This is a genomic window from Treponema sp. OMZ 840 (assembly GCF_050937815.1).
GTDB lineage: Bacteria > Spirochaetota > Spirochaetia > Treponematales > Treponemataceae > Treponema_C.
Window position 1 is genome coordinate 402,049 of record NZ_JACDIJ010000002.1, and the last position, 55,307, is coordinate 457,355.

The 55,307-nt window shown below is 44.9% G+C and carries 68 protein-coding genes (2 of these 68 only partly in view); 54 read left to right on the top strand and 14 right to left on the bottom strand.

What is annotated here, in order from left to right:
- Positions 1-601: the 3' portion of a GerMN domain-containing protein gene (locus tag H0R92_RS05230; protein ID WP_432961816.1), read on the top strand. 278 nt of this gene lie to the left of the window's left edge; only the last 601 of its 879 coding nucleotides appear in the window; its start codon lies off the left edge, out of view; the stop codon is at positions 599-601.
- A gap of 10 nt (positions 602-611) precedes the next feature.
- On the opposite strand, the gene H0R92_RS05235 is transcribed toward H0R92_RS05230, so the two are convergent.
- Positions 612-1,730, bottom strand: coding sequence for a hypothetical protein (locus H0R92_RS05235; protein ID WP_432961817.1), 1,119 nt, complete (start codon positions 1,728-1,730; stop codon positions 612-614).
- A complete protein-coding gene (locus tag H0R92_RS05240) occupies positions 1,727-3,526 on the bottom strand; it encodes a proline--tRNA ligase (RefSeq protein ID WP_432961819.1) in 1,800 nt (599 codons plus the stop codon). The genes H0R92_RS05235 and H0R92_RS05240 overlap by 4 nt, the downstream gene beginning before the upstream one ends.
- A gap of 33 nt (positions 3,527-3,559) precedes the next feature.
- Between H0R92_RS05240 and H0R92_RS05245 the strand changes: the two genes are divergently transcribed.
- The 3 genes from H0R92_RS05245 (at position 3,560) to H0R92_RS05255 (ending at position 6,139) form a co-directional block, all read left to right on the top strand.
- Entirely contained in the window at positions 3,560-3,934 is a 375-nt protein-coding gene (locus H0R92_RS05245; protein WP_428770316.1) for a BrnA antitoxin family protein, read from the top strand.
- Between the two features lie 92 nt (positions 3,935-4,026).
- Positions 4,027-4,779, top strand: coding sequence for a head GIN domain-containing protein (locus tag H0R92_RS05250; RefSeq protein WP_432961821.1), 753 nt, complete (start codon positions 4,027-4,029; stop codon positions 4,777-4,779).
- 199 nt (positions 4,780-4,978) lie between these two features.
- Complete coding sequence (locus H0R92_RS05255; protein ID WP_432961823.1) at positions 4,979-6,139, top strand: aminopeptidase; 1,161 nt, start codon at positions 4,979-4,981, stop codon at positions 6,137-6,139.
- 90 nt (positions 6,140-6,229) lie between these two features.
- Here the strand turns inward: H0R92_RS05255 and H0R92_RS05260 are convergent, their stop codons facing one another.
- Together H0R92_RS05260 and H0R92_RS05265 are read right to left on the bottom strand one after the other, a co-directional pair.
- On the bottom strand, positions 6,230-6,484 hold the full coding sequence (locus H0R92_RS05260; protein ID WP_432961825.1) for a toxin-antitoxin system HicB family antitoxin: 255 nt from the start codon (positions 6,482-6,484) through the stop codon (positions 6,230-6,232).
- On the bottom strand, positions 6,475-6,915 hold the full coding sequence (locus tag H0R92_RS05265; protein WP_432961827.1) for a putative toxin-antitoxin system toxin component, PIN family: 441 nt from the start codon (positions 6,913-6,915) through the stop codon (positions 6,475-6,477). Before H0R92_RS05265 ends, H0R92_RS05260 begins: the two co-directional genes overlap by 10 nt.
- Positions 6,916-7,042: 127 nt before the next feature.
- On the opposite strand from H0R92_RS05265, the gene miaB reads away from it, so the two are divergent.
- The 3 genes from miaB to H0R92_RS05280 all read left to right on the top strand — a co-directional run bounded on the left by miaB (position 7,043) and on the right by H0R92_RS05280 (position 9,733).
- Entirely contained in the window at positions 7,043-8,560 is a 1,518-nt protein-coding gene (gene miaB / locus H0R92_RS05270; RefSeq protein ID WP_432961829.1) for a tRNA (N6-isopentenyl adenosine(37)-C2)-methylthiotransferase MiaB, read from the top strand.
- A gap of 61 nt (positions 8,561-8,621) precedes the next feature.
- The gene (locus H0R92_RS05275; protein ID WP_432961831.1) at positions 8,622-8,993 is read left to right on the top strand and encodes a hypothetical protein; all 372 of its coding nucleotides are present in this window, start codon (positions 8,622-8,624) and stop codon (positions 8,991-8,993) included.
- 89 nt (positions 8,994-9,082) lie between these two features.
- On the top strand, positions 9,083-9,733 hold the full coding sequence (locus H0R92_RS05280) for a hypothetical protein (RefSeq protein WP_432961833.1): 651 nt from the start codon (positions 9,083-9,085) through the stop codon (positions 9,731-9,733).
- Here the strand turns inward: H0R92_RS05280 and H0R92_RS05285 are convergent.
- Entirely contained in the window at positions 9,730-11,265 is a 1,536-nt protein-coding gene (locus H0R92_RS05285; protein WP_432961835.1) for a pallilysin-related adhesin, read from the bottom strand. The genes H0R92_RS05280 and H0R92_RS05285 overlap by 4 nt on opposite strands.
- 76 nt (positions 11,266-11,341) lie before the next feature.
- On the opposite strand from H0R92_RS05285, the gene H0R92_RS05290 reads away from it, so the two are divergent.
- The 3 genes from H0R92_RS05290 to H0R92_RS05300 are packed head-to-tail and all read left to right on the top strand — an operon-like array spanning position 11,342 to position 13,718.
- A complete protein-coding gene (locus H0R92_RS05290) occupies positions 11,342-12,256 on the top strand; it encodes a UPF0158 family protein (RefSeq protein ID WP_432961837.1) in 915 nt (304 codons plus the stop codon).
- Positions 12,257-12,286: 30 nt separating this feature from the next.
- On the top strand, positions 12,287-13,012 hold the full coding sequence (locus H0R92_RS05295; protein WP_432961839.1) for a DbpA RNA binding domain-containing protein: 726 nt from the start codon (positions 12,287-12,289) through the stop codon (positions 13,010-13,012).
- A gap of 1 nt (position 13,013) precedes the next feature.
- A complete protein-coding gene (locus tag H0R92_RS05300) occupies positions 13,014-13,718 on the top strand; it encodes an MBL fold metallo-hydrolase (RefSeq protein ID WP_432961841.1) in 705 nt (234 codons plus the stop codon).
- Here the strand turns inward: H0R92_RS05300 and H0R92_RS05305 are convergent.
- From H0R92_RS05305 to H0R92_RS05315, 3 genes are all read right to left on the bottom strand, one after another.
- Positions 13,706-15,364, bottom strand: a complete 1,659-nt coding sequence (locus H0R92_RS05305) for a Na/Pi cotransporter family protein (RefSeq protein WP_432961843.1) — start codon at positions 15,362-15,364, stop codon at positions 13,706-13,708. The two genes, H0R92_RS05300 and H0R92_RS05305, sit on opposite strands and share 13 nt — an antisense overlap.
- Positions 15,365-15,438: 74 nt before the next feature.
- Entirely contained in the window at positions 15,439-16,581 is a 1,143-nt protein-coding gene (locus tag H0R92_RS05310) for an energy-coupling factor ABC transporter ATP-binding protein (RefSeq protein ID WP_432961845.1), read from the bottom strand.
- Positions 16,582-16,657: 76 nt separating this feature from the next.
- Positions 16,658-17,116, bottom strand: a complete 459-nt coding sequence (locus H0R92_RS05315; RefSeq protein WP_432961847.1) for a MarR family transcriptional regulator — start codon at positions 17,114-17,116, stop codon at positions 16,658-16,660.
- A gap of 151 nt (positions 17,117-17,267) precedes the next feature.
- Between H0R92_RS05315 and H0R92_RS05320 the strand changes: the two genes are divergently transcribed.
- The 5 genes from H0R92_RS05320 (at position 17,268) to nagB (ending at position 22,249) form a co-directional block, all read left to right on the top strand.
- Positions 17,268-18,095 carry a hypothetical protein gene (locus H0R92_RS05320; RefSeq protein WP_432961849.1) on the top strand — a complete coding sequence of 276 codons (828 nt, stop codon included), beginning with the start codon at positions 17,268-17,270 and terminating at the stop codon, positions 18,093-18,095.
- Positions 18,092-18,784, top strand: coding sequence for a YfcE family phosphodiesterase (locus H0R92_RS05325; RefSeq protein ID WP_432961851.1), 693 nt, complete (start codon positions 18,092-18,094; stop codon positions 18,782-18,784). Before H0R92_RS05320 ends, H0R92_RS05325 begins: the two co-directional genes overlap by 4 nt.
- Positions 18,785-18,821: 37 nt before the next feature.
- A complete protein-coding gene (locus H0R92_RS05330) occupies positions 18,822-20,102 on the top strand; it encodes a uracil-xanthine permease family protein (protein WP_432961853.1) in 1,281 nt (426 codons plus the stop codon).
- A gap of 121 nt (positions 20,103-20,223) precedes the next feature.
- Positions 20,224-21,396, top strand: a complete 1,173-nt coding sequence (gene nagA / locus H0R92_RS05335) for an N-acetylglucosamine-6-phosphate deacetylase (protein ID WP_432961856.1) — start codon at positions 20,224-20,226, stop codon at positions 21,394-21,396.
- A gap of 49 nt (positions 21,397-21,445) precedes the next feature.
- Positions 21,446-22,249 carry a glucosamine-6-phosphate deaminase gene (gene nagB / locus H0R92_RS05340; RefSeq protein ID WP_432961858.1) on the top strand — a complete coding sequence of 268 codons (804 nt, stop codon included), beginning with the start codon at positions 21,446-21,448 and terminating at the stop codon, positions 22,247-22,249.
- A 134-nt stretch (positions 22,250-22,383) separates the two neighbouring features.
- On the opposite strand, the gene H0R92_RS05345 is transcribed toward nagB, so the two are convergent.
- The 3 genes from H0R92_RS05345 to H0R92_RS05355 form a co-directional block, all read right to left on the bottom strand.
- A complete protein-coding gene (locus tag H0R92_RS05345; protein ID WP_432961860.1) occupies positions 22,384-23,103 on the bottom strand; it encodes a FecR domain-containing protein in 720 nt (239 codons plus the stop codon).
- A 64-nt stretch (positions 23,104-23,167) separates the two neighbouring features.
- Positions 23,168-24,313, bottom strand: a complete 1,146-nt coding sequence (locus H0R92_RS05350) for a hypothetical protein (protein WP_432961862.1) — start codon at positions 24,311-24,313, stop codon at positions 23,168-23,170.
- Positions 24,310-24,780 (bottom strand): hypothetical protein, encoded by a 471-nt coding sequence (locus H0R92_RS05355; RefSeq protein ID WP_432961864.1) that lies wholly within the window; start codon positions 24,778-24,780, stop codon positions 24,310-24,312. The genes H0R92_RS05350 and H0R92_RS05355 overlap by 4 nt, the downstream gene beginning before the upstream one ends.
- Positions 24,781-24,824: 44 nt before the next feature.
- Here H0R92_RS05355 and H0R92_RS05360 point away from each other — a divergent pair, with 44 nt between their 5' ends.
- Positions 24,825-27,623: a CHASE2 domain-containing protein gene (locus tag H0R92_RS05360; RefSeq protein ID WP_432961866.1), complete on the top strand. Its 2,799-nt coding sequence runs from the start codon at positions 24,825-24,827 to the stop codon at positions 27,621-27,623.
- Between the two features lie 185 nt (positions 27,624-27,808).
- On the opposite strand, the gene ybaK is transcribed toward H0R92_RS05360, so the two are convergent.
- Entirely contained in the window at positions 27,809-28,294 is a 486-nt protein-coding gene (ybaK, locus tag H0R92_RS05365) for a Cys-tRNA(Pro) deacylase (RefSeq protein WP_432961868.1), read from the bottom strand.
- 235 nt (positions 28,295-28,529) lie between these two features.
- On the opposite strand from ybaK, the gene H0R92_RS05370 reads away from it, so the two are divergent.
- The 6 genes from H0R92_RS05370 to H0R92_RS05395 all read left to right on the top strand — a co-directional run bounded on the left by H0R92_RS05370 (position 28,530) and on the right by H0R92_RS05395 (position 34,523).
- Positions 28,530-29,471, top strand: coding sequence for a TraB/GumN family protein (locus H0R92_RS05370; RefSeq protein WP_432961870.1), 942 nt, complete (start codon positions 28,530-28,532; stop codon positions 29,469-29,471).
- Between the two features lie 85 nt (positions 29,472-29,556).
- Entirely contained in the window at positions 29,557-30,414 is an 858-nt protein-coding gene (locus H0R92_RS05375; RefSeq protein ID WP_432961872.1) for an SAM hydrolase/SAM-dependent halogenase family protein, read from the top strand.
- 4 nt (positions 30,415-30,418) lie between these two features.
- Complete coding sequence (locus tag H0R92_RS05380; protein ID WP_432961873.1) at positions 30,419-32,167, top strand: ABC transporter ATP-binding protein; 1,749 nt, start codon at positions 30,419-30,421, stop codon at positions 32,165-32,167.
- Positions 32,148-32,987 carry an energy-coupling factor transporter transmembrane component T family protein gene (locus H0R92_RS05385; protein WP_432961875.1) on the top strand — a complete coding sequence of 280 codons (840 nt, stop codon included), beginning with the start codon at positions 32,148-32,150 and terminating at the stop codon, positions 32,985-32,987. The genes H0R92_RS05380 and H0R92_RS05385 overlap by 20 nt, the downstream gene beginning before the upstream one ends.
- A 40-nt stretch (positions 32,988-33,027) precedes the next feature.
- Positions 33,028-33,876, top strand: a complete 849-nt coding sequence (locus H0R92_RS05390; protein WP_428769222.1) for an SAM hydrolase/SAM-dependent halogenase family protein — start codon at positions 33,028-33,030, stop codon at positions 33,874-33,876.
- A gap of 86 nt (positions 33,877-33,962) precedes the next feature.
- On the top strand, positions 33,963-34,523 hold the full coding sequence (locus tag H0R92_RS05395; protein ID WP_432961878.1) for an ECF-type riboflavin transporter substrate-binding protein: 561 nt from the start codon (positions 33,963-33,965) through the stop codon (positions 34,521-34,523).
- Between the two features lie 134 nt (positions 34,524-34,657).
- Here the strand turns inward: H0R92_RS05395 and gpmA are convergent, their stop codons facing one another.
- Positions 34,658-35,404 (bottom strand): 2,3-diphosphoglycerate-dependent phosphoglycerate mutase, encoded by a 747-nt coding sequence (gene gpmA / locus H0R92_RS05400; protein ID WP_432961880.1) that lies wholly within the window; start codon positions 35,402-35,404, stop codon positions 34,658-34,660.
- Positions 35,405-35,537: 133 nt separating this feature from the next.
- Positions 35,538-36,086 carry a DUF308 domain-containing protein gene (locus H0R92_RS05405; protein WP_432961882.1) on the bottom strand — a complete coding sequence of 183 codons (549 nt, stop codon included), beginning with the start codon at positions 36,084-36,086 and terminating at the stop codon, positions 35,538-35,540.
- Between the two features lie 919 nt (positions 36,087-37,005).
- Here H0R92_RS05405 and H0R92_RS05410 point away from each other — a divergent pair.
- The 32 genes from H0R92_RS05410 to H0R92_RS05565 all read left to right on the top strand — a co-directional run.
- Positions 37,006-37,854: a leucine-rich repeat protein gene (locus H0R92_RS05410; RefSeq protein ID WP_432961884.1), complete on the top strand. Its 849-nt coding sequence runs from the start codon at positions 37,006-37,008 to the stop codon at positions 37,852-37,854.
- A gap of 522 nt (positions 37,855-38,376) precedes the next feature.
- A complete protein-coding gene (locus H0R92_RS05415; RefSeq protein ID WP_432961886.1) occupies positions 38,377-39,471 on the top strand; it encodes an RNA-binding domain-containing protein in 1,095 nt (364 codons plus the stop codon).
- Between the two features lie 541 nt (positions 39,472-40,012).
- Positions 40,013-41,200, top strand: a complete 1,188-nt coding sequence (gene tuf, locus H0R92_RS05420; RefSeq protein WP_432961888.1) for an elongation factor Tu — start codon at positions 40,013-40,015, stop codon at positions 41,198-41,200.
- Positions 41,201-41,263: 63 nt separating this feature from the next.
- The gene (rpsJ, locus tag H0R92_RS05425) at positions 41,264-41,572 is read left to right on the top strand and encodes a 30S ribosomal protein S10 (protein ID WP_428769212.1); all 309 of its coding nucleotides are present in this window, start codon (positions 41,264-41,266) and stop codon (positions 41,570-41,572) included.
- A gap of 91 nt (positions 41,573-41,663) precedes the next feature.
- Entirely contained in the window at positions 41,664-42,290 is a 627-nt protein-coding gene (gene rplC, locus H0R92_RS05430; RefSeq protein ID WP_432961891.1) for a 50S ribosomal protein L3, read from the top strand.
- A gap of 15 nt (positions 42,291-42,305) precedes the next feature.
- Positions 42,306-42,938, top strand: a complete 633-nt coding sequence (rplD, locus tag H0R92_RS05435; RefSeq protein WP_432961893.1) for a 50S ribosomal protein L4 — start codon at positions 42,306-42,308, stop codon at positions 42,936-42,938.
- Complete coding sequence (locus H0R92_RS05440; protein WP_432961895.1) at positions 42,938-43,222, top strand: 50S ribosomal protein L23; 285 nt, start codon at positions 42,938-42,940, stop codon at positions 43,220-43,222. The genes rplD and H0R92_RS05440 overlap by 1 nt, the downstream gene beginning before the upstream one ends.
- Positions 43,223-43,250: 28 nt before the next feature.
- Entirely contained in the window at positions 43,251-44,075 is an 825-nt protein-coding gene (rplB, locus tag H0R92_RS05445) for a 50S ribosomal protein L2 (RefSeq protein WP_432961897.1), read from the top strand.
- 14 nt (positions 44,076-44,089) lie between these two features.
- A complete protein-coding gene (gene rpsS, locus H0R92_RS05450) occupies positions 44,090-44,368 on the top strand; it encodes a 30S ribosomal protein S19 (RefSeq protein WP_428769202.1) in 279 nt (92 codons plus the stop codon).
- Between the two features lie 13 nt (positions 44,369-44,381).
- Positions 44,382-44,738, top strand: coding sequence for a 50S ribosomal protein L22 (gene rplV, locus H0R92_RS05455; protein WP_432961899.1), 357 nt, complete (start codon positions 44,382-44,384; stop codon positions 44,736-44,738).
- Between the two features lies 1 nt (position 44,739).
- Positions 44,740-45,597: a 30S ribosomal protein S3 gene (gene rpsC / locus H0R92_RS05460; protein ID WP_432961901.1), complete on the top strand. Its 858-nt coding sequence runs from the start codon at positions 44,740-44,742 to the stop codon at positions 45,595-45,597.
- Between the two features lie 2 nt (positions 45,598-45,599).
- Positions 45,600-46,019: a 50S ribosomal protein L16 gene (gene rplP / locus H0R92_RS05465; RefSeq protein ID WP_432961903.1), complete on the top strand. Its 420-nt coding sequence runs from the start codon at positions 45,600-45,602 to the stop codon at positions 46,017-46,019.
- 10 nt (positions 46,020-46,029) lie between these two features.
- Positions 46,030-46,230, top strand: a complete 201-nt coding sequence (gene rpmC, locus H0R92_RS05470; RefSeq protein WP_432961905.1) for a 50S ribosomal protein L29 — start codon at positions 46,030-46,032, stop codon at positions 46,228-46,230.
- Positions 46,231-46,240: 10 nt separating this feature from the next.
- Complete coding sequence (gene rpsQ / locus H0R92_RS05475; RefSeq protein ID WP_432961907.1) at positions 46,241-46,513, top strand: 30S ribosomal protein S17; 273 nt, start codon at positions 46,241-46,243, stop codon at positions 46,511-46,513.
- 11 nt (positions 46,514-46,524) lie between these two features.
- A complete protein-coding gene (gene rplN, locus H0R92_RS05480; RefSeq protein WP_432961909.1) occupies positions 46,525-46,893 on the top strand; it encodes a 50S ribosomal protein L14 in 369 nt (122 codons plus the stop codon).
- 22 nt (positions 46,894-46,915) lie between these two features.
- Positions 46,916-47,230: a 50S ribosomal protein L24 gene (rplX, locus tag H0R92_RS05485; RefSeq protein ID WP_432961911.1), complete on the top strand. Its 315-nt coding sequence runs from the start codon at positions 46,916-46,918 to the stop codon at positions 47,228-47,230.
- On the top strand, positions 47,230-47,781 hold the full coding sequence (rplE, locus tag H0R92_RS05490) for a 50S ribosomal protein L5 (protein ID WP_432961913.1): 552 nt from the start codon (positions 47,230-47,232) through the stop codon (positions 47,779-47,781). The genes rplX and rplE overlap by 1 nt, the downstream gene beginning before the upstream one ends.
- A 7-nt stretch (positions 47,782-47,788) precedes the next feature.
- The gene (locus tag H0R92_RS05495; protein WP_432961915.1) at positions 47,789-47,974 is read left to right on the top strand and encodes a type Z 30S ribosomal protein S14; all 186 of its coding nucleotides are present in this window, start codon (positions 47,789-47,791) and stop codon (positions 47,972-47,974) included.
- Positions 47,975-47,990: 16 nt separating this feature from the next.
- The gene (gene rpsH / locus H0R92_RS05500; protein ID WP_432961917.1) at positions 47,991-48,389 is read left to right on the top strand and encodes a 30S ribosomal protein S8; all 399 of its coding nucleotides are present in this window, start codon (positions 47,991-47,993) and stop codon (positions 48,387-48,389) included.
- Positions 48,390-48,402: 13 nt separating this feature from the next.
- Positions 48,403-48,942 carry a 50S ribosomal protein L6 gene (rplF, locus tag H0R92_RS05505; protein ID WP_432961918.1) on the top strand — a complete coding sequence of 180 codons (540 nt, stop codon included), beginning with the start codon at positions 48,403-48,405 and terminating at the stop codon, positions 48,940-48,942.
- Between the two features lie 11 nt (positions 48,943-48,953).
- Positions 48,954-49,316, top strand: a complete 363-nt coding sequence (gene rplR, locus H0R92_RS05510; RefSeq protein ID WP_432961920.1) for a 50S ribosomal protein L18 — start codon at positions 48,954-48,956, stop codon at positions 49,314-49,316.
- Positions 49,317-49,324: 8 nt separating this feature from the next.
- The gene (gene rpsE / locus H0R92_RS05515) at positions 49,325-49,837 is read left to right on the top strand and encodes a 30S ribosomal protein S5 (RefSeq protein ID WP_432961922.1); all 513 of its coding nucleotides are present in this window, start codon (positions 49,325-49,327) and stop codon (positions 49,835-49,837) included.
- 2 nt (positions 49,838-49,839) lie between these two features.
- Positions 49,840-50,031 carry a 50S ribosomal protein L30 gene (gene rpmD, locus H0R92_RS05520; protein WP_432961924.1) on the top strand — a complete coding sequence of 64 codons (192 nt, stop codon included), beginning with the start codon at positions 49,840-49,842 and terminating at the stop codon, positions 50,029-50,031.
- Positions 50,031-50,483: a 50S ribosomal protein L15 gene (gene rplO, locus H0R92_RS05525; RefSeq protein ID WP_432961926.1), complete on the top strand. Its 453-nt coding sequence runs from the start codon at positions 50,031-50,033 to the stop codon at positions 50,481-50,483. Before rpmD ends, rplO begins: the two co-directional genes overlap by 1 nt.
- Positions 50,484-50,497: 14 nt before the next feature.
- Positions 50,498-51,820 carry a preprotein translocase subunit SecY gene (gene secY, locus H0R92_RS05530; RefSeq protein ID WP_432961928.1) on the top strand — a complete coding sequence of 441 codons (1,323 nt, stop codon included), beginning with the start codon at positions 50,498-50,500 and terminating at the stop codon, positions 51,818-51,820.
- Positions 51,821-51,889: 69 nt separating this feature from the next.
- Complete coding sequence (gene rpmJ / locus H0R92_RS05535; protein ID WP_432961930.1) at positions 51,890-52,003, top strand: 50S ribosomal protein L36; 114 nt, start codon at positions 51,890-51,892, stop codon at positions 52,001-52,003.
- Between the two features lie 17 nt (positions 52,004-52,020).
- Positions 52,021-52,386, top strand: coding sequence for a 30S ribosomal protein S13 (gene rpsM / locus H0R92_RS05540; RefSeq protein ID WP_432961932.1), 366 nt, complete (start codon positions 52,021-52,023; stop codon positions 52,384-52,386).
- Positions 52,387-52,402: 16 nt separating this feature from the next.
- Positions 52,403-52,783, top strand: a complete 381-nt coding sequence (rpsK, locus tag H0R92_RS05545) for a 30S ribosomal protein S11 (protein WP_432961934.1) — start codon at positions 52,403-52,405, stop codon at positions 52,781-52,783.
- 187 nt (positions 52,784-52,970) lie between these two features.
- A complete protein-coding gene (locus tag H0R92_RS05550; protein WP_432961936.1) occupies positions 52,971-54,026 on the top strand; it encodes a DNA-directed RNA polymerase subunit alpha in 1,056 nt (351 codons plus the stop codon).
- Positions 54,016-54,588, top strand: coding sequence for a 50S ribosomal protein L17 (gene rplQ, locus H0R92_RS05555; protein WP_432961938.1), 573 nt, complete (start codon positions 54,016-54,018; stop codon positions 54,586-54,588). The genes H0R92_RS05550 and rplQ overlap by 11 nt, the downstream gene beginning before the upstream one ends.
- Positions 54,589-54,637: 49 nt before the next feature.
- Positions 54,638-54,820 (top strand): hypothetical protein, encoded by a 183-nt coding sequence (locus H0R92_RS05560; RefSeq protein ID WP_432961940.1) that lies wholly within the window; start codon positions 54,638-54,640, stop codon positions 54,818-54,820.
- A 216-nt stretch (positions 54,821-55,036) separates the two neighbouring features.
- Positions 55,037-55,307, top strand: partial view of an ABC transporter substrate-binding protein gene (locus H0R92_RS05565; protein WP_432961942.1) — the start only. The gene runs 875 nt beyond the window's last position; only the first 271 of its 1,146 coding nucleotides appear in the window; its start codon is at positions 55,037-55,039; its stop codon lies beyond the right edge, outside the window.

Consider the following 55,307-nt stretch of genomic DNA (forward strand, 5'->3'; position numbering starts at 1 on the left):
TAAACGGAATGCCTCTTCCGATTTCGGTACGTCCGATTCCGCAGCGAAGCATACGGAACCGGCTCAAAATGTGCCCGAAGCGTCGGCCAAGGTGCCGGCTAAACCGGCGGAAAGCAAACCGCCTCGTGACAATTCCGTTAAAAATACGGCGGAAGTTAAGCCCGTTCCTCTTGCAAAAATGAATCAATACCTATGTTTTATTGCAATAAGCGGAGACGGTTTTGTAGAGCGTAAAGAAGTGAACCGTGCGGTTCCTAAAACAAACACTCCCTTAACGGCTGCTTTAAATGCTTTGTTGGCCGGGCCGGGAATTCCGGAGCTGGAAAAAGGCTATATTTCGCTTATCCCCGAAGGAACAAAGCTTTTGTCGGCTACCGTGCAAAATAAAACCGCCTTTGTCAACTTCAGTCAAGAATTTGCCTTTAACAAATACGGCGCTCAAGGTTATTTGGGGCAGCTTATGCAAGTTGTGTATACCGCAACGGCCTTCGATACGATAGACAATGTGCAATTTTTAATCGAAGGGGAAAAAAACGAATATTTGGGCGGAGAGGGAGTATGGGTAGGTTCTCCGTTGGCACGAAGCAATTACTATAAATAAAACCCCGATATTAAAAAGACGTTTCCCGCATTTTTTGTATAAAATATGCTTTATGACTGTTATAGTAATCGATATCGGCGGAAAAGCCCGTAACCGTAAACAGCCCGCTTTCTTTTTCGTTTATGATTTTTATATTGACATAAAAGCGCCCGGTTCCGTTGTCGTATGAACGATTCACTGTAATTAAAACCTTTTCCCTTTCTGCAACGCTTTGATTTTCCGTACAAATATAAACGCCCTCGGAGCCGAAAGAAAGGCTGCGGGCAAAAACGTGAAAAAAGCCGTATTTTTTGTCTTTAAAAAAATCGGCGGGCGGTTGTATAAGGTCGGTATACATAAGGGCTCTACTTCCCCAAAAACCGAGGTTGTCGGCTACCGCCTTGTATTCGCCGTCCATATGTGCGGTTTCGTCGGCCGATACGGTTAGCGCACCCGCCTTGTTTGTAAGGGCCGACGCAATCAACTCTTGGGCGCTTATACTGAAATTCCGTTCTTTTGTATCTTGAGGAATCCCCGTAAAGTTTAAAAAAGAATTGTCGGAAGAGCTTAAAAGCTGACCTGTTGCAACTGCGGTAAAGACCGGTACATTGTCGTGTGCTTTTATTTCGCGTATGTTAAACAGCGGTATAAGATAATCGTATACGATTAGGGTTTCGCCGCCGAAAATACGGATTTCGGCGTTTTGTTCCGCCTTATACGGAATAGCCGATTTTCCGGCAAGTTTTTCCGGGCTTATTTTTTTTCTGTGCGCATTAAATTCGTAAAACAAATCGTGCAGATAATTCAAAGTAGGCGTATCTTCGGCTTTAAGCGTAGGTACGATTTTTTCTCCGGTCATGCTTACATAGTCTTTTTCGGTATCGAGGGTAAAAAAAAGCGTTATTTCTTTAGAACCGCTTTGGGCTTCGGGAGCATAGTAGCGCATAGCATAATTACCCTCGTCGTACTGCAAAAAGCCGACGTATACGGGCTGTGTAAAGGTTGAATCGCGGTAATAAACATATTGACCGGATTCGGTGGGCAAAAAATCCTTAACGCCGGGCAGGGCATAGAGGGAAGAAAGGCAAAGGGCAATACAGAACGCAAAAACCGCGGCAAAAAGCCCCTGTTTTATCGGTATACGTTTCATAAGCGGATGCCCGAACAATCGTTCAATTCCGCAAGCGCCGATTTAACGGTTTCGCACGCTTTTTCTGCGGCTTCTTCGGGGCTTAAAAGGACGGTTTCTCCCGTATCGCGCCGTTTAAATTCAACCTTAGGCAGATTTTTGCTTCCGATAACAATCTGTAAGGGAATGCCCAACAAATCCATATCTTTAAACTTTACGCCGGGACGTTCGTTTCGGTCGTCCAACAGTACTTCCAAGCCGGCATTTTGCAGTTTTTCGTACAAAAGGTCGGCCGTTTTTTTCATTTCGCCGTCGTACTGCACGGGAACAAGGGCAATGTGATAGGGGGCGGCTGTCATGGGCCACACAATACCGTTATCGTCGTGATGTTCTTCGATAATCGAAGCAAGGGCGCGGTCTATACCGATACCGTAACAGCCCATAAGGGGAAGCCGCTGCTTACCGTTTTCGTCCAAATAGACGGCATTCATCGATACACTGTATTTATCGCCGAGTTTAAAAATATGACCGAGTTCGTTGCCCTTTTTACTGTACAATTTTGTTTTACAGGCAGGACATAAATCTCCTTCGACGACGGTGCGCACATCGAGCTGCATAAAGGGTTTAAAATCGCGGCCGGGCTCTACATGGCATAAGTGAATGTCGGTTTTTAAGCCGCCGGTAACCGCATCGTGCATAAGCATAACGCTGTCGTCGGCGATAACGGGAACGGTATTAAGGCCGACCGGGCCTGCAAAACCTACGGGAGCTTGGGTAATGCGTTCCACATCGCCGTTTGAGGCAAGCTCAACGCTTCCGGCTTTTAAGGCGGCGGCAAGTTTTGCTTCGTTTACGTCCAAATCGCCGCGTATACAAACGGCAACAAAAAAGCTTTTACCCTTTTGGTTTCCCGGCGCCTTGGACATATCGAGTTCGGCATTGTCCGCCCGATAAATGAGGGTTTTTATAAAGTGTTCGCTTCCCGTTTTTAAAAAGGCCGTTAATTCTTCTATGGTTTTAACGTTAGGCGTTTCGGTTTCGACTACGGTTTTTTCCGTTGCCGTGCGGGGAGTTCCGTCCGTATTGCACACCGGGTCGGGCGTACACGAGGCTTTTTCGGTGTTTGCCGCATAGCCGCAGGAAGGGCATAAAATCAGCGTATCGTCGCCGACTTCGCTTTCGACCATAAATTCTTCCGAGCCGGTTCCGCCCATTGCACCGGAATCCGCGCGTACGGGAATAACGGTTAAGCCCAGCCGCTTAAAAATGCGCCGGTAGGCTACGGCAAAATCGTTGTATACCTCATCGAGGCTTTGTTGATCCGCATGGAACGAATACGCGTCTTTCATGGTAAATTCGCGGCCGCGCATAACGCCGTAGCGGGGGCGGATTTCGTCGCGGTATTTTGTATTGATTTGATAAAGCACTAAGGGAAGCTGTTTATATGAAGAAAGCTCGTCTTTTACAATTGCGGTAAAAGCTTCTTCGGCGGTGGGACTTACCACCAATTCCTGATCCAAGCGGTTTTTGGCCCGCAGCAAGCCCGCTCCCATCGTATCCCAGCGGCCCGACATGCGCCATAATTCACCCGGTACGATAACGGAAGGTTTGCATTCAAGAGCACCGATACGGTTCATCTCTTCGCGTACAATTTGTTCCACTTTACGGAAACAGCGCAGTCCTACGGGAAGATAGGCAAACAATCCGTTGCCCAATTTGCGTATTAAGCCCGCACGGAGCATAAGCTGATGGCTTGCAATAACCGCTTCCGACGGAACCTCTCTGAGGGTTGAAATCATGGTTTGTGACGTTTTCATAACGGACTTATTATAACGGAAAACAAGGCGTTTATGGAAGGGGAAAAAAGCTTGCTTGACTTATGTACATATGTGATATACTATAAAAATGTCGAGAAGAAAATGCAAAGAGAATACAAGGTTATTGATTTTCCCCCGCTGACAGACGAACAACGGGCGACGCTTGAAAAACTGGATAAAATGCCCGATACCGAAATAGACTTTTCGGATATACCTCCGAGCGCACCGAACACGAACGGCGGGTTTTATTATTTTAACTCTTTAAAAATGCCGAAGACCGATATACATACCAAAATAGATAATGATAATCTTGAATGGCTCAAAAAAGCCGGAAAAGGTTATCAATCAAGACTGAATAACGTAATACGCTGGGCAAGACTCAATAATTGTCCTATCTCTCAAATGTAAAATTCATATCTCTTGCCGAGAAGACAAGGGATTTTTGTAACAATTACCGCCCCATGTTATGTAATGGTGTATAGATCAGGAGGACAGCAGATATGAAAAAACCGTCGTATATAAAAAAAAGTGCATTTTTTGCCTGCACCGTCATGTGTATACTGTTTGCAACGGCTACGGCAGGCTGTACGTCGCCGCCTCTTGTAAGGGGTAACGGCCGCATTCAAACAAAAAGTTTTTCGCTAAAAGATTTTACCGCCGTATCTTTGGGCGGTAAATGGGAAGCGGAAATCCGTCAGGGCGAAAAGTTCAACGTTGAAATCGATATTGACGACAATTTATTCGATTATCTTGATGTCTATGTGTCGGATAAAACCTTACATATAGAAACGGAAAGAGGTATCAATATCCGCAGTACCCGAAGCAGGGTTACCGTTACAATGCCCTCTTTAACGGCCTTCAGAGGGGCGGGTTCGGTACGCACGGATATCCGCGGCTTTAATGACCTTACCCGCGATGTATCCGTACATGTTTCCGGGTCGGGAACGGTAAATGCGGATATTTCGGTAAAAAGTTTAACCGTAAAAGCATCGGGTTCGAGCAGCTTTACGTTGAAGGGAAAAACGGAAGATTTTTCCGCATCGATTTCCGGCTCGGGTAAAATAAGGGCCTTCGATTTTAAAGCGGATAATGTCGATATGCATATTTCCGGTTCGGGTTCTGCCCAAGTCCATGCGGAAAAAACGCTGAATGCACGGATAAGCGGCAGCGGTTCGCTTGTCTATACGGGAACGCCGCGTTTGGATATAAATACTTCAGGCAGTGCAAAGGTGGTATCGGCGTCCCGAAACTGAAACGGCTGAACAAAGTATCAACTTCGGAAGGCGTTTCATTAGTGCTTTTGTAGCGCAGCGGTGAAAACACGGTAAATAACGGGAGTTTTGCCGCCCGTCTTTTTGCTCAACAGTCAAAACCCAAAATTAAAACAAGGGGCGATATCGGTGATATTTCAGTCGCTTGCCCAAGAACTCATTTTCGGTGTATCATAGTACCATGACTATCGATTATGAAAAAATAAAACAAACGGCATTAACCGTTATACGCGACGTATGCGCTCTTAAAAAAGGCGAGCGCGTTTTGATTATTACAAACCCCGAAGACGAAACCCTTGAAATAAGCCGCAGACTCTATGAGGCGGCCGACGAGTTGGGCGGGAAAGCGGTTATCGTTATGCAAAAAACAAAAACCCTGCTCGATTTTGCCGAACCTGAAGTTATTGCAGCGCTTCACACCGAGCCTGATATTTGCCTTTCCGTTTCGGCGAATAAACTCGGAAAAGATGAGTCCGGTTCTAAAAAGCCCTTTGTTGCCGAAAACGGCGAAGAGTTTAATCATATTTTTAACTATAACCTCGAAGGCAAAAAAAACTTACGCGCTATATGGACTCCCGGTATAACGGTTGATATGTTTATACGGGCGGCAAATATCGATTATGAACTTTTACAAAAACGCTGCCGCATTTTGGCGGATAAATTCCGCAACGCCTCTTATGTTCACGTTACTGCCCCCGGCGGAACCGATATAAAAGTTCCCGTCAGCGGCAGAACCGCCTTTTGCGACGACGGAGATTTTTCAAAGCCCGGAAACGGGGGCAATATTCCGGCAGGAGAGGTGTTTATAAGCCCGCTTACACCGAAAACCTCGGAAGGCTGCGAGGGGCGTATCGTATTCGACGGTTCGATAAGCGTTACCGAAGGCTGTTTTATTATTACCGACCCCATTATCGCCGATGTAAAAGGCTATGTGTCTTCGATAACGAGTAAGGCAGGCCGTCCCGTTGACGGCTCGGATCCGGATTGCGAAGCATACCGCCTTTTGCGCTGTATAACGGCCGCCGAAAATCAAGCGCTTGAAATGGAAAAAGACGGACGGCTTCCTTCCGGTTCGGGTGGCGAATACGCACGCAATGCACGCAATATAGGAGAGCTGGGTATAGGACTAAACCCGGCCGCCCTGATTACCGGTAAAATGCTCGAAGACGAAAAGGCTTTTAAAACCTGCCATTTTGCAATCGGAAGCAATTACGACAACGATGCGAAAAGCCTTATCCACTTCGACGGCGTGGTGCGCAACCCGACCATCGTCATTCACTACGAAGACGGAAGCGAATTCACCGTAGAAAAAGACGGCGAATTGAGTAAGGAATTGCAGTAAGTTGCAGTCATTTGTGTGATGTGAAAATTATACCGGAGGACTATTTAAAGTCGCAGTTTTAAATAGTCCTTCTATAAACATAGAAAAATCTTATACGGTATCCCAAGATTCAACTTCGCGATCCGTTATCTTATTCATAACGGTGTCAAAGCCGGCGATAATATCTTCTCTATTTTGATTCTTTAAATAATTTGTAAAATATCGTGAATTTTCCATTTCGGAAAGCTCTTTTGTAAAGGCATATACTGCAAATTGGTTTATCGATACACCCTGCAAAACAGCCGTATTTTCAATTCGCTCTTTTAATTCCTTGGGTATGCGTATTGTCATTGTGTTTACCGCCACTGCGTATTCCTCCATTTTTTCATAAAATCGGCAGGAGTGATTGTTTCAATACCTTCCATCTTCAATTCGGTTTGCTTTGTAAAATCACGTATATTTTTTGTAATAATATAACGTGCATTGCTTGCAAAGGCCAATTCTACAAAAATGTTATCATTCTGGTCGCGTAAATTCGGGCGCAATAAAAAATATATATCCGTTTTTATACCGACTAATGCAATAAAATCAAGAACTTTGCGGACATCTTTTTCATTTAATTTGAAAAGTTCCAAAAAACTTTTCCGGAGCAATACGTCGCAATATTCTTCAAAGACCGGTATGGATAAGGAAAGTTTTAAAGACGCATTACGGATTAATTTCAAAACGGCATGTGATGCGCCTTTTGAACTGTACATCGCTTGAAATAATACCGATGTATCTAATACAACTTTCACATTCAATATGCTAACACATAATTCCTCTTTTTTCAATATTTTATAAAGCAACAAAATGAACCTGCGGAACAGCGCAGGGCGGCGGGGCTTTCAAAATGTCTAATTTTATGGTACAGTATCTCCTCCTATGACCTTTTTTTTTGAAACCTACGGCTGCCAAATGAATAAGGCCGAGTCGTCCGCCGTCGAACAGCTTTTGCTCGCGCGCGGCTGGACTGCTTCGCCCGGTGAAGAAACGGCCGATTTAATTATTATAAATACCTGCTCGGTGCGCGAAACCGCAGAAAGCCGCATACGCGGGCGGCTGGGGCGTTATACCGCGCTTAGAAAACAGCGCGAAAAAAGCGGAAAGCCTCCCTTTGTGTTGACCGTAACCGGCTGCATGGCAGAACGCTTAAAAGATAAACTGCAAAAGGATTTTCCGGTTGTCGATTACGTTGTCGGCAACTTTGAAAAAAAACGCTATGCGGACATCGCTTTTTCCATGGAAGCGCGCAAGGGGACGGCAAGCCTCCTGTTAAGTCCGAAAACGCAGGATGCAAATGCAAGTGCAATAAAAATCGTTCAATCGGCGAAAGCGGAGGAAGAAAAATCCCCGCCTGAAGTAAGGTCCGCAGAAGAGTTCTCCGGAACGGTTAATCCCGGCAGCCGGGATTTTCCCGATAAGCCCGTTTACAGCTTTGCCCCGCTTTCTTTGGAGCCGGGAGCTTTCCAAGCCTTTGTGCCGATTATGCACGGCTGCAATAATTTTTGTACATATTGCATTGTGCCCTATGTACGCGGCCGCGAAATTTCAAGACCCGTCGAAGAAATTATAAAAGAGCTGGATATGCTCTCGGAACGCAATGTACGCGAAATTACCCTTTTGGGGCAAAACGTCAATTCATACAGGCATGCGGAGCAAACCGGACACAGCGAACAAGGCGGACAAACAAAAAAAGGCGGAACGGTTGATTTTCCGGAGCTTTTGGAGCGCATAGCCTCGCATTTGCAAAAAACCTCTTCTTCGATAGAGTGGGTGCGTTTTATGTCCAGCCACCCCAAAGATTTTTCCGATGAACTTATCCGCGTAATAAGAGATTATCCCGTGATTTGCCGGCACATACACCTTCCCGTCCAGCACGGCTCAAGCCGCATTTTGCAAAAAATGAACCGGCGCTACAGCCGCGAAACCTACCTCGATTTGGTTACCCGTATCCGTGCCGAACTTCCCGATGTGTCGCTTACAAGCGATATTTTAATCGGCTTTCCCGGCGAAACCGAAGACGATTTTGAACAAACCCTTTCTCTTATGGAGCAGGTGCGCTACGAAGCGGCCTTTATGTATTATTATAATCCGCGAGAAGGAACGCCCGCCTGCACCTACCCCGATCAAGTACCCCTTGAAGAAAAAAAGCGGCGCCTCGACAAAATAATCCGCGTACAGCAGCGCATTACAAAAGAAGAAATAACCAAGCGGCTCGGCACTACGGTAAAGGTACTGGCCGAAAGCCCCTCGCGCGATAATAAAGCCGAACTTTTAGGACACACCGAACAGGACGGCCGCGTCGTATTCGCCGCAGACGAAAGCGTCACAGGCAGCTTTGTAAAAGTCCGCTTGGAATCGATACAGGGCAACACGTTTAGGGGAACGCGGGTCGGGTAAGGGCTTAATAAATCCGCTTTTTACGGTTGCAAAGAGCCCTGTTTCGTGATAAAATCGCATTATGCCTTTTAAATTGATTTTATTCATACTGTGTATGATTATCGCCGCCGTTTTTACCGGCTTTAATTTGGAAAATTCATGCGATATAAACTTCGGGTTTAAACGCTTTGAGCAAGTACCCGTTTTTTTGACAATTTTGTTTTCTTTTTTAGCCGGCGCACTTATAACGCTACCCTTTACCTTCGGTAAAAAAAGAGTGAAGGCCGCCGCCTCCGTATCCGTAAAAAAAGAGAAAAAAAGCAAAGACAAGGAAATTTTGTTACCGCAAAATCCTGCTGCCGATGAACAAATGCTTTTTTCTTCACCGGAGGGAAAAAAATCCGTAAAAGAAAAGAAGCCGCTTTTTTCAAATTTTAAAGCTCCGCGTCCGTAAAAAGACTGTATGTGACAGCGGTAAAACGGTCCTTTATGTATAGAATAATAAGCCGTCAGTGCAAAAAACCCGTTTTTATACTTTCCTGTATGTTTATGTTATGCGGGGGTACTTTTTTTGCCCGACAACAAACAAAGGTTGCCGAAAGCATGTCTGCGGCCGGCGGGTTACAACCCTATATGGAATCTTTAGAAAAAAACTTTAAAAGCGCTTCTTCTTCCGAACAGCGGCTTGCGGCGGCCGAAATACTTGCTCCGCTAAAAGAACAAATAGGTTTATATGCCGAAGCTGCCGCAATTTACAGTTCTGCGGCATCCTTGGCCGGAGTACAGCAAATACGGGGACAAAAGCTTTTGCTCGGCAGTGTTCGGTGTGCACTTTCGTACGGCGATGTTTCAAGCGCGGATTTTTTACTCAGTACGGCTTTTACTTCGGCCGCCGACACACATATAAAAGCAACGGCAAAACTCTATGCCTTATGGAGCTGGATTATAAAGGCGCAAAATAAAAAAGAATTGGAAGGGCCTGTTTCCGTTTTAAAAACCTACCTTGACGCACCGGATATGATAAGTGTAAAACCTGCGCTCTTTTTAACACTTTTTCATATAACGGAAGAAAAAATGTGGGCAGAGCGGCTGCAAAAGGAATTTCCGGATTCTCCTGAAGCGGCGGTTTGCGCAGGAAATGCACGGCTTTTACCGGCCCCGTTTTGGTTTTTTTCAAAAATAAAAAACGACTAATCCCTAATATTTTCCAATTCAAGCTGCAAACTTCTGCTCACCGCCGGTTCTATTTGCGATATGCTTACAATAACCGGGTGCAAAATGACTTGTGTTCCCGGAGGCGTTTTTTCACTTTTTGTTTCACTTTTTTCCGCATATATGATTTCCGAACGGTAAAAACCCGAAAATATACCGTTTTTTTCCCGGCTTCTAAATTGCAGCAAACTTTCATCGAAAACGGTTAATTTTGAAAAAGCCCCGTGCTCCAAAACAGATCCGTTTTTTGCCGTGTATTGATTGTCTGAAAAAGTTATTTCCCATCCGTTGTCACATTTCCAAAAAGTTCTGCTTGTCGTTTGCAGCAAATGCAAAATATCAATATCATCCGCTTTTGACTTTGGAGGCGGACTGCCGAACAGGATTTCCCTATTTTGTTTTTTATAGTTTCCGTCCCATAAGGTTTCCGAACTGATAACCATACCCAAATCATCAACAACTTTTATGCGTATTTCGTCCGTCGAAACAAGAGCTATATCAAATCGCCGGGAAATGTTCGACATCGATTGGTTTGTCGTATATACAAGGATACCGTTACGCCTCAGTGTGCTGCGTTCCCATGTATAGATTTCCTGCCGGTCAGTTTGAAAAAAAATGATTTCTTTTTTTTCATAATTAAAAAACAAATAGCGGTTGTTATCGGCCGTATGCGAATTTTTTATCCATAAACCGTCCAAAAACGAAGCAAAGGTTTTTTCCGTTCCGTCTTGAATTTTTCCCAATTCCTGTGCGGTGATGTTTTTTTGAGGTATAGTCGTTCGTACTTTTTCGATATATTTTTTTTCTTCTTTGCTCCAGTCGTACATAATTTGAAGCTGATCCAACGAGCCTTCCTGACCGGAGGTATCGGATGTATAAGCCCAAACGGGAAAGCTTTCGCCGTCGGTGTTGTCCAGCGAATACGAATCGCTGCGGGGTCTTTGCTGCACAAAAATCGTTCCTTCAGCATAGAGATTGGCAATTTCATGCAGATAAAAATTCTGCAAAGATCTGCGGGGCAGCCATGCTTGAAAACGCGATTCGTTTTTAATACCGTAACCGGTTATAATAAGGGCGTTTTCATGTGTTCCCGTAATATCCATAACCGATAACGAAAATGTTTTTACTTGTTCCATATCCGTTACGATTTCGGCGGAACGTTCGTATCTGCTATAACGCGGATTATATAAACCGACTATTACCTTTATAAATTTATTTTCCGGCGTTTTAACCGCTATAATTTGATCGTCATAGCCGTCAATGTCGAAGTCAACCGAATAAGCGGCAATAAGGATTTCTCCGGCTTGTAATGGGATTAAAGACGTTAAGTTTATTTCATCTGCTGACGGATTATCCTCTTGAGAGAAAATCGGTGCCGCCCCCGGAACGGACGGTATAACGGTTTGTGTTCTAACCGTATCTTTTGTATGTGCAACAAACCACTGTTTTTTTACGGCAAAAAAAACAATGAGTATTCCGGCTGCGGCAAACAAAACAATCGTAAATTTTTTCATAAGCACACTATAACTTATTTTTTTTACCCGTTCAACAGGGTTTCTTTTCTTTGAAAATATGCTATAATATACAAGTATGCAGTTTGAACTCACCGATGAAATAATTAACCAAATTATTTTCTCTATGGAAGATCAAAGCGGCCGCTATGTGTTCGATTCCGAAACAAACGCATTGACCGCTGTAAGCTGTTCGGGGCAGGAGGACTCGGATCGCTATTATTCTTTGCCTGTGTGGAGTTCGGTAAACGGCTTTAAAATAATGGAGCGATTTGTGTCTTCGCTTCGTAATCCGCCGGTAAAAGAAAAACTGCGTACGGTATTATTTACGGGAAAGGGTGTTTTTCGGGGATTTAAAGACGTACTTAAAGAATATCCTGAAGTCCAAAATTTGTGGTTTGTTTTTAAACAAAATGCTTTAAAGCAGGAAATTATCGACTGGTACAATACCTTGCGGGATTCTTGGGGTGCGCAGGAAATCGGTTATGAACCGGAAGAAACCGACGAACTTGTTTGTACCGATTTTGTATTTTGTGAATGTGACCGCACATCCGCAGAAGATTTTATGCGGCATGTTCACGATTGTATGGAAGATGAAATAAAAGACGTTTATACGGGAGAACTTGCCGACGCTTTTTTGCGTTTGGGGCGTACGGCTCATTTTCTTACGGATACAAGCGATTCCGTTTTGTTTACGGCAAAAACAAATGAAGGCGATTTTGCCGGCTTTATCCGGACGGCGTTGTTTCCGAAAAATGCGAAAAAAACCGTGTTGATAACCGACTTTTATGTTTTTCCGGTATGGAGGGGCTTGGGAGTGGGTAAATCGCTTTTTGCATTTTGTATCGAAGGGCTTAAAAGTAAAGGTTTTACGCATATTTTTGCCTTATCGGCGCATATTCCCGATTTTTTTGAACACGTTTTGTTTCGCAGCGGGTTTCGGCGGATTCCGGCAGGTTTTTTTGCCGGTTTAGACACAAAAAATACTTTATAAGTTTTCACACATTTTTGATAGGAGTTTATAATGGCTTTTCAATCGGATGTTTCCATCATTAAAGAACGTTTTGAAACTATTCTTGCTCGTGCAGTAACGGAGGTAAAAACGGAAGAAGACCCCCTTGTATTAAATGAGTACAAAAAATTATTCAAAAAAAACGTACCATTGTCGCTGCGGTCCTATGTTGCGGCCTATATTATAAAGCAGCTTGCTTCGGGCTTTTCTTTTCAATCGGCGGCCGCTAAAGCAAAAACGGCTTCTTCCGGCCGCAGCACACGATTCGATAAAAATTCCAAAGACCGCTCGCGGCGGGAAAAATCCCGTTCGAACGGTACGGCCGGTCCGGAAGAAAAAGAGAATAAAAGAGACAACGGAAATTCGGTACGCATCGTCATATCGCCCGAATCGGCCGCTACGATATTCATCAATATAGGACGCAATAGGGGAGTGTTTCCGCGCGACCTTATAGCTTTAATTTGTCAAAGGGTATCGATCGAGCGGGAACGTATAGGCGAAATACGAGTGTTGGACAATTATTCTTTTGTTCAAGTATATGCGGAAGATACCGAAAAAATAATTGAAAGTCTAAACGGCAGCGAATACCGTAACAGAAAACTGACGGTCAGTCATTCGCGAAAAAAAGAAGAAGCTAATCATGCCGGCACAGAAACGCCCGATTATAACAGTGCTGAAAATTCGAATTTCGAAAATACCGAAACGCTTTCCGCCGAACACAGTGTAAAACAGGATTAGTATGACACCGCTTTGTTTTCAAACCGGCCCCTTGGCCGTTAATACCTATATTGTTCCCGTCGCATCCGCACCCAAGCATGTTTTTATTGTAGATCCGGGCGGAGATGAGGATTTTATTATTTCAAAGCTTGCCGGCTTTGAACTTGCCGGCATAGTTCTTTCGCACGGACATTTTGACCATTTGGGAGCGGTACCTGCATTAAAAAAACGGTATCCTGCGGCGCCCTTGTGTATTCATAAAGCCGATGCGGATTATATCGGTAAAAATGCACTTGCAAAGCACAGGCGTGATTTTGACCGGGTGGGAGCTTCGTATTTGATTTGTGAATTTGAAGCCCTCTACCCTGAAATTCCGAATGCCGATATCTTCTTCGATGCATCCTCCGAAGGGGTGGAAAAGTTAAGTACAAAAGATGATTTTACACTCGCCTTTGCTCCCGAATGGCGCATAATTCATACGCCGGGCCACAGTCCCGGTTCCATATGCTTATATAACAAAGCCGAAAAAATTCTTTTGTCGGGCGATACGCTTTTTGCCTCTTCGTGCGGCCGTACCGATTTGGCCGGAGGAAATGTAAAGCAGCTTAAACAAAGCCTTGCTCTTCTTTTACAGCTTCCCGCAGATACAAGGGTGTGTCCCGGACATGGAGATCCGACTACAATCGGTAAAGAGCAAAATACCGGATTCGATATTTATTTTGTTTGAGCCAGCGCTTCCGATATGCTGTAAGCGCGGTCTCCGACTTTTTCAATGTTGCGTACAATATCGATATACAAAAGCTCGGCTTTAACTTCGGCGCCTTCTTCAAGGCGCTTGCGGGCTACCTTTTTGAGATTTTTACGGAACATATCTATTTTATCTTCCAGTTCCCGCGCTTGTTCGAACCGCTCGTGAGAAAGCGGGCGGTTTATATTGGCGTTTACAAAATTAAGCAGCTGCTCGACCAAATCGACATAGGGAATAAGTCTGTCCATATCTTCTTTGTCGAATTTCATGCGCTTTTCTATACTGCGTTTAAGATGAATGGCGGTACTGTAACAATCATCGGTAATATTTTCTATTTCATCGACAATATGCAGCATAGCGTTTATGTTGTTCCGTTGCCTGCCGGTAATCGGCAATTCCATGCAGTTGTACAGATATTTTGAAAGTTGTTCCTGCATTTGATCCGCATACTCTTCCCGACTTTTTATAAAATCGATATGATCGGTGATAAAGTTTTCCGTACGGTTTTCAAAACCGATACGTATGCGGCCGAACATTTCAATTGCCAAAGCAATCATATCCGAAATTTCTTTTTCCACTTGTATAATATGGTATTCCGCCGACTTTTTTGCACCGACGGAAATAAAATCCAATTTATAATCTTCAGGCACATCATCGGGCCGCGGTTTAATTATTTTTTCCGTAAATGCGGCAATTTGTGATGTAAAGGGCAAAAAGAGCAGGGCAATGATAGTATTAAATAAGGTATGAAGCATAGCGATGTGGGCGGTTAAAGCTGATGTAACCGAACCCGGCGTAATAAAATCAACGGCACTCAAAAGCGGTTTGAAAAAGATAATGGCGAATACACTGCCCAAAACGTTAAAAAGCACGTGAATTAAAGCTGCCCGCCGCGCATTTACTCTGGTGCCTATAGACGCCAAAACCGTATCGATTGTAGTGCCGATGTTGCTTCCCAATACCATAGCGGCCGCAAATTCCCATTGTAAAAGACCGTTGTGACACATCGTTAAAATAATTGCGGTTGAGGCGCTTGATGAGTGAAGAATAAGGGTTAATACAAGACCTGAAAAAACACCTATTAAAACACTCCACACGCTTCCTGCGGGGAAGGTATTTAAAAACGCTATATTGTCGGCGTTAATCGGGGGGATTCCCTTTGATAACAATTCCAAACCGATAAACAGCATACCGAAACCCATCAAGGCTTCCCCTATGCTTTCTTTACGCAGTTTACGAAAATATCTTAAAAAGTATCCGATCCCGAATACGGGAACGGCAAAAGCGCTTATATTGAATTTAAATCCGAAAATGGCGACAATCCACGCGGTTATCGTTGTTCCGATATTTGCACCGAAGATAACGCCGACAGATTGCTGCAAAGTCATTAAACCGCCGTTTACAAATGAAACGGTCATAACGGTTGCCGCACTTGAAGATTGAACAATGGCCGTAATAAAAAAACCGGTAAAAAGGGCAGCCAAGCGGTTGTTTGTCATAAATTTGAAAAACCGGTGCAGGCTGTCACCCGTACTTTTTTGAATACCGTCGCTGAGCATTTTCATTCCGTATAAAAGCAAAGCAAGGCTTCCTGCCAGCCTAAAGGCAATTGTTACTATACGCATAAGTTACGATAACATAAAATAAATGGGCGCGCAAGACCGGCTGTTGTCAAATCTCCTTTCGACTGCTTTTCGTTTTATTTATATATCAACTCTCGCAAATGAGAATATCCATCCTTATTAAGAGGGAAATAGTCGGCAGATTTGCCTTTAGTAATATGAAGAATGCTGTCGCAGCACTTTACAATAAATTCGTAATCGTGGGTAATAATGAATATAAAGCGGTCTTCCTTCTTTAATTGTTCCATTAATTTTCCCGTTTGTATCATATGTGTGTAGTCAAGGCCGCTTGTAGGCTCATCAAATACAAGTACCTTTTTTCCGCAAAACATGGCGGCAGCAATCGCTACCCTCTGTTTTTGTCCGCCGGAAAGAGTCATAGGGTGGCGTTCTTCAAGTCCGTCTAAATTGAGCATTTGTAAAATATGATTTAGTTTTTGAACGTCGGGATTATCGACACCAAGCGTTATTTCTTTTTGAACACTATCTGCAAATAATTGGTGGTTTACTTCCTGCAATACCATATAGCTGTTTTTAATCCTTTGCTTTGGAGACAGCAGCTTGCCTCCGGAAAAATACATACCTTTTTGCCTTTTCATCAATCCGCACAGACAGGTTACGAATGTGGATTTTCCTGCACCGTTTTCACCGACGACGGCGATAATTTCACCGGCACAAACATGCAATTTGGGAATGTTGAGAACAAGGGATTTACCGTAACTGCATTCGATAAAGCGCATATCCATTGAAATATTTTTAATTGGATGCGATATACACGGTTCCTTATATGAGGGGAACACAACACTTCGTATTCCCGTTCGCAGTCTTTCTGTATCATCAAAGGCGCATAAGTCATTCATTGAATATTCGCCGTCAATATGTCCGTTTTCAAGATGAAAGACACGGTCAACCAAATCTTTCAAATAATATATTCTATGTTCCGCTATCACAATGGTCTTTCCTTTTGATTTCAATAGCCTAAGTATTTCTCTTATTTTGCAGATAGCAGTAACATCTAAATTGGAAGACGGCTCATCAAGTACATATACATCGGGATTCATGGCATAAATACCGGCAAAGGCTATAATTTGCTTTTCGCCCCCGGAAAGCTGAAAAATATTTTTATCCAACAAATGTTCAATGTGTATATCATGTGCAGCCTGATTCACGCGGATTTCAATCTCTTGCGGGGATAGCCCCGTATTACATACTCCTTTCAAAATACGGTTTTTAGTTAGATATAACTAACTATATGGCTAAAAAAAACCGCCTATTATGGCGCCGTTTACTCCGGGCTTACATTTTTTTCAGTACATTTCGTGCGGTTAATAAAAATCTGTTTACGGCAGCAAGTTCATCCTCTGTCATAGAGGATATTTCCGAAAAAAATGCTGCATTGATTTTCATTTGATACTGCACAAGTAATTTAAATGCCTGTTCCCCGCCCTCTGTCAAAAAAAGTCCGATACGCTTTTTATCCGAGGCGTCTATTTCTTTGATTATGAGATTGCGCTCTTCCAAGCGGCTTAATATTTTTTGTATAGCCCCTCTTGTAACGCCGAACCTGCGAGCAATTTTCGAACTGAATATACCCGGTTCTTCGGCAATAATTTTGAGTACATGGCTTTCAGCACGATAAAAAATATCTCCATTATCTAATGTAATAGCATTGGTTTTGTTGTTTATTATGGCTTCAATCAGCTCAATGCTTCCGGAAATAACCCGCTGTTCAAGATTCTTTTTATCTTTTGGCATAAGCCGCCTGCCGCCCTCTTAATTGTCTACCCGGTATACAACCGTTGTGTACTGAGTATACAATCAGTTTAGAATGGTGTCAAGCAGTTTTATTGCCCCACCTGTATATCCCCCTCTTTTCATTTTTTTTGCTCTATGATAAGATATTTTTGTGAAAAAAAGGGTTCATCCATATGTTTTTTCTCAGATTTTTGGAGTGCAAACCGCATTTTTTATTATCGCCGTTTTTCTTTTTTACATATTATCCTGTTCAAACAAAAACATACAATTGAATACCGAAAACACCGAAAAAGACAATACTGTTCCGCTTTATTCGGGTAAAAACGGTTTTTCCGAACCGTATAATATTGTGCTCTTTTTAGGACACGGTTTCGCCGATGAAGCGAAAAAAAAAGAACTTTTTTCATTTATTGAAAAAACATACGGTTTTTTACAAAACGGGGGCGGAATGTCCGTTTTAACCTATCCCGACGATGTGCGGGTTGCCGGAAAAATCCGTATGTCGTCTTTGTCGGCAAAGCTTAGCGCCCTCAACGAGCAGCGCACGATTTCTGCCTTAATTACCGTCGGTGCACCGCAAGGAATGCATACGGTGCTTGCCGACTTGGAAGACGAGGGAAGGCGGTTCCCGGTTTTTTCCCTTTTTCCCCAAGATGACGTACTCGGCACGGAAGCCGGTTCCGATTTGGTTATCGATTATCGCTCCTACGCTTTGAGTAATTCCGGCGAAAGCCATCTTGCTGCGGCGGAAGAAACGGATTTTGAATATACGGGACACATTTCCGATGTTCTTATACCGCTTATCCGCGCAGCTTTAGATTGGGACAATATAAAAGAAGATTCCGTGTTTATTCCCGATTTACGAATGCAGTTTTTTAAACATACCGGATGTAATTTGGTGATTTATACCGATTCCGTTACGGGACTGAGAGCGAAAAATCATTATGTATTGGAAGGTGTTCCGAGGAAAAAAGAATGAATTCATTGATACAGCAAGACTCCATGCTTATCGGTTCTGCCGATGCCGTGGCGGAACTTGAGAAAAAAACGCACGCGAGGCTGCTTGTTTTTTCCGACAGTCACGGCGCAATCGATATCGTAAAAAAAATTATTATGCAATTCGGTGCCGATGCGGATGCTTTGGTGTTTTGCGGAGACGGATTTTGTGATGTTGCCGCTTGTATCGAAGAAGCCTTTTCGGATGATAAGCTGAAAGAACGTTTGCCGCCGGTTATTGCCGCTGTCCGCGGAAACGGGGACGCCGACAGTTATGTCATTGCAAACGAAGACGATGCAGAAGAAGATTCCGGCGTACAAAAAAAAGTATTTTCCGCCCAGCGGCTTCAATTTATTGCCGCCGGCCGTAATATTCTTGTTATACACGGGCATCGGCACGGAGTCGATTGGGGAACCGAAACCCTTTCATCTGCGGCTTATACGATGGATGCGGATATAGTGTTTTTCGGACACACTCACCGTTTGTTTTGGGAAGAACACGGCGGAACCCTTATTCTTAATCCGGGCAGCTGTGTAAATCCGCGTAACCGTTTTCCGCCCAGCTTTGCGCTGGTAAGTTTTCCAGGCGATACGGAGCGGTTTTCCATAGAATTTTTCGGAATCCGAGAAGGTTTGTTCGGTTCCGTAGATATAATGCCCTTGGCACTATAATAAACAGTAAGCCGCCGGTGCGGCAGGGGAGAGTACAATGAGTACACATGAGGTTTTAGGACCGGCCGATCGCCCGTCCTTATCGCGGTGGATACCGCTCAGTTTTCAACACGTATTTGCCATGTTCGGAGCAACCGTTTTGGTTCCTTTACTGACAGGCTTAAGTCCGTCTACGGCTTTGTTTACTGCCGGCACGGGAACGCTGTTGTATATTTTAATTACCGGCGCACAGGTGCCGGCTTTTTTAGGTTCGTCCTTTGCCTTTATACCGGCATTAACGGCCATTGCGGGTGCGTACGGTATGCCCTATGCGCTCGGAGGAGCCTTTTGTGCCGGTATTTTTTATGCGGCGGTAGCGGGACTGGTAAAAATAGCGGGAACCCGCTGGCTGGATAAAGCTTTACCTCCTGTCGTCATCGGATCGGTTATTATCGTTATCGGTCTTAATTTAGCGCCCGTGGCAATGCAGTCTTCCATGTATAATAACGGTACGTATTCTCTCGTATATTTTTCAATTGCATTGGTAACGTTGACAATTGCAATTGTTGTAAGTATTTTTTTAAAAGGTTTTTTTAATACCATTTCAATTTTAATCGGATTGGTCGGCGGCTATTTGTTTACGCTGATTATGGGTTGCTTTTTCCCTGCGTATAAAATTATCAATTTTGCGGTTGTACGCGATGCCGCATGGTTCGGCCTGCCTTCCTTTGCTTTGCCCAAATTCGGCTTTGTGCCCGTTTTAACCTTTATCATTGTATCCCTTGCGACCATTTGCGAACATTTGGGCGACACTATGGTAACATCCAAGGTCGTCGGACGTGATTTTTATAAAACTCCCGGCTTGCACCGAACTCTTTTAGGAGACGGTCTTGCCACAGCGTGGGCATCCTTATGGGGCGGCCCGCCGAATACCACATACGGAGAAAATATCGGCGTTATGGCAATAACAAAAGTATACAGTGTTTGGGTTATCGGCGGTGCAGCCGTTATTGCGGTACTTTTGTCCTTTATACAAAAATTCGGGGCGATAATTCAAACGATTCCCAATCCCGTTTTGGGCGGCATGTCAATGCTTTTATACGGACTTATTGCTTCAAGCGGTTTACGCACGATTGTTGAAAGCGGTGTAGATTATAAAGACAAGCGTAATTTAACCATTTCATCGGTTATTATGGTTATCGGTATCGGCGGCGGCGTTTTACAGTTTAACATCGGGTCCGACTTTCATTTTGCACTCGGCGGTGTTGCCCTTGCAACGGTCGTAGGTATTATATTAAACTTAGTTATTCCGAATAAAAACGGAAATAACGGAAGATAAATTTCAAGAACCGCCAAGACTGCCCGGAGAAAAGATGTTTGTAAAAGCTTTACAGGTGTTCCCGCACTTGTGAGGCCGTACCGGAAGGGCATGCTTGGTAGGATTTTGACGGAGAAAGATAATGTCTGTATCGATTTGTTTACATAACGGAACCCTGTTTACGGGATTTTCGAAGATGGAAAAATGTGCCGTTCTTATTGAAGACGGAAAAATTGCCGATGTGTTTTCCGAACACCGCTTTTTGCAAAAAAGGTTTGAACCTTCCGTCAGAATTTTCGATGTTGAAGAATCGTACATTGCTCCCGGTTTTATCGATACGCATATTCACGGATTTAAAGGGCATGGAACCGACAATTGTTCCGTAGAAGCAATGGTTGAAATGTCCAAAGATTTGGCCCAGTACGGTGTAACCGCCTTTAATCCCACTCTGTACCCCGCTCCCGAAGAGAATATGATGCACAGTATCAAAGAAATCGTTAAAGCGATGGGTAAAGAAAACGGTGCTCATATTATGGGGATACATATGGAAGGCCCCTTTATTTCTCCCGATAAATTGGGCGTACAACGACCGGAAACGGTGCGTACGGTCGATATGGATCTTATGGAACGTTTTTGGCAAGCGTCTAAGGGACATATCGTTAATATGACCGTTGCCCCCGAACTGAAGGGAATGCGCTATCTGGCCTTGTACGGCCTAAAACACGGCATTGTTATGCAAGCCGGACATACAAATGCCGAATACCAACATATGGTTGAAGGTATGCAAGCCGGAATTCTTCATTCGACTCACCTTTTTAATGCTATGAGCCAGCTTCATCACCGCAACCCCGGTGCCGTCGGTGCCGTTCTTATTCATCCGGAAATGTCTTGTGAAGTCATTGCGGACGGAATTCACGTCCATCCCGATCTATTTAAGCTTTTGGCACGGGATAAACCGCTTGAAAAAATCGTTTTGGTTACCGACGGTTTAACGCCTACCGAACAGGAAAGCGGGCCGCTTATGGCAAACGGAGAGGAACTTGTATTTGAAGGCGGTTGTTTTCATCGTGCCGCAGACGGCGTTATAGCCGGCTCTTCTTTGACTATGATTCGCGGAATAAAGAATTTGGTTAAATTCGGTTTGCCCGTTTCCGATGCGGTACGTGCCGCCTCTTCAACGCCGGCTTCGATTATGCACTATACAAAAAAAGGAATGATTATTCCCGGTTACGATGCGGATATTGTCGTATTTGACAAGCAGTTTAATATTCTTGCTTCGATTATCGCCGGCGTTTTTAAAAAGAACATATTGTAAGGAATCTTATTCGGATTATGAGGAAAAAAATTAATACAGGGGGATTAGTATGAGAATTATAATACGGGATAATTATGAACAGTGTTCCGAATGGGCGGCAAACCATATTGCGCGCGCAATTATCGACTTTGCACCTACGGCAAAAAAACCGTTTGTTCTCGGTTTGCCGACGGGAAGCACACCCTTAGGAACTTATAAAAAGCTTATTGAACTGAATAAAGCCGAAAAGGTAAGCTTTGAGCATGTGGTAACATTCAATATGGATGAGTATGTAGGATTGCCTGCCGAGCATCCGCAAAGCTATCATTATTTTATGTGGGAAAATTTTTTCAGCCATATAAACATAAAAAAAGAAAACGTACATATATTAAACGGAATGGCGCGCGATTTGGAAGCCGAATGTGCCGCCTATGAAAAAGCCATAGAAGATGTCGGCGGAATAGATTTGTTCTTAGGCGGTGTCGGTGTTGACGGACATCTGGCGTTTAACGAGCCGGGGTCTTCCTTAGGATCGCGCACCCGTATAAAATCCTTAACGCACGATACCGTTATCGTTAATTCCCGTTTTTTCGGCGGCGATGTCAAACAAGTGCCGACCACCGCTTTAACTGTGGGCGTAGCAACCGTTACTTCCGCAAAACAAGTACTTGTATTGATTTGCGGACATAATAAAGCGCGCGCCCTTTCTCATGCCGTGGAACGCGGCATAAGCCAAATGTGGACAATCAGCGTTTTGCAAATGCACCCTAAGGCGCTTATTGTGTGCGATGAAGATGCAACGGACGAATTAAAGGTTGGAACGGTAAAATATTTTAAAGATATTGAAAGCGCCAACATGGACAACGCTTTATAATTTCAAGTTTTAGGGCAAACGCTCCGATTCGAGTGCTGCCGTATATACAAACAGGCTGCAGGAATCCGAAAAGATTGCGGATTCCTGCAGCCTGTTTTATTTGGGTATGATATTGGAATGTGCCGCCGTTAGGTTTAATCCGCCCAGCCGATGCTTAACGGAATTTGTACCCTGCCGGATTCGGCCGGTTGTCCTGCCGCATTTTGGGCTTCCGAACTCGGTGAAACAAGGTCGCCGCCGCTTACTTCGGCGGTACTCGGCGCCACGGCCGTCGAAACGGGGCTTGTTGCCGTTTGCGTATTATGTATTTGCGGCGGAACTACACTTCCTTTAGCAGTGACAGATGCCCCTGACCCCTTTGATACTGCAATGCCTAAAAAGTTCTCATCGTCTTCTTCCGGCGGAGCAAAGGCCCAAATACCGCTTGTACTTACCAAAGAGCCGAATGCATCGATGGTTCCCGACGTACCGCGCACGGATGCGGTTGCAACAGGACTCTTTACGGTAAAACCGACTCGCTTGTTTTCCGCGGCTTTTACGTTTGCTTTGAGCGAACCGGCATCGAGATATATTTTTGATACGTCGGCGTCGGCGCGTTCGGTTAATTGTTCCACCGTTAAACGGGATAAGGGCTGGACCGTTACCGTAGATTTTCCGATTTCCAGTACGGCTTGTGATTTAAAACCCGTCGATATCATTGTGCCCGTACCGATCTTTGTTCCGGCCTGTATCGATTCCCAGCCTTTTGCCGTTTGCATTTCGGCTTTACCGACAACGGAAACGACAACGGCATCAAGTGCCGCTACGGGTACAATAAGCGAAACAAGAAATAAGAAAAAAACTGTTTTTTTCATTTTAACCTCCTATGGGATGACGGCTTAACCGTCTGTCGGATATCGGTTTTTTCCGATCCGAATATTAAAAACTGTACAATACTTTTATATTGGCGAAAGTATAAGGTAAGCCCCGCCTTTTTTCCCAGTCAAAGAATTGCCCTGCCGCACAGGAAACTTGGAAATCGCTCATAATTTGCCAACGAAGCGCCGTTTGCCACTGCATGCCGGAGAACCCTTTTGCTTTGTTTTTATTCATAACGTTAAAAAATGCATCTACGCCGGCGGTGACGACAATGGGCTGTATCGGACGTATTGAGCCGACGATACCGCTTTTAATATAGCCTGCATATTTTATCGACGAATCCATGTTTGCGGATATTAAAGTAAAGGGCGTAAAATCGCCGATATACCGTCCTGCGCTGCCGGTTGCAAAAATATTGCGCCAAGATACCATCGAAGAACGTACGGGGATAAAGGCGGTAAGTTCAAACGACGAGATATTTGAAAATTTGCTTTTTGTCAAAGCCCACGAAGTTGAAGCTATATAAAATAGCGGCCCTTTAATCGGACCGTTCAGCGCTGCCGTTAAAAAGAACGTCGGATTTCGTATTCCCGTCATTGCATACAATTCACAGGACAGCGTTTGTTGTGCAAAGAGGCGGGGGAACGAAAAGAATATGTTTCCGATCAATATGGCGGGAGAAGCTTGATATACGTGCAGGTTTTTATGTTCAGGATTTGCCGCCGCCATGTTTGTCGTTTTATTATTCAAAAGACCCGTAAAACCGATATAGGTTTTTGCCGAAAACGCTTTTCCGGCAATATTCAGCTCCATCCCGTCTGCCGTTTGGGAAAGTATCAAACCGCTTAGATCCCGTATGCCGAACCGTCCTAAATTGAATGTTAATTTTGCCGGACCTTCTTCATGCGCCACACTGAGCTTAAAAAGGTTTAAATCCCATACATGGGAAAATTCTTTGTTTTTTCCCGAATAGTCATATGCATAATACGTTTCCGCCGTAAAATACGAGTTGGCCGTTTCGGGCAGGGGAACGCGCATCCAAAGGGTCAGTTTGTTCGATTGATTAAAATAGGCGTTATGTAAATTACCGGTCATGCCCGTATTGTTCGATAAAAAACCGCCCCAATCAAAGGCTTGTACGGGAAGGGTAAGTGCTGCGCAGAAAAAGACTAATAGAAAAGATTTATAAAAGGTATAAGATTTCATTTTGCAGCCTCCTTACCGGTTTTGCTTTCCGCATAGTTTGCACATTTACTCATTATATACAAAGCTTCTCTACCCGTTATATAGGCATCGGGGTCGGCGTTTCCGGGTATAAAGCCGAGTGCTTTTATTTCTCTCAGTGCATAACGCGGAGATTTAAAAATACGATAATTTATACCGCCGGGAATTCGCCATACCTTTACGCACATATATGCAAAATTCTCCACCGTTAAAGGGCGGTTTTTATCTTTCAGTTTTTTAAAAGAAATAAAATCGGTTAAAGCCGCCGCCGCTTCGGATTCATTCATGTCTTCTTTGCCTAGTCCCAGATAGCTTGATGCAAAGTATGCGGCCTGATTAAACGATATTTCTTTTGCATCAATCATCGCGGTAACCTTTTCTGCAGACTGTGCTGCGGCTAAAGTACAAAAAAAGCCTAAAAAAAGACTAAAAAATATACTTTTTTTCATATTTCCTCCTGCATTCGGTCTATATATATGATATACTAAAAAGTATGGAAAAGCAAGGAAAAGAACATTTTTTTTCAGTTTTGATCAGACCGGAAATTTTAATTTGTGTGGGGGTGATTTTTTTAACCGCCCTCGGATCCTTTGCCGGAATATTCGAAAAGCTTGAGTTAAGAATGTACGACATTCTTTTGGCTGTAAAGCCGGCTGTTCCGGAACAAGAGGATATTTTAATTGTCGCCATCGACGATGCTTCTATCGGAGAGATAGGAACGTTCCCGTGGAGCCGCGATATTTTAGGCGATGCCTTAATCAGGATGCGGGAACTGGGGGCAAAAAAAGCCGTATTCGATATTGAATACGTATCCCCTTCCCAGCGGGGCATCGATCCTGTCGTGGAAAAATCTTTGCCGCAGCGCTTCGAACAATCGGAACTTAACATTGCTTCTCTCATACAGGAATTGTCCGCAGCCGTTGCCCGCGGCGATTTGCCCGCAGCATATGCTCCTGAAACGGCGCAGGATTTAATATCGTCTTATGTTGCTCCGGAATTCAGGGATTTGCAGGATGCCGTTGTCGGAAAATTGTCGCGCGACAATGATTTATATTTTGCACAAACCATTCATTTTTTCGGCGACACTTGGCTTACCGTCAATGCCGGCGATATGGGGATTGTCGTTTCCGACGAACTTATCGATTATGTTCGGAAAAATATTTTGCTGCATACGGTAACGGCGCCGCCGGGTCTTATTGCTCATGAAAACGATTTGTTTTTATCGCAGCAGCAGTTGACACGTAAAATGACGCCTGCTCTTTTTGTTTTAATGGAACAAGCACAGGGGGCCGGTTTTACCAATGTTGTTTTGGATTCCGACGGTGCCCGGCGGCGCATAGAGCTTTTACATGAAAGCGAGGGCTTGTATATACCGCAGCTTGTTTTTGCGCCCCTTTTAACTATGCTGCAAACGGATAGTCTTGTGCGTACTAAAAATGCGCTTATTTTAAAGGATGCTCTTTTCCCCGGAGAAAACCAGCGCAAAGATATCCGAATCCCGCTCGATTCGAACGGCCGCATGTTGATAAATTGGATACCCGATACGTTCCGCAACAGCTTTAAAAACGAATCGGTATTTTTTTTGTATGATTTGGATAAAAAAGAACAAACGATTGTTTCGATACTCCAAAGTCTTGCCGGATTCCGTTTGGGGCGGGGCGGTACTATGCTCGGTTATTACGACGCGGCACATTATCTGCTCGACACGTATGCGGATTTGCTTCAAACAAAAGGTATGCTCCTTAAAAATACCGAAGTGCCGTCGCGTACGGATCCGCTTTATAACGATTATTTTGAGCGCCGAAAGGCTTTTTTCACCGATTGCGCCGAATTGACCGACCCTGTTTACGAGCAGGAAATTCTGTCGGTTTTGGATGAATTGGTAAATGATGAAAATCGTGACGAAATTAATGAAATCCGTTCTCTCGTGTCGGATAAGTTTACAAAACTTGCATCATATTTAAAGGAATACAACAGCCTTTTTGCCGAACTGCAAACATTGTATTCGGGGGCAGTGTGCATTATCGGACATACGGCCAGCAATTCGACGGACTTGGGAACTACCCCCTTCCAAGGGCAATACCCGAATATAGGTACTCACGCCAACGTATTGAACACGATTTTAAACAGAAGTTTTATTTTCCCCCTGCCGTGGTATGTTTCCTTCGGATTTTACGCATTATTGCTTTTTATTATTGTTTTTTTTGATCGGCAAATAAATATTAAAGCTTTGAACGTTATCGGTGTAACGGGGATTGTCGGCGTTCCGCTGATTGCCTTTGTGCTGATTCAATTCGGTATATATACCCCCCTTGTCGGTTCGTTTTTAGCGGTTGTTTTATCCTATATAGGAACCTCCCTTTACCGTTTTGCTTCCGCCGAAAAGGATAAAACCTTTTTACGCCGTGCGTTTTCCACATATTTGTCCGAAAAGGTTGTAGACGAAATCGTTAATGACCCGACAAAACTCACCCTCGGCGGTGAAGAAAAAAATATTACCGCTTTGTTTACCGATATTAAAAGCTTTTCCACATTGTCCGAAAAGGTAACACCGGTTCAACTTGTTAATATCTTAAATGAATATTTGACCGATTTGAGCAATATCATTTTGAAACATGAAGGAACGATAGATAAGTATATCGGAGATGCCATCGTTTCCTTTTTCGGCGCACCTATTACCGTAGAAGATCATGCATGGCAAGCTTGTGTTGCCGCCGTACGCATGAAAGAAGCCGAAGTGCTTTTGAACCGGCGTTTGAAGGAAGCCGGCATGCTGCCTATGCCGATACAAACCCGTATCGGCATAAATACCGGAAATATGGTTGTCGGCAATATGGGAACCGATATGAAGATGAACTATACGATTATGGGAAACGATGTTAACCTTGCCGCCCGGCTTGAAGGTGTTAATAAATCCTATTCTTCATGGATTTTGGCATCCGAATCCACATGGGATGCGGCAAATTCCGGTTCCAAGGCGGGAACGCTGTTAGGGCGCCGGTTGGATCGGGTACGTGTTATCGGAATTGAAAAACCCGTACAGTTATATAATATTATGGGAGTAAAAGCGGAGTTAAGCGATGACTGTATCGAGTGTGTAAAAGTTTTTCATGCCGGTTTGGACCGCTATTTGCAAAAGGATTTTGCAGGCGCAAAAAAACTGTTTGAAACCGCCGTTCATATTCTTCCTGAAGACGGCCCTTCTCAAGTATTTGCAACCCGCTGCCAAGAATTCATAAAAACGGGTGTTCCAGAGAATTGGTCGGGGGTTTTAACTATGACGACAAAGTAGATACGACTTCGAGTTAGAGAGGACATAAAGCTGCATTGAACATACAGCTATTAGCTGTATAGGCCGGATTCCAAAGGTATTGCAAGCCGGCGCAGCAATACCGGCTAAGCCCTAAGCGGTGCGGACAACTGCGGCCGGCTTATTGCCAATAAAAGAGCAGGGTGAACCGTCGGCTTAAAGACCTGTCAGTCGAGTGTCAAGTCGGCGCTTTGTGCACCGCAGGCTTGTATCAGATTTTCGGGCGAAAGTCCAAGCTGGATGCCGCGCACCCCTGCACTTACATAGACGGTTTTGTGCATCAAGGCGCTTTCATCGATAAAGGTCGGATAGCGGCGCTTCATTCCGATGGGAGAACAGCCGCCGCGCACATAGCCTGTCAGCTGCAAAAGAGAATCAGGCTTTACGCTTTCCAAACTTTTTGCACCGCAGAAGCTGCGCGCTTTTTTAAGATTTACTTCTTTATTCGCCGGAACGCAAAATACCCGTATTTCCTTCGATTCGCTTTGCATAACGATCGTTTTAAAAACGCATTCGGGGTCAAGGCCTGTTTTTTCGGCCACGCGGTTTGCCGCTCCGAGTTCAAGCTTGTGTTCGGTATTGTCCTCGTATTCTGCCGTCGTATAGGGTATATTCAGCCTTTCCAAAATGCGCATAGCGTTTGTTTTTGTCATAGCCTCTATTGTAAGCTAAAAGGCTGCGAATGTACATATATGTGTTTCCCTCTAAAAGTGGTTCTCTCTAAAACTGAAGGTTTTAGAGGGCTTCCGCAGATTTTGTGAAAAACATAACGGCCGGCTTGTAACTTCAAACCGGTCATGATATACTCCGTTTATACGGTGCGGAGCTTGTATACAGGGGTTTCGCCGGCAAACATGCCTATCATTACTTATTGTGGAGGATGCCGCAATGAACAGGGTCGGATTAATGAAAAAAGTTTTTATATCGCTGCTTTTTTGTTTTGCGTTTATAAGTTGTACGACAACTGCGCCGGTTAAGACGAAAGCGGTGCTGATTGAACATCCCGAACGTTTTTTTTGGGAGCTGAAAAATTCTGCCGGATCCGTATACATACTGGGAACGATACATTTCGCCGATAAAACTTTTTATCCGTTGGAAGAAAAAGTCTTAAACGCTTTCGATTCTGCCGATACATTGGTAAGCGAATTGGGCGGTAAAGATGAGTTGCTTGCAGTTGTCGTCAAATTACAAGAACGAATGATTAAAAATATAAACAGAGAACCGGAAAAAAATCTGGCAGTTTTTTTATCGGAAAGCGAAATAGAATTTTTATATGAAAATTTGGGAAAAAAAACCGCCGAATCTATGTTTGTATTTAATCCGTGGATTCTTAATATAGTACTCGGAGAACTGGTTTCGCAGGAAGCGAAGTTGAATCCTGCAGACGGTATTGACCTTTATCTTATAAATCGGGCGCAGGATAGAAAAATCGAAGCACTTGAAACGGCCGACCGTCAGCTTGATGTACTGTCGGCCGGCACTTTTGAAGAACAACTGCAAGTATTGCGCGGTTCAATACGGGACTTGCATGATACGAATACGGCCGTTTCTCTTATACGCACATTACGGGAATTGTATTTGAACAATGATAAAGAAGGCCTTTCAAAATTTATATTCGAAAAGTCTACACTGCCGTCGGGTGTTTCGGAAGAATATAAACGGCACTATATTAACCTTCTTTTTACCGAACGGAATATCGAATGGGCGGATAAAATCGATAACTATCTTAAAAAGGACGGTACGACATTTATCTTTGCCGGTGCCGGACATTTTCTCGGAGAACACAGCGTATTTGAAATAATGAAACAAAAAGGATTACTCGAAATATAGGTATTTCTCCCGCTCTTGACCCTGATTGCGCCCTATAGTACTATGGTAAAATCATTATTTTGTCATAATACTATAGGAAGGATGTATGGGAAAACCCTTGGTGTTTCAATCGGATTTCGGCTACGACGACGGCGCGGTAAGCGCTATGTACGGCGTTGCTTACAGCGTAGACGAATCCATAAAAGTGTTCGACGTTACGCATAATATCCCTCAATATAATATTTGGGAAGCTTCGTACCGCCTTATTCAAACCGTCAATTATTGGCCCAAGGGAACCGTCTTCGTTTCCGTTGTCGATCCGGGAGTGGGTTCGACTCGGCGGAGCATTGTCGTATTAACCGAGGCGGGACAGTACATCGTTACCCCCGATAACGGTACCCTTACCCATATCAAACGCTTAAGCTCGGTGCGCGAAGCGCGCATTATAGACGAAAGCGTAAACCGCCTGCCCAATTCCGGCGAAAGCTACACTTTTCACGGCCGCGATATATACGCGTACACGGGAGCCCGCCTTGCTTCCGGCGTTATCAGCTACGAACAAGTCGGCCCGAGCGTTGATGTCGATTCGGTTGTGGAATTGCCGATGAGTCCGCCCGTTAAAACCGAAGATTCGGTAAAGGGCAGTATCGATGTTTTGGATGTCCGCTTCGGAAGCTTATGGACAAATGTGCCGCGCACAACCTTTAATTCGCTCGGTATAAAATACGGCGACAAGGTTGACGTGATTATCGAAAACTCGACGCGGCTTTTATACCGCAATACGCTGCGCTATGCCCAATCCTTTGACGCCGTTTATGTCGGTGAAGCCCTTGTTTATGTCAACAGCCTCGACTACATAGCCGTTGCGATCAATCAGGGCAACTTTTCAAAAGCCTACGGCGTCGGAACGGGTGCAGGCTGGACTATAACGCTGCAAAAAGAGCACAAATGTGCCGCAAACTGAACCTATGTCCGCACAAGAAACGCAGAGCGCTGCAAAAAAGCCGGTTATAGAATTCCGCGATTTTTCGTTTCAGTATTTTGCACAGGCAAAACCGACGCTGAAAGATATAAATCTTACAATATATGAGGGTGAAAAGGTGCTCATTGTCGGTGCAAGCGGAAGCGGAAAAAGCACTCTGGGGCACTGTATAAACGGCCTTATTCCCTTTTCGTATAAGGGACAGGTAGAAGGCAGCTTAACCGTATGCGGTGAAAAAACGGCCGATCTCGACGTTTTTAAGCTTTCCAAAAAAGTCGGCACCGTATTGCAGGATTCTGACGGTCAGTTTATCGGCTTGAGCGTGGGCGAAGACATAGCCTTTGCCCTCGAAAACGAATGTATGCCGCTTGCCGATATGAAAAAAACGGTAAGCAAAACGGCCGCCCTTGTCGGCATGGAAAACTTTTTAGCCTCTTCGCCCTATGAGCTTTCAGGCGGCCAAAAGCAGCGCGTTTCCTTTGCAGGCGTTATGGTAAACGATGTAAACGTTTTGCTGTTTGACGAACCTCTTGCAAACCTTGACCCTAAAACGGGGCAGACTGCCATTGAATTGATTGACGACATTCACCGCCGATATCACAAAACCGTTATTATTATCGAGCACCGTATAGAAGATGTGCTGCACCGCCCGGTAGACCGCGTTATCGTTGTGGACGGCGGGAAAATCGCCGCCGATATGAGTGCCGACTCCGTTATGGCGCAAGCGGTTTTGCCGCCCTTCGGTATCCGCGAACCGCTTTATGTAACGGCTTTGCGCTGTGCCGGCATTCCCGTTACCGAAACATTGCATGCGGGCAGAATCGAAACCCTCGACGTTCCGGCGGTGCGCAATAAACTGATTGCATGGGATAAAAGCTTAAAGCCCAAACCGGCAAAACCCGGCGGAACGGAAATTTTACGCTGTGAAAACTTAAGTTTCCGCTATACGCCGCGCTCCGCCAAAGTGCTTGACAATATCAATTTCAGTATCCGTGCAGGAGAAATGGTCAGCCTTGTCGGAACAAACGGGGCGGGTAAAAGTACGTTGGCAAAGGTGATTACCGGTATTGTCTGCGAAAGCGAAGGAAGCCTGTTTTTTAACGGCGCCGATATGAAGGATATGACGATTCAGGAGCGCAGCCGGCACATCGGCTTTGTTATGCAAAACCCGAATCAAATGCTTTGCAAGCCGATGATTTTCGATGAAGTTGCCCTCGGCCTTCGCCTTAACGGGATTCCCGAAAACGAAATAAAGGACAAGGTGCATCATGCCTGTTCGGTGTGCGGTATTGCTCCCTTTATAAGCTGGCCCGTTTCGGCCCTCAGTTTCGGACAAAAAAAACGGGTTACGATAGCTTCCGTGCTGGCAATGGATCCCGAACTGATTATTTTGGATGAGCCGACCGCCGGTCAGGATTACCGCCGCTATTGCGACATTATGGAATTCCTCCGTTCGCTGAATGAGCGCGGCGTAACGATTATATTGATTACCCACGATATGCACCTTATGCTCGAATATACGCCGCGAAGCCTTGTTTTACACGGCGGAAATCTTTTACTCGACTCGGATGCCGTCAGCGCTTTAACCGACAGCGATGTTGCGGACAAGGCGAATCTAAAAGTTACTTCCTTATATACATTGGCGGAAAAAGCCGGCATTGCCGACCGCCAGCGCTTTGTGCAAAACTTTATCGACTATGAACGGGAGGCTTTGCGTGAAAGCAAAACTGTTTGATTACATCGAACGCGATAATTTTATTTACCGCCTTTCCGGCCTCACCAAGCTCATTTGCTTTTTTTGCATGACCTTTGCGGTTATGTTTTCATACGATATCCGCTTTATTGCAGGTGTGCTGGTGTGCTCCTTTATTCTTATACGCAAAGCCGATATACGCTTTTCTCAAATCAAACTTATGCTGATTTACGTTACCGTTTTTTTGGGATTAAACTTTGTACTTACCTTTTTGTTCAGCCCGCTTTACGGCACCGAAATATACGGAAGCCGCCACGACCTTTTTTCGTTCGGCGGCCGCTACGTAGTTACGCAGGAACAGCTTTTGTATCAAATTACAAAAACGCTCAAATACGCTTCGGTTGTGCCTTTGGGCATTATTTTCTTTTTATCGACAAATCCCAGCGAGTTTGCGGCTTCGGTAAACCGTATCGGGCTTCCGTATAAGGCCGCCTATGCTTTTTCGCTTACGCTGCGCTATTTTCCCGATTTAATCCGGGACTACGAAAATATTTCGGCCGCCCAGCAAACGCGCGGACTCGATTTATCCAAAAAAGAAAAGCCTTTTAAGCGTATAAAAAACATTATGAATATCTTTGTTCCCCTTGTGTTTTCCACGCTGGACAGAATCGACACGATAAGCAATACGATGGATTTACGGGGCTTCGGTAAAGGAAAAAAACGGACATGGTATGCCGCCCGTCCGCTCAAAAAAGGCGACATTATATCCATTGTTTTCGGAGCCGCTGTGTTGGTTTTGTCCTTATGTATCAGTGTATTTATAAATCAATCGCGTTTTTTTAATCCCTTTGTAAAAGGGTAAAAAGGATTTTATTTAAATTTTTATTTAAGAAGGATGTATTATGCAAAACAAACCCGTTTTGGTGTTTCAAACCGATTTTACGTATAAGGAAGGTGCCGTTTCATCGATGTACGGTGTTGTAAAAACGGTCGATTCTTCCCTCGAAATTATGGACGGCTCTCACGAATTGCCCCAATTCGATACGTGGAGCGCAAGCTACCGTCTTTTTCAAAGCTTGGACTTTTGGCCCAAGGGAACAATATACGTTTCCGTTGTGGATCCGGGAGTCGGAACCGCGCGCAAAGCCTGTGTTGCAAAAACTTCAAACGGCTATTATGTCGTAACGCCCGATAACGGAAGCCTTACGCACGTTAAGCGTTTTATGGGGATAGACGAAGTGCGCGAAATCGACGAAAGCGTAAACCGCCTTCGCAACGAAAAAACCGAAGGCGTTGCCATCTTTCACGGCCGCGACCTTTTCGGCTATTGCGCCGCCCGCCTTGCATCCGGTATCATCTCGTTCGAACAGGTGGGCCCCGCCTATCCGGTTGAAGAAATCAAAGAACATACGATACACGAACCTGTCGTTGAAGACGGCTGCGTTAAGGGTATCTTTGAAATAGACGACCCCAATTTCGGCAACTTGTGGACGAATATTCCGCTTAAACTGTTCCGGGAGCAGGGCTTTACGTACGGTCAGCGCGTGCGGCTTCGGATTTTTCACAAAGGCGTTCAGGTATTTGACGAAAAAGTGCTGTTTCATCAAAGTTTCGGCTTTGCCCAAGAAAAAGAGCCCATTATTTACAATAATGAATTGCTCCGTATTGCTTTGGCCGTATCGCGCGGCAGTTTTAAAAATCAATACAATGCCGGCTTCGGCCCCGATTGGACGGTCGAATTTTCGCATTGATTTTTCTGCTTGACACTGGGCATATATTCTGTTTGAATGGATAAAGAGAGTTTTACTTTCTTACAGTTTCCGTATCGGAGGTTTATATGAAAAAATTGTTTGCAATTACAACAAAAACTATTGTTGCAACCGGCTTGGGTGCCGCCCTTTTTATGGTACTCTTTATGTATGTTAAGGTTCCCAGCGGAATCCCCGAAACATCGTTTCAGGTTGCCTACGGCTTGGGCGGCTTTTTTGCAGCCTTATTCGGCCCCATCGCCGGCGGTCTTATCGCCTTTATCGGTCATGCCCTGAACGACTCCATCCAATACGGTTCTCCGTGGTGGAGCTGGATTATCGCCAGCTTTATCGCCTGTTTTTTAATGGGTATTTCCTATAAATTTTTAAGAGCCGATGAGGGAATATTTTCCGCTAAAGATGCTTTGGTGTTTAACCTGATTCAAATCGGTGCAAACGTGATTGCATGGATTTTGGTCGCCCCCGTTTTGGATATCGTTATTTACAAAGAACCGGTTAATCTGGTTTTTGTTCAGGGTGCAACCGCCGCATTGCTCAACTCCATCGCAACCGGTGTTGTGGGAACCCTCCTCTTGTTCGCCTATGCAAAGGCCCGCCCCAAAAAAGGCAGCCTTTCTACGGAAGAATAAAATCCGAAACTGCGCATGCGTATAGCCCCCTGCGGGTCGGTGCGCTGCGTATATAAAAAGGGGACTGCCGAAAGCCGCTTTGCTGCGCTTTTAACAGTCCCGTTTTTATTTTAAACTGGTAGGTTCGCCGTTGTTTACTTTTTCTTTCCCTGATTTGCAACGCCGGCCATTTTTTCGGCAATCGCTTTTTGGTCTCCCAGATATTTTTTGCCGAGCACTTTAAAGTTGTCGTCAAACTCGTATACGAGGGGTACTCCGGTGGGAATGTTTACTTCAAGGATTTCTTCTTTGGTTAAGTTTTCAAAATACTTTACCAAAGCGCGAAGCGAGTTTCCGTGGGCTACGATGAGTACGCGTTCGCCTTTTTGCATACGCGGCTTAATTTCGCTTTCAAAGTAGGGAACCGCGCGTGCAATTGTGGTTTCAAGGCTTTCGGTTAAGGGTAAAACCGATTTGTCTTTTACACTGCGGTAGGGTTCCTGCGAGCGGGGACTGCGCTCGTCGCTTTCTTCAAGCGGGGGAGGGGTAATGTCGAACGAACGGCGCCAAATCTTTACCTGTTCTTCGCCGTATTTTTCGGCGGTTTCGGCCTTGTTCATACCCTGTAACGCGCCGTAATGCCGCTCGTTTAATTTCCATGTTTTAATGACGGGAAGCCATTCTCTGTCCATCGATAAAAGGGCAAAGTTTAAGGTGTGGATTGCACGCTTTAAAAAGGACGTATAGCATACGTCAAAGTCGAAACCTTCTTCTTTTAAGGTGATGCCGGCTTGTTTTGCCTCTTCCTGTCCTTTTTCGGACAATTCAACATCCGTCCAGCCCGTAAAAAGGTTCAGCTTGTTCCATTCGCTTTCGCCGTGGCGGATAAGCACTAATTTCATATATATCTCCTATAAAAAAATCGGGAATTTTTACATTCCGCAAAAACTGCAAAAAACTTTTTCAGCGGCTTTTTGTAAGCAACACTATACCCGTTTGTACCGTTTTAAACAAGGTATTGCAGAGGCGCAAACATCAATCGTCTATTTCTTCGGCATATATGACGGTTGTCTTATTCCGGGCCTCGCGAATAATAATACCGGCTCCGACAATACAGGCGCAAACGCCGATAATGCGTATAAGCGTTAAACCGATAGCCGCCGGCACGGCGAACAACAAAATCGCAAGAACGATGCTTGCAATAATTTCCGCCGTAAAAGGCTTGGTGTTTATGCCTTGCGCACGCAATTTTATTACCCCGTATATTTCAAGGGCGGCGGCAAGCAGAAGATAGGCGCCCAGTACATAGAGCATAATCGTCCACAAAGCTCCCGCAAACATAAGGGGCAGGGCAACGGCGGCGGCCCCCGTTAAAATACTCAAAATGCCGCGTATCGTAATAATCCGCCTGAAGTTTTCATCCGGCGCCATTTTACGCAAAGAAACGACATTGTAAATTCCGTTGATAATTCCGCTTATACCCAAAAGCGTAACGGCGGTACGTATAACCGCTTCCGGCGTTAAAAGCATCGTTATCCCGATTGCGGCGGTCAACACGCCCATAGCTATAACCGTTTTTCGCATATACGGCTCCTGTTATTGTAAAATCTGCGGCACAAGCCTTGACACAGTATAGCATAGTGAGGGGCAAAACTCAAGATTTAACAATACAATCCCGCACGCAATTAACAATTTGTAATTTGCATTATGGTAATTAATTACAAACAAAATGTATTTTTTTACATTTTATCCGCTTAACCTTGTTTTATGGGGGAAACCGTGTTATCATGTTTAAAAAGAAAACATCCTGTTTTCTTTTTAACTTAAGTTTTGCTTTGCAAAACTTGTTATCTGCAGTTTTTCTGCACATCCGTGTGCAGGCAGGAAAAGACGCGGGGGAATGCGAGCGGGAGGGAAACATCCTGTTTTCTTTTTAACTTAAGTTTTGCTTCGCAAAACTTGTTACCTGCAGTTTTTCTGCACATCCGTGTGCAGACAGGAAAAGACGCGGGGGAATGCGAGCGGGAGGGAAACATCCTGTTTTCTTTTTAGTCCGATTTTCTCTACATCATTGCTGTGCTTCCGTTTACAAAAGGTGTATCGATAGGGCGGCTTCGGTTACGGTGCGGTTGCCGCGCCGGTAAGGACGGCTGTCTTTATCTACTCAAGGTTGCATTTTGCAGGCTTGTATATTAGAGGAGGTCTTTATGACACGACACGACAACACAGTAACTGTCTACAAAAGTAGACAGGGGGGGGGGTAAAAAAGCACCCTGAACTGACCCCACATTTTAGGAGCGTTTGCGCACTTGTAGCGCTTTGCGCAGTATTTTTTACAATTCTTTTTACCGCCTGCCCCAACGCCGCAGGAGGCGGCGGAACAAGTTCCGGCGGGAACACGGGCGGCGGAACAACGCCCAAGTTTAAGGTAACCTTCGGCACATACAACTCATACGGCAGCCTTACCGCTAGCGTTGACGGAAATCCGATAAGCTACGGTGATATGGTGGAAAAAGGGAAAACCGTTGTTTTTACGGCAAGCCCCGATCCGGATTACCTTGTGGACTCGTGGAGCATCACCGGGGCCGGCTTTGAAGCGGATACGGGTACTCCCGGGAATTCGGTTGCAAAGGTAAATGTAACCGGAAACTTTACCATAGGGATAAGTTTTATACCCATTGTTTATACTCAGGTAGCTTATACCGATTTGGAAAACCATCTTGCAACCGCCGCTTCCGCCGAGGGGGTAAACTACATAGAAATAACCGGCAGCATACCGTCTGCCGACTTTGCAGGCGAGTACTCGAATCCGGGAGTCCTCTGTCAAAAAATAAAGGCGGCTTCATCTAAAAAAGTCGCCCTTAAGCTGCCTTCTACGGTTGAAGGCCTTACCGATATGACTTACTGCTTTTTAAACTGCGAAAACCTTGTGTCGGTGGCAAATATTCCTCAAACCGTTACAAATATGGATTCCTGTTTTTACGGCTGCAGGGGTTTAACCCAAGCGCCCCCTATCCCCGAAGGCGTTTTAGAGATGGGCTGGTGCTTTTACGACTGTAGGCAATTGGACCGGGGCCCCGACATTCCTTTAAGCGTTACGGATATGAGATACTGCTTTGCAGACTGCATCTCCTTAACGGGGGTAAAGCTTAACTGCGCCTACAGTTCCGCAGTAATCGACGAAGACCTACAGGCTTTTCAAATTCTTTTTAGAAACTGTATGTTGGAAAAAGGAGGCGTAAAGGTGCCGAGCGCCCACTACGCAGCTTATACCTCAGCCGAAGCCCTTACCAAAATGCAGGTTCCGGGCACCGATTACGAAGACAAAAAAGCAAGGTTTGCATCGTTTTAATAACTGAAGGGGGTTGTCTGATAAGCGCGCGTCTTTTAGACAGCCCCGAAAACCCTGCCGTTATAAGCGTGAGCCTTAACAACGCCACAGGCGAACGGGTTTGTCTGCGGTAAACTTGGGTATATGCAGCTTTTTCGCACGTCCTGCTCGGTTTTGAGCTTGAGTTTTGGGCTTTGCCCAAAACTCATTACTTGCAGCTTTTGCCGGCATCCATGGCGGCATGTACTCGAAGAAAAAAGGTGGAAATCCGCTTAAATTTTTCGAGTAGGGGTGTGCTGTGATTAAAAGAGATTTTTATTTAAAACAGTTAATCCGTAAAAAATCCTCATATCGAAAATTCCGAAAACAATATTACCTTTGAAGATAAAACACAGGCATTTTGTATATAGGTGTGGAACAATTCTTATTGGAAAAAACGGTTCCGGATTTATAACTGCGGTTCAAACGGGAATGAAACGGATAAAAAGCCGTATTGCGGGAATATCGGCTGTGGTTTATAATATAACTGAAAGGTTGAGGAGGATGAAAAAATACACGGAGTCGGAAACGCTTGAGTTAAAAGCAAAATATACGGAATCTCTTTGTAAAGAAATAGTGTCTTTTTTGAACGGTTCCGGCGGTACTATTTTAATCGGTGTAAACGACGATTCGAAAATTATCGGTATAGACAAAACGGATAACATCCTTAAAAAAATATCGGATATTATTACCGATCAAATAGAACCGAATCCTCAAGATGACATTATCTGCGAATTACAGATCCTCGATGAGAAAACAATAATAGCAGTAAAAATAACTAAGGGAAGCAAACATATTTATTGTCAAAAAAAATACGGATTCTCTTCAAAAGGCTGTACTGTCAGAATAGGTACTACTTGTAAAGAAATGACTCCCGAACAGATAAATATGCGTTATGAACAAAATTTCATTGACACTGAATATATGTTAAAAAAGAAATCCGGCTTAGCGGATTTATCATTTAGAGAATTAAAAATATATTATGCTGAAAATATTTGTATATCCGATACAAGGGTGCGGCCAAGAAAGGATATGTATTTGTTTGATTATGACTCTGTAAATGAGGCGGTTTTAAACGCTTTTGTTCATAATGATTGGACTCTTACCGAGCCGCAGATTTCAATGTTTACAAACAGATTGGAAATCCTTTCCCATGGAGGCTTGCCGAGAGGCATGACCGAAAAACAGTTTTTTGACGGTATAAGTAAACCGAGAAACCCGACTTTAATGAGAATCTTTTTAAATATGGGGCTTACCGAACATACAGGACATGGAATTCCGACGATTGTGAATAGGTACGGAAAAGAAGTTTTTGAAATAGAAAGTAATTATATCCGCTGTTCCATTCCGTTCAGCCGGGAAGTGCTGTTACAAATCGATAAGGATAATGTCGGTTTGAATAAAACCGAACGGAATGTAATCCGGCTTTTGGCCGAAAATGGGGCCTACTCCGCAGATGAACTTGCAGGGCTGCTAAAAGTGTCCAGACGAACCGTTGAAAGAGCTTTTAGTGCGTTACAGGATAAGGGGTTCATAAAAAGAAGAGGATCAAAGCGTGACGGCAGCTGGATTGTCATTCATATAGAAGAAAACGGATAAAAAGATGCCGAAAGATTTAAAAATTCCTTCCAAAGCACTTGCATAATTTTTCTTTTTAGTGTATACATATATTTCGCACGTCAATTTCTTTTTTATGTATTGTTGTGCGTTTTTTATCCGGCCTGCGGGCGGGTAAAAAAAAAGGGTTCTTTGAGAGTCAAGCGGTTTTTTGCAGCTATGCAATAAAGCCGGTGCAGCCGTAAAGTTCGGATATCCGTTCAGGCCGGCACAACCCGAGATATGCATGATATCTGTCGTTGACGGTATCTATATATGGTACAGTATCAGGGTGCTTGACTGAGGCAGCGAATGCCTCCGGGCTCCGGGATGCCAAACCGGTCATCAAATGCAGATTTGGTGGCGATAGGTGGAATCCGGCCGGGATGATTGAATAGATAATCATCTTTAATATTAAAACATTTCCGTTTTTTTGGCCTTCCTTTTACTATCGCGTATCAGTCAAATCATGTATTGAATGTGTGTATATGTGTTATACAGCACAGTATTTTTTTCATGCCTTTAATCTGGTAAGGAGGATCAAATGGCAAAGGAAAAGTTCGAAAGAACAAAACCGCACATGAACGTAGGTACCATCGGTCACGTTGACCACGGTAAAACTACCTTGTCTGCGGCAATTACAATGTATTGCGCCAAAAAATTCGGCGACAAACTTCTCAAGTATGATGAAATCGATAATGCTCCGGAAGAAAAAGCACGCGGTATTACCATTAATACCCGTCACTTGGAGTATCAGTCCGACAAGCGGCACTATGCCCATATCGACTGTCCCGGTCACGCCGACTATATTAAAAACATGATTACCGGTGCGGCCCAGATGGACGGTGCCGTATTGGTTGTTTCGGCTCCCGATTCGGTTATGCCTCAAACCCGCGAGCATATCCTGCTTGCCCGTCAGGTAGGCGTTCCCAAAATTATCGTATTTCTTAATAAGATTGACCTTCTTGACGACCCCGATCTTATGGAATTGGTTGAAGAAGAAGTGCGTGACGTGCTTGAGTCTTACGGTTTTTCCCGCGAAACTCCCATTATAAAGGGTTCCGCATTTAAAGCTCTTCAGGATTCCGCTTCTGCAGAAGATACGGCTCCCGTTCAAGAGCTTTTGGATACGATGGATTCGTATTTTGAAGACCCCGTTCGCGACGATCAGCTTCCCTTTCTTATGCCGATTGAAGACGTGTTTACGATTTCCGGACGCGGTACCGTTGTTACCGGACGTATCGAGCGCGGCGTAATCAATATGAACGAAGAGGTTGAAATTCTCGGTATCCGCCCCACGCAAAAAACCGTTATTACCGGTATCGAAATGTTCAACAAGCTGTTGGATCAGGGTGTTGCCGGAGATAACGTCGGTCTTTTGCTCCGCGGTATCGATAAAAAAGCCGTTGAACGCGGTCAGGTTCTTGCCAAGCCCGGTTCGATTAAGCCTCATACCAAATTCGAAGCTCAAATTTACGTTCTTTCAAAAGAAGAAGGCGGACGTCACAGTCCTTTCTTCTCCGGATATCGTCCTCAGTTCTATTTCAGAACGACCGACATTACCGGAACGGTTACCCTTCCCGAAGGCGTAGATATGGTTAAACCCGGTGATAATACAAAGATTATCGGTGAATTGATTCACCCCATCGCTATGGATAAGGGTCTTAAACTTGCTATCCGTGAAGGCGGACATACAATCGCTTCCGGTCAGGTAACAGAGGTTCTTGGTTAATAAAGATGAATACGGCGGCGGTTTGCCTCGTGCGGGCCGCCGTGCGTTTTTCCCGGAGGAAAAATGGCTACTGAAAAAATCCGTGTCAGGCTTCGTGCTTTTGATGTGGAGTTAATAGATCAGAGTGCAAAATCTATCGTTCAAACTGTACAAAAGGCGGGAGCCAAGGTTTCAGGACCCATTCCCCTGCCTACAAAGATTCAAAAGGTAACGGTATTGCGTTCGCCGCACGTAAATAAAAAATCGCGCGAACAGTTTGAAATGCGTACTCACAAACGTCTTATAGATATTATTGAGCCCTCGGCGGATGTTATGGATTCCTTGATGAAATTGGAATTGCCGGCGGGTGTTGATGTGGAAATAAAACAATAGCCGTGCGTTCCGCAACAGCGGGCGTGTCGGTATAAACCGGTAACGGTCCCCCGGATCAGGGGATGGCGGCCGGATATGAGGAGATATCAGAATGAAAGGTCTGATTGCAAAAAAAACGGGCATGACTCAGGTGTTCGATGAAAACGGCGACCTTACACCGGTAACCGTGATCCGCGTCGAGCCGAATACGGTTGTCGCCCTTAAAACAAAGGAAAAGTTCGGCTACGATGCCGTAGTTCTCGGTTTGGATAATTTAAAACCTTCAAAGGTTTCCAAGCCTTATGCGGGTTCTTTTCCTGAAAATGTAGCGCCGAAGCGGAATGTAAAAGAATTCCGTGATTTTGAAGCCGAAGTGGCTGTCGGCGATACGGTCGGTATTGAGCTTTTTGACGGTGTCCGTTATGTCGATATAACGGCCGTTTCCAAGGGTAAGGGTACCCAGGGTGTTATGAAGCGCTGGGGTTTCGGCGGCGGCCGCGCCTCGCACGGTTCCAAATTTCACCGTGAGCCGGGTTCTACCGGACAGTGTACTTCTCCCGGCCGTTCTTTTAAAAACGTAAAAATGCCCGGACGTATGGGTAGGGAGCGCGTAACCGTTCAGAATTTGCGCGTAGTAAAAGTGGATCCGGAACTCGGAGTCGTAATGGTATGCGGCTCGGTGCCCGGAGTTAAAGATTGTACGCTGATCATTAAGTCTGCGGTCAAAAAAGAATTCTAACAGTGAGGAAGACAGATGGAAAAGAAAGTCTATTCCGTTGACGGCAAAGAACTGCGGACAATTCAATTGGATGATGCGGTGTTCGGTCTTCCGGTAAACGAAGATGCGATTTATTATGCCGTTGTAAACGAATTGGCAAACAAGCGCGTCGGAACGGCTTGTACAAAGGACCGCTCCGAAGTTCACGGCAGTAATGCAAAGCCTTATAGGCAAAAAGGTACCGGCCGTGCGCGCAGAGGTGATAAAAAATCTCCGCTTTTGCGCGGGGGCGGTGTTATCTTCGGGCCTAAGCCCCGCGATTTCGGCTATACGATTCCTAAAAAGGTAAAACGTTTGGCTATGAAGTCGATTTTGAGCTTAAAAGCCCAAGAAGATGTGCTTACGATTATTGAAGATTTTACGGTTGAAAGCGGAAAAACAAAGGATTTTGCCTCTATTTTGAAAAACTTTTCGAATAACGAGCGCACCGTGCTTGTGTTAAAGGATGATGATCCTAAAATCAAGCGGGCCGGACGCAATATTCCGACCCTGTCCTTTTTGTCCTACAACCGTTTGCGTGCTCATGACCTTTTTTACGGGAAAAAGGTTTTAATGCTTGAAAGTGCGGCAAAGAATTTGTCCGATTTTTACAAAGAGGAGGCTGAATAATGATCTATGAAGATGTAATTATTGCGCCTATATCGTCGGAAAAAGCGACTGAGCTGCGCGAGCAGGGAAAGTATGTTTTTAAAGTGCATCCCGCGGCGACAAAGTTTGAAATAAAAGAAGCGGTGCGCCGGCTTTTTAATGTAAAAGTCGTTGCCTGCACTACGATGAATGTGTTTGGAAAGATGAAGCGGGTGCGTTACCGCTCCGGCAGAACTTCCAGTTGGAAAAAAGCTATCGTCAAGCTGGCGCCTGGCGAAGTTATCAAGGTCTTTGAAGGCGTATAGCCTTCGGCCGTATAAAAGGGGATCCTAAATGGCTCTTAAATTATATAAGCCGATAACTGCGGGAAGCCGCGGACGGGTAGACCTGCGAAAGGATGAATTAACTGCCGATAAGCCTGAAAAAAGCTTAACAAAGGGTATTTCATCCCGCGGAGGTCGCGGTGCCGGCGGGCGCATTGCGGTGCGGCATCAGGGCGGCGGTCATAAACGCAGATACCGGGATATAGATTTTAAACGCGATAAGCACGGTGTGCCCGGTACGGTACGGACAATCGAATACGATCCGAACCGCAGTGCCAATATTGCTTTGATTTTTTATGCCGACGGTGAAAAACGCTATATTATTGCTCCTCAAGGGTTGACTGTCGGACAAAAAATTGTGTCCGGCGAAAATGCCGCTCCTACGGTCGGCAATGCGCTTCCTTTGGAAGCAATCCCGGTCGGATTTACCGTTCATAATATTGAATTAACGCTCGGAAAGGGCGGTCAGTTGGCACGCTCTGCCGGTGCGAGTGCTCTTGTTGCGGCAAAAGAAGGCGATTACGTATCGCTTCGTTTGCCCTCCAGCGAAGTGCGCCGCGTGCATAAAAAATGCTATGCTACAATAGGAACTGTCGGAAATGAAGACAGAATGAATACTCAGCTCGGTAAAGCCGGCCGCAGCAGGTGGCTCGGTATCCGTCCTGCAGTTCGGGGTATGGCGATGAACCCTGTGGACCACCCGCTCGGAGGCGGTGAAGGCGCCGGTAAGGGACGCAATCCCGTTACTCCCTGGGGACAGCCCTGCCGTGGATATAAAACCCGCAAAAAGCGGAAAGTGTCTAACAACTTTATTGTTACGCGCCGGAAGAAGTAGCAGAGGAGTATACCGTGTCACGATCTGTTAAAAAAGGGCCTTTTATTGAAAAAAGCCTTTATAAGAAAGTTATTGAAATGAACAAAGCTGCGGACAGAAAGATGATAAAAACATATTCTCGCTGTTCGACTATTATTCCCGAAATGGTAGGAAATACGATTTCGGTGTACAACGGCAAGTCCTGGGTGCCCGTATATATTACGGAAAACCTTGTCGGTCATAAGCTGGGCGAGTTTTCTCCGACCCGTATTTTCCGCGGACATGCCGGTTCCGACAAAAAGTCCGGTAAATAGGTAGGTGGTTGCTATGGTTGAAACAAACGGATATAAGGCCGTAACAAAGTTCCTTATAGCATCTCCTACAAAGGTTCGCCCTGTAGCGAATGTTATTAAACGGAAAACATGTTCGGAAGCGATGGCTATTCTTGAGAATATGCCTCAAAAAGGTGCGAAACTGCTTCGCGGTACCGTAAAGTCCGCGGTGTCGAACGCCCTTTTTGCAAATAAAAAACTGGATGAAGATATGCTTTACGTTAAAGAAATTCGCATCGATGAGGGACCTCGTTTGAAAAGAGTGTGGTTCCGCGGCAAGGGCCGTGCGGATATGCTTTTAAAGCGTATGTGTCATATTACCGTTGTTGTAGCGGAAAAGGCGGGGGAATAAGATGGGACAAAAAGTAAACCCTATCGGACTGCGTTTAGGGGTAAATAAAACATGGCAGTCCCGCTGGTATGCGGATCCCCGCGAATATGCGGATTTGGTTCTTGAAGATTTGAAGATTCGCAAAATGATTCAGGATTTGCCTGAATGTAAAAATGCCGACATCGCCGATATTGAAATCGTGCGCCATCCTCAGCGCGTTACGATTGTTATACATACGGCCCGTCCGGGTGTTATTATCGGTATTAAGGGTGCGAACATCGAAAAAATCGGTGTCGAAATCCAAAAGCATTTGACGAAAAAGATTCAAATCAAAATTAAAGAAATTAAGCGTGCGGAAATAAATGCCGCTCTTATAGCACAAAATGTGGCGCGCCAATTGGTAAACCGCGGTTCTTTCCGTAAAGCTTTGAAGCAAGCGTGTTCGAGTGCGATGAAAACCGGTGCTCAGGGTATTAAAATCCGCATCAGCGGCCGCTTGGGCGGTTCGGAAATGTCGCGCACTGAAGAGCATAAAGACGGCCGCGTTCCGCTTCATACCCTTCGTGCCGATATCGATTACGGCTTTGCCGAAGCGCTTACAACCTTCGGTAAAATCGGCGTAAAGGTGTGGGTGTATAACGGAATGATGTACAGCCGCGAACAAAATGAAGATGCCGGACAATTGTTAAAAAAACGCCGCGAACGTGTTGAACGCAAAGATCATTCTGCATCTGCAGAGCATTCCGGAAAAAAGACGGATTCAAAAGGTAAACAGTCTGCCGCACCTTCCGATGAAAAGGAAGAAGTAAAAAAGCAAGCCGATTCTGTCAAGACTGAAAAAAAAGCCGATAAAGATTCCGCAGCGGCAGAAAGGAGTTAAGTATGGCGTTAAGTCCTAAAAGAGTTTTGCACCGAAAAGTGCAGCGCGGAAGAATAAAGGGCAACGCTACACGGGGATGTAATCTCGATTTCGGTGATATAGCCTTAGTTGCGCTGGAGCCTATTTGGCTTTCGGCAAAACATATAGAAGCTGCCCGTGTTGCGCTAAACCGTAAAATAAACCGCGCCGGACAAGTGTGGATCCGGGTGTTTCCGGATAAGCCCGTTTCAAAAAAGCCGGCCGATACCCGTATGGGTAAGGGTAAGGGTGCTCCCGAATTTTGGGCTGCAGTCATTAAGCCGGGACAAATTATTTTTGAAATCGGCGGTGTTGATATAAGCTTGGCTGAACAGGCAATCAAGCTTGCGGGAAGCAAACTTCCGATTAAGACGAAGGTTGCGTATCGCACAACGGTGGAGTAAGAGGTAAATTATGGCAAAAAAAGATAAAGAACTGTCTTATTCCGAGCTTGTTGTAAAACGGAATGAGCTTAAAAGAAAGTATATGGATTTCCGGTTCCAAATGGCAATCGGTCATGTTGATAATCCGATGCAAAAGCGTACGATGCGCCGCGAAATTGCGACCCTTAATACGCTGATCCGGCAAAAAGAACTTGCCGGTTTAAATAAGTAGGAGTTGACCCGTGGAAGAACAGGCAGTGCAAAAAAAGAAGTCAAAGCGTTCTTTTGTCGGAATCGTAACCAGCGATAAGATGGATAAAACCATTGTCGTGTCGGTTTCAACAAAAAAACTGCACCGGCTTTATAAAAAATATGTAACGCGCGTCAAAAAATGCAAAGCGCATGACGAAGGCAATAGTGCCCATGTCGGCGACCGTGTCCGTATAGTCGAATGCAGGCCTTTAAGCCGTGAAAAATGCTGGCGGCTTGCAGAAATCATTGAACAGGCTAAATAAGGAGTACCCGTATGATTCAGATGCAAACTAATTTGAATGTAGCCGATAACTCCGGAGCAAAGGTTGTTCAGTGTATAAAAGTTATCGGCGGTTCCAAACGCAGATATGCAAGTATCGGCGATGTAATTGTCGTGGCGGTAAAAGATGCGATTCCCACTTCCGCCATCAAAAAAGGTTCGGTTGAAAAAGCCGTTATAGTGCGTATTGCAAAAGAGTACCGCCGTTCGGACGGAACCTATATTCGTTTCGACGACAATGCGTGCGTTATCATCGACGGATCGAACAATCCCAAAGGAAAACGTGTGTTCGGTCCGGTAGCCCGTGAGCTTCGAGATATGGATTACATGAGAATCGTATCGTTGGCTCCGGAAGTTCTGTAACGGGTCTTGAGGAGAAAAGAGTATGCAAAAAAAATTCAAGATTCGTAAAGAAGATCAGGTGGAAATCATTGCCGGAAAAGACAAAGGAAAGCGCGGAAATGTTGTCCGTGTAATCCGCGATAAAGACCGGGTTATTGTAGCCGGCTGCAATATCGTAAAAAAGGCAATGAAAAAACGCAGTCAGCAGGATAGAGGCGGTATCGCCGAAATCGAAGCTCCGCTGCATATTTCAAACGTAGCGATTGTATGTAAAAAGTGCGGTCCTACCAAAATCGGATATAAAATCGACGGCGATAAAAAACATCGTGTTTGCCGTAAATGTGGAGATACCCTGTAATGAGCAATTACATACCCCGGCTTAAGAAAGTCTATAAGGACAAAATCGCGCCCGAGCTTTTTAAAGAACTCGGTTATACGTCTGTGATGCAAGTACCCAAACTGACAAAGGTTGTGGTCAGCATGGGCGTAGGCGAAGCTCTCACAAATAAGAAACTCCTTGATGCCGCAGTGACTGACATCACGCTTATAACCGGTCAGCAAGCTGTGAAAACAAAGGCTAAAAAGAGTATTGCTAACTTTAAACTCCGTGAGGGCAACGAAGTAGGTGTAATGGTAACTTTGCGAGGCGCTCAAATGTATGAGTTTTTAGACCGCCTTATCAACGTTGCATTGCCCCGTGTTAAGGACTTCCGCGGCATCAATCCGAACGGATTCGACGGTCACGGAAATTATTCTCTCGGTATTACAGAACAGATCATTTTTCCCGAAATTGACTTCGATAAAATCGAACGAGTTTCCGGTTTGAATGTGAATATCGTAACCAGCGCCCGCACCGATAACGATGCCCGCGCCCTGCTTACTAAGTTTGGTATGCCTTTTAGGAAGTGAGGAGTTCATGGCAAAGAAGTCAATGATTATTAAGGCTGCCCGCACGCCGAAATACAGTACCAGATTGGTACACCGGTGCCAAATATGCGGCCGCCCCCGCGGATATTTACGGAAATACAAGATGTGCCGTCTGTGTTTCCGCAAGTTAGCCAGTGAAGGCCTGTTACCGGGCGTTACAAAATCCAGCTGGTAGAAGGTAGGAGTATAGTATGAGTGTTTCAGACCCCATTGCGGATATGCTTACCAAAGTTCGAAATGCCGTCAGAGCGCGTCACGAAAAGGTCGATGTGCCTACGTCCAAGTTAAAACTGGAAATTGTAAAAATCCTGAAAACGGAAGGCTATATTAAGAACTTTAAAAAGGTTGCACAGGATAATATGAACGTTATCCGCATCTTCTTGAAATATGATGATGAAAATGTGCCGGTTATCCACGATTTGCAAAAGGTTTCAACGCCCGGACGCCGTGTGTATGCCGGATATAAAGATTTGCCCCGTGTATACAACGGGTACGGAACGGTTATCGTATCGACGTCGGCCGGCGTTACGACAGGTAAAAAAGCTGCCGAAAAGATGATCGGCGGCGAATTGATTTGTACCGTCTGGTAAGGAGGGAGGAAGTATGTCAAGAATAGGAAAACTTCCCGTAGCCATTCCGGCGGGAGTAAAAGTAACGGCAGACGCCAACGTAATTACCGTTGAGGGGCCCAAGGGCAAGCTTACGCAGGACTATAGCGATTTGGTAAAAATCGACGTACAGGACGGACAAGCTCTTGTTACCCGTTCCGACGATACAAAGCCCGCCCGGGCGGCTCACGGTTTATACCGCAGTTTGATTCGCAATATGGTACAGGGCGTAACCGACGGATTTACAAAAAATCTGATTATTAACGGTGTCGGTTTCCGTGCGGAAGTGCAGGGAAAGCTTTTAATTATGAACTTAGGCTATTCGAACGATTTTATCGCTGCCATTCCCGACGGTTTAACCGTTACTGCGGATGCTCAGGGAAAAATCAGTATTGCCGGTATCGATAAACAGCAGGTAGGTGAATTTGCAGCTGAAATTCGCCGCTTACGCAAACCCGAACCCTATAAGGGCAAGGGCGTGCGTTATGAAACCGAAACAATTAAACGCAAAGTCGGTAAGGCCGGCGTAAAATAAGGGTGTTTGTTATGATTAAGAAATTGAATGATAAAAACAGAAAGCGCTTAAAGAGAAAGATTCATATTCGGAAACACCTGCGCGGAACGGCGGAACGCCCTCGTATGACGGTAACCAAAAGCAATTGTAATTTATACGTACAGGTTATTAATGACGATGAAGGTAAAACGCTTGCTTGTGTTTCCACTTTGGAAAAAGATTTTTCGTCTTATAAGCCCAATATAAAAGGCGGCGAAGCAATCGGAGAAGCAATGGGCAAGCGCCTTGCCGAAAAAAATATTAAAACGGTTGTTTTTGACCGTAACGGCTACCTCTACCATGGTGTAGTGAAAGCTATTGCCGACGGCGCCCGCAAAGCCGGAATCGTATTCTAGGAGAAGCTATGGAACACCAAAGAAGTCATGATAGAGATCAGCAAAAAGAGTTTGTTGAAAAACTGGTAAAACTCAACCGTACTGCAAAGGTTGTAAAGGGCGGACGCCGCTTTTCCTTTTCGGCATTGACGGTTGTAGGAGATCAAAACGGCCGCGTCGGATACGGTTTCGGCAAAGCCAATGATGTTACCGAAGCAATCAAAAAGAGTATCGATAAGGCTAAGCGCAGTTTAATTACCTTGCCGCTGCGGCACGGGACTTTACCGCATGAAATTGCGGCAAAATACAAAGGTTCTTCCGTGCTTTTGATGCCCGCTTGCTCGGGAACCGGTATTATAGCCGGCGGCCCGGTGCGTGCCATTATGGAAGCGGCCGGTGCTACCGACGTTATGTCCAAGTCGCTCGGATCAAATACATCCATTAATGTAGTGCGTGCAACTTTCAAAGCCGTAGAGAACCTTTTGGATGCCGGTGTTGTCGCTAAAAACAGGGGCAAGCATTTAAAGGATATGTGGGGTTAACAATGGCTAAAGCGAAAAAGATAAAAATAACGCTTGTAAAAAGCACTATCGGACAAAAGCCTGCAAAACGGGCGACCGTCCGCTCTTTAGGATTAAAAAAGATAGACTCCTTTGTGGAACAGGAACCGACTCCCGCAATTTTGGGTATGGTTGCCGCCGTTTCGCATTTGGTAAAGGTCGAGGAGATACACTGATGTCTGATTTTGTTCTTTCTGCGCCGGCAGGTGCAAACAAAAAAAAGCGTATCGTCGGTCGCGGTTCGTCTTCGGGACGTGGTACAACGGCAGGCCGCGGCAATAAGGGACAACAAGCCCGTTCGGGCGGAAAAACCTATATCGGTTTTGAAGGCGGTCAAATGCCGTTGTTCCGCCGTATTGCCCGACGCGGTTTTTCGAATTACCCCTACCGCAAAGAATATGCAACGGTAAACCTTATACATATTGCGGCAAAATTCGCCGACGGAGAAACCGTCAACCGCGAAACGCTGATTGAAAAGGGCTTACTTAAAAAATCGGCGATTTTGGTAAAAATCCTCGGAAACGGCGATTTGGATAAAAAGCTTACCGTTTGTGCGGACAAGGTTTCCGCAGGTGCCAAAGAAAAAATAGAAAAAGCGGGCGGAAGCGTTACCGTATCCGGCGAGTAAACTGGCGGTGTACTATGGCGAATAATCCTATTGTCAATATGTTCAGAGTAAAGGAATTGCGCGAGCGTGTTCTTTTTACGATAATCATTCTCGCCGTTTTCCGGCTCGGCAGCGTACTCACTGTTCCCGGTATCAGTCCGCATGCTTTGACGGCGTATTTTTCATCGCTCACAAAGGGAAATCCCTTTGTGGATTATATGGACTTTTTTGCCGGCGGCGCCTTTTCCAATTTTTCGGTTTTTATGCTCGGTGTTATGCCTTATATTTCGACCCAAATTATTATGCAGCTGGCATTGATTATTTTTCCGAGTTTAAAGCGCATTGCGCAGGAAGACGGCGGACAAAAAAAGATTCAATCGTGGACGCGCATAGGAACGGTGTTCGTATGTATTATACAAGCCGCAGCTCTTACGGCTTATGCATATCACGTGCCGGATGCGGTTGTTATTTCAAATCAGATACTTTTCCGTATGCTGTTTGTATTAACGGTTACGACGGGTACGATGATAACCATTTGGCTGGGCGAACAGATAACCGCGCGCGGTATCGGCAACGGAATTTCCATGATTATCTTTGCCGGTATTGTCGCCCGCCTTCCCTCGGCTATTTACGAGTTGGGTAAACTTATAAATCAGCAGGGCAGCCAAATGCTTGTAAAAAGTATTGTCGTTTTGATAATGTTTATCGGAATTATAGGTTTTGTTGTGTACGAACAGCAGGGTGAGCGTAAGATACCCGTTCATTATGCAAAGCGTGTTATCGGCCGCAAAATGTACGGCGGACAAAGTACATATATACCGTTTAAAATCAATCCTTCGGGTGTTATTCCGATTATTTTTGCTTCGTCATTTTTAACGTTTCCGCTGCAAATCGCATCCAGTCTCGGGCCGAATGTCCGCTGGCTGAACCGGGTTGCGGCATTGCTTTCCCCTACGGGTTTGCTGTATAATATTTTGTTGGTATTGTTGATTGTATTTTTTGCGTATTTTTATACACAGGTAACATTAAACCCCACCGAAATCGCAAAAAATATTCGGGAAAACGGCGGCTCCATTCCCGGAATCAGAACCGACAAAACCGAAGAATATATGCAAAAGGTATTGAACAGGCTTGTGCTGCCGGGTTCTTTATACCTTGCGATTATTGCGGTGCTTCCGACTGTGATTCAAATTGCGTTCGGCTTTCCCCAAAGCATTTCCATGCTTATGGGAGGAACGTCTTTGTTGATTTTAGTCGGTGTAGACTTGGATACGATGAGCCAAATTGAAGCTTTGCTTAAAATGCATCATCATGACGGCTTGGTAAAAAAGGGCAGGCTGCGGTCCCGCAACCTCTAGAACCGCAGGGTTTAGTACGGAAAACCGGCGGCTTTTGTCGGACAGTTTTCCATAATTATAGGAGTTACTATGAAAGTACGAACAAGTGTAAAGCCTATTTGCGATAAGTGCAAGGTAATCAAACGGTACGGTATTGTCCGCATCATTTGTACAAACCCCAAGCATAAACAGCGCCAAGGCTGAGCTTAAGGAGTAATTGAATGGCTCGAATTGCGGGAGTTGACCTCCCTAATAAACATGTCAATATCGCATTGACCTATATTTACGGAATCGGACGTTCTTCTGCCGCTGAAATTTGCGAGAAGACGAAAATAGATCCGATGCGTAAGATGAACGATCTTTCTCAAGAAGAAGTTGCGGCTTTACGCTCTTTGATCGACAATGAGTATAAGGTTGAAGGACGTCTTCGCTCCGAAATCGGATTAAATATAAAGCGTCTTATGGATATCGGTTGTTACCGGGGCCTCCGGCACAGAAAGGGACTGCCTGTCCGCGGACAGCGCACCCGCACAAATGCACGTACCCGCAAAGGTAAGAAAAAGACCGTTGCAGGCAAGAAGAAATAAGGTGGAGGCAAACTAGATGGCTACCGTAAAAAAGCGGAAAGAAAAAAAGACAGTATATGAAGGTAATGTGTATATTCAAGCGACGTTTAACAACACAATCATCACCATTACCGATTTAAAAGGAAACGCTCTTTCATGGGCTTCTTCCGGCGGATTGGGCTTTCGCGGTGCAAAAAAATCTACACCCTTTGCGGCACAATCCGTAGCCGAAACGGCCGTACAAAAAGCTGTCAGTTACGGCTTACGCGAAGTTCATGTTTTTGTAAAAGGTCCGGGCGTAGGCAGGGAATCTGCCGTTCGTTCTTTGGGGGCACTCGGTTTGAAAGTAAAGTCTATCAGTGACGTTACGCCGATTCCTCACAACGGATGCCGGCCTCGCAAAACACGCCGTATGTAAAACCCGCCGGGGGTGCTTGTTTTGCATGTCGGAAAACCGAAACGTCTTTTCGAAAGTTTTTCCGAAAAGATTTCGGTTTGCTATTAATGTCGATGCGGTAAAATACTTACCTGCATCGAGCCGATATGATAGGTTGCTTCTAAAGCGGCCTGTAATCGAGCTTTATTCGAAATGATAAGGAGTCCCGATGGCCCGTAAAAATCTGTTGCAGGGATTTAAAACACCGAAAGGGATTACATTTGAACATATTGAAACGAATCCGAACTACGGCAAATTTACCGCATATCCTTTTGAGCCCGGTTTCGGTACCACGGTCGGAAACACACTGCGCCGGGTATTGCTTTCGAGCATACAAGGATATGCGATTACCTCGGTTCGTATCACATCCTATGATGCCGACGGCGTTCCCCACGTTATTTCCAGTGAATTTGAAAGCATCCCCGATGTAGTTGAAGATGCGCTGGAAGTATTGAATAATATGAAACAGATCCGTTTAAAGCTTGACGGCGACAGCGAACAGGAAACATTTTTATTCGAATTTAAGGGTGCCGGTAAAATATCGAGCGATATGTTCGAACGCGCTCCTCAGTTGGAAATTATGTCCAAAGACATGCATATTTTCACAATGATGGAAAATGCACATCTTGAGTTTGAAATTCAAGTTGATTTGGGACGCGGCTATGTACCCGCCGAAGAAAACGAACGCTATATTGAAGTTGTAGGAACCATTCCTATGGATGCAATATTTACGCCCATAGCAAAGGTAAAATATTCAATAGAACCCTGCCGCGTCGGACAGCGCAACGATTATGATAAGCTGATTATGGAGATCTGGACGGACGGCAGCGTCGCTCCGGAAGATGCGTTAGCGGAAGCTGCAAAAATTGCAAAAGATCATTTTTCGATTTTTATCAATTTTAACGACAGCGAAATCGGCCGCGGCGATGAAATCGATGAGGGCGATGAAAGAATCAAACAGCTTTTAAACACGCCCGTCGAGGAATTGGAGTTGTCCGTACGTTCTTCGAATTGTTTGAAAAATGCGAATATTCATACAATAGGCGAATTGACTAAAAAAACGGAAGATGATATTGCTAAAACCCGTAATTTCGGTAAAAAGAGTTTATCCGAAATCAAGGATAAACTGCTTGAGTGGAATCTTAATCTCGGTATGACGGATTACAGTCATCTGAAAAATGCGGTAAATTTAACGAAAAAAAAGGAAGACTCAGATGAATCATAAAAACGGTTTTAATCCTCTTTCGCGCACCTCGGCTCATCGCCGTGCAATGTCGCGGAATATGGTAACATCCTTATTTAGGTATGAAAGAATTACCACTACCAAAGCTAAAGCGCTTGAAGTGCGAAAAGCTGCGGAAAAACTTATTACCAGAAGCAAGGTTGACAGCGTTCATAACCGCCGTCAAGCTTCCCGTTTTATTGCCGATGAGATAATCTTGGCGAAATTGTTTACCGATATCGGTCCGCGTATGAAAGACCGTAAGGGCGGTTATACCCGCATCTTAAAGTTGGGTTTCCGACAAGGCGATGCGGCCGATTTGGTTATTTTGGAGTTGGTCGATTATAAGTTGGACAGCTCTTCCAAAGGCGCTAAAAAAGACGACAAGGCTAAAAAAGACGATAAATCCAAAAAAGCCGAGCCTAAATCAAAAGACAAAACCGCTGCCGATAAAAAAGCAAAAACGGAAAAAAGCAAAAAGGCTGAAACCGAATCAAAGCCTAAGGCGGCTCAAAAACCCGCCGAAAAACCGGCCGCAGCCGAAACCGATAAAGCTTCGGAGTAATTCGTTGAATCCGGCCGCATAGGCGGTTCGGGTTTTTATAGGAGAAGATATGTCAAAATCACATCGCGGAAAAGGTATTCGTAATTTGGTCAATCACGGACGCGGAACTTGCGGCCGTTGTAAAAAAGAAAATATAAAAGTTCTGTATGAACATGAAATCGAAGGTCAAAAAACCTCCGTGTGTAAATTTTGCAACGCCGCCATTAAAAACGGTAAATCTGCGCTTGCTTAAACTGTCTGCGCTGCGCTTGCTTAAACTGTCTGCGCTTGCGCGGCCTATGTTACAGGTTTTTAATCTGCAAGCTCATAGGGGTTGTCCGATGATGATTTTCGGACAACCTTTTTTATTTTTGCGTTTTCAGTATTATTAAAAAACTTTAGTAAAACTATAGACACGCTTTTTTTTTCTCTGTATAATATTCCCAATGTTAAAAGCGGAGGTGTTTTTATGAAAAAATTTAAAACATTTGTGACCTTTGTGTCTTTAGTTGCTCTTATTCTTTTGTTCAGCAGTTTCAAAAAAAAGAAATCGGATACGATTGCAATCGGCGGTATTTTTCCTCTTTCCGGGCCGGTTGCCGTGTACGGTACTGAAGCGCGTAACGGTGTTGAGCTTGCGATTTCGGAAATAAATGCTGCCGGAGGTATTGCGGGAAAACAGGTTGTCCTTATTTCCGAAGACGATGAAGGAAATCCGGAAAAAACGGTTAACGTATATA

Excerpts from the sequence above, each read along its gene's own strand:
- nagB (WP_432961858.1), top strand. The coding sequence starts at position 21,446 with ATGAGAATTATAATACGGGATAATTATGAACAGTGTTCCGAATGGGCG.
- rplF (WP_432961918.1), top strand. The coding sequence starts at position 48,403 with ATGTCAAGAATAGGAAAACTTCCCGTAGCCATTCCGGCGGGAGTAAAA.
- miaB (WP_432961829.1), top strand. The coding sequence starts at position 7,043 with ATGACCTTTTTTTTTGAAACCTACGGCTGCCAAATGAATAAGGCCGAG.
- H0R92_RS05235 (WP_432961817.1), bottom strand. The coding sequence starts at position 1,730 with ATGAAACGTATACCGATAAAACAGGGGCTTTTTGCCGCGGTTTTTGCG.
- rplP (WP_432961903.1), top strand. The coding sequence starts at position 45,600 with ATGGCGTTAAGTCCTAAAAGAGTTTTGCACCGAAAAGTGCAGCGCGGA.
- rplV (WP_432961899.1), top strand. The coding sequence starts at position 44,382 with ATGGTTGAAACAAACGGATATAAGGCCGTAACAAAGTTCCTTATAGCA.
- H0R92_RS05410 (WP_432961884.1), top strand. The coding sequence starts at position 37,006 with ATGGTGGAAAAAGGGAAAACCGTTGTTTTTACGGCAAGCCCCGATCCG.
- H0R92_RS05315 (WP_432961847.1), bottom strand. The coding sequence starts at position 17,116 with ATGCCAAAAGATAAAAAGAATCTTGAACAGCGGGTTATTTCCGGAAGC.
- H0R92_RS05380 (WP_432961873.1), top strand. The coding sequence starts at position 30,419 with ATGTCCGCACAAGAAACGCAGAGCGCTGCAAAAAAGCCGGTTATAGAA.
- gpmA (WP_432961880.1), bottom strand. The coding sequence starts at position 35,404 with ATGAAATTAGTGCTTATCCGCCACGGCGAAAGCGAATGGAACAAGCTG.
- rpsC (WP_432961901.1), top strand. The coding sequence starts at position 44,740 with ATGGGACAAAAAGTAAACCCTATCGGACTGCGTTTAGGGGTAAATAAA.
- H0R92_RS05250 (WP_432961821.1), top strand. The coding sequence starts at position 4,027 with ATGAAAAAACCGTCGTATATAAAAAAAAGTGCATTTTTTGCCTGCACC.
- H0R92_RS05245 (WP_428770316.1), top strand. The coding sequence starts at position 3,560 with ATGGAAGGGGAAAAAAGCTTGCTTGACTTATGTACATATGTGATATAC.
- H0R92_RS05355 (WP_432961864.1), bottom strand. The coding sequence starts at position 24,780 with ATGAAAAAAAGTATATTTTTTAGTCTTTTTTTAGGCTTTTTTTGTACT.
- rpsJ (WP_428769212.1), top strand. The coding sequence starts at position 41,264 with ATGGCTACTGAAAAAATCCGTGTCAGGCTTCGTGCTTTTGATGTGGAG.
- rpsM (WP_432961932.1), top strand. The coding sequence starts at position 52,021 with ATGGCTCGAATTGCGGGAGTTGACCTCCCTAATAAACATGTCAATATC.
- rplQ (WP_432961938.1), top strand. The coding sequence starts at position 54,016 with ATGAATCATAAAAACGGTTTTAATCCTCTTTCGCGCACCTCGGCTCAT.
- H0R92_RS05440 (WP_432961895.1), top strand. The coding sequence starts at position 42,938 with ATGATCTATGAAGATGTAATTATTGCGCCTATATCGTCGGAAAAAGCG.
- H0R92_RS05395 (WP_432961878.1), top strand. The coding sequence starts at position 33,963 with ATGAAAAAATTGTTTGCAATTACAACAAAAACTATTGTTGCAACCGGC.
- rplD (WP_432961893.1), top strand. The coding sequence starts at position 42,306 with ATGGAAAAGAAAGTCTATTCCGTTGACGGCAAAGAACTGCGGACAATT.
- rpmJ (WP_432961930.1), top strand. The coding sequence starts at position 51,890 with ATGAAAGTACGAACAAGTGTAAAGCCTATTTGCGATAAGTGCAAGGTA.
- H0R92_RS05495 (WP_432961915.1), top strand. The coding sequence starts at position 47,789 with ATGGCAAAGAAGTCAATGATTATTAAGGCTGCCCGCACGCCGAAATAC.
- secY (WP_432961928.1), top strand. The coding sequence starts at position 50,498 with ATGGCGAATAATCCTATTGTCAATATGTTCAGAGTAAAGGAATTGCGC.
- H0R92_RS05550 (WP_432961936.1), top strand. The coding sequence starts at position 52,971 with ATGGCCCGTAAAAATCTGTTGCAGGGATTTAAAACACCGAAAGGGATT.
- H0R92_RS05325 (WP_432961851.1), top strand. The coding sequence starts at position 18,092 with ATGAATTCATTGATACAGCAAGACTCCATGCTTATCGGTTCTGCCGAT.
- rpsK (WP_432961934.1), top strand. The coding sequence starts at position 52,403 with ATGGCTACCGTAAAAAAGCGGAAAGAAAAAAAGACAGTATATGAAGGT.
- H0R92_RS05255 (WP_432961823.1), top strand. The coding sequence starts at position 4,979 with ATGACTATCGATTATGAAAAAATAAAACAAACGGCATTAACCGTTATA.
- rplR (WP_432961920.1), top strand. The coding sequence starts at position 48,954 with ATGATTAAGAAATTGAATGATAAAAACAGAAAGCGCTTAAAGAGAAAG.
- H0R92_RS05280 (WP_432961833.1), top strand. The coding sequence starts at position 9,083 with ATGTTTATGTTATGCGGGGGTACTTTTTTTGCCCGACAACAAACAAAG.
- rplO (WP_432961926.1), top strand. The coding sequence starts at position 50,031 with ATGTCTGATTTTGTTCTTTCTGCGCCGGCAGGTGCAAACAAAAAAAAG.
- nagA (WP_432961856.1), top strand. The coding sequence starts at position 20,224 with ATGTCTGTATCGATTTGTTTACATAACGGAACCCTGTTTACGGGATTT.
- rplB (WP_432961897.1), top strand. The coding sequence starts at position 43,251 with ATGGCTCTTAAATTATATAAGCCGATAACTGCGGGAAGCCGCGGACGG.
- H0R92_RS05375 (WP_432961872.1), top strand. The coding sequence starts at position 29,557 with ATGGGAAAACCCTTGGTGTTTCAATCGGATTTCGGCTACGACGACGGC.
- H0R92_RS05415 (WP_432961886.1), top strand. The coding sequence starts at position 38,377 with ATGAAAAAATACACGGAGTCGGAAACGCTTGAGTTAAAAGCAAAATAT.
- H0R92_RS05290 (WP_432961837.1), top strand. The coding sequence starts at position 11,342 with ATGCAGTTTGAACTCACCGATGAAATAATTAACCAAATTATTTTCTCT.
- H0R92_RS05405 (WP_432961882.1), bottom strand. The coding sequence starts at position 36,086 with ATGCGAAAAACGGTTATAGCTATGGGCGTGTTGACCGCCGCAATCGGG.
- H0R92_RS05360 (WP_432961866.1), top strand. The coding sequence starts at position 24,825 with ATGGAAAAGCAAGGAAAAGAACATTTTTTTTCAGTTTTGATCAGACCG.
- rplC (WP_432961891.1), top strand. The coding sequence starts at position 41,664 with ATGAAAGGTCTGATTGCAAAAAAAACGGGCATGACTCAGGTGTTCGAT.
- H0R92_RS05345 (WP_432961860.1), bottom strand. The coding sequence starts at position 23,103 with ATGAAAAAAACAGTTTTTTTCTTATTTCTTGTTTCGCTTATTGTACCC.
- H0R92_RS05390 (WP_428769222.1), top strand. The coding sequence starts at position 33,028 with ATGCAAAACAAACCCGTTTTGGTGTTTCAAACCGATTTTACGTATAAG.
- H0R92_RS05295 (WP_432961839.1), top strand. The coding sequence starts at position 12,287 with ATGGCTTTTCAATCGGATGTTTCCATCATTAAAGAACGTTTTGAAACT.
- rpmC (WP_432961905.1), top strand. The coding sequence starts at position 46,030 with ATGGCAAAAAAAGATAAAGAACTGTCTTATTCCGAGCTTGTTGTAAAA.
- ybaK (WP_432961868.1), bottom strand. The coding sequence starts at position 28,294 with ATGACAAAAACAAACGCTATGCGCATTTTGGAAAGGCTGAATATACCC.
- rplN (WP_432961909.1), top strand. The coding sequence starts at position 46,525 with ATGATTCAGATGCAAACTAATTTGAATGTAGCCGATAACTCCGGAGCA.
- H0R92_RS05285 (WP_432961835.1), bottom strand. The coding sequence starts at position 11,265 with ATGAAAAAATTTACGATTGTTTTGTTTGCCGCAGCCGGAATACTCATT.
- rplE (WP_432961913.1), top strand. The coding sequence starts at position 47,230 with ATGAGCAATTACATACCCCGGCTTAAGAAAGTCTATAAGGACAAAATC.
- H0R92_RS05240 (WP_432961819.1), bottom strand. The coding sequence starts at position 3,526 with ATGAAAACGTCACAAACCATGATTTCAACCCTCAGAGAGGTTCCGTCG.
- rpsE (WP_432961922.1), top strand. The coding sequence starts at position 49,325 with ATGGAACACCAAAGAAGTCATGATAGAGATCAGCAAAAAGAGTTTGTT.
- H0R92_RS05300 (WP_432961841.1), top strand. The coding sequence starts at position 13,014 with ATGACACCGCTTTGTTTTCAAACCGGCCCCTTGGCCGTTAATACCTAT.
- H0R92_RS05370 (WP_432961870.1), top strand. The coding sequence starts at position 28,530 with ATGAACAGGGTCGGATTAATGAAAAAAGTTTTTATATCGCTGCTTTTT.
- H0R92_RS05305 (WP_432961843.1), bottom strand. The coding sequence starts at position 15,364 with ATGCGTATAGTAACAATTGCCTTTAGGCTGGCAGGAAGCCTTGCTTTG.
- tuf (WP_432961888.1), top strand. The coding sequence starts at position 40,013 with ATGGCAAAGGAAAAGTTCGAAAGAACAAAACCGCACATGAACGTAGGT.
- rplX (WP_432961911.1), top strand. The coding sequence starts at position 46,916 with ATGCAAAAAAAATTCAAGATTCGTAAAGAAGATCAGGTGGAAATCATT.
- H0R92_RS05350 (WP_432961862.1), bottom strand. The coding sequence starts at position 24,313 with ATGAAATCTTATACCTTTTATAAATCTTTTCTATTAGTCTTTTTCTGC.
- rpsH (WP_432961917.1), top strand. The coding sequence starts at position 47,991 with ATGAGTGTTTCAGACCCCATTGCGGATATGCTTACCAAAGTTCGAAAT.
- rpmD (WP_432961924.1), top strand. The coding sequence starts at position 49,840 with ATGGCTAAAGCGAAAAAGATAAAAATAACGCTTGTAAAAAGCACTATC.
- H0R92_RS05560 (WP_432961940.1), top strand. The coding sequence starts at position 54,638 with ATGTCAAAATCACATCGCGGAAAAGGTATTCGTAATTTGGTCAATCAC.
- H0R92_RS05275 (WP_432961831.1), top strand. The coding sequence starts at position 8,622 with ATGCCTTTTAAATTGATTTTATTCATACTGTGTATGATTATCGCCGCC.
- H0R92_RS05330 (WP_432961853.1), top strand. The coding sequence starts at position 18,822 with ATGAGTACACATGAGGTTTTAGGACCGGCCGATCGCCCGTCCTTATCG.